Source organism: Streptomyces sp. NPDC003032, from assembly GCF_053591415.1.
This window is the reverse complement of the sequence record NZ_JBSFTT010000037.1, coordinates 1-57671: the sequence shown is the minus strand read 5'-3', so window position 1 is coordinate 57671 and position 57671 is coordinate 1. Positions and strand designations below refer to the sequence as shown.

Below are 57671 nucleotides of genomic sequence, written 5' to 3'. Positions count from 1 at the left end.
GCGCCATCGCGCGGACCCGGTGGCCGGAGGCGACCAGGGCCTCGGTGAGGTGCGAGCCGATGAAGCCCTCGGCTCCGGTGACGGCGACGAGCGGTGCGGATGTCATGGGTGCTCCTGGGGATGGGCGATCGGGGATGGGCGGATGGGTGATGAGTGAGGGGGACGGTGCGCGGCGGTGCCGGTGGGGGCGGCTCAGGCGTGTGCCGTCGGTTTACCCAGCTGGTGGACGGCGACGGCGAGCAGCGCGAGGGCGGCGGCCGCACAGCCGATGAGCTGTGCGGCCGGCGCGGTCAGGGTGCCGGTGAGGGGGAGCGCCGTTGCGGTGACCGCGGCGGCCAGGCAGGGTGCGGCGGACGGCCAAGCCGTGCCGAACGCCTGGAGGAGCAGGGCGAGCCAGAGCACGGCGCCCAGGAGCAGGAGCGGGGCGAGGCGCGCGCCGACCAGGACGGCGCCCAGGGCGAGCGGGGCGAGATAGGCCGCGCCGCACACGGCCAGCGCGCGGGCGGCACGGAGCCGGAAGCCCCGGGACGTGGCCGACGCGTGCAGAGCCGCCACGGCGAGCCCGCGGTAGCGGTGCAGCAGCCACTCCGCGGGGCCCATGCTCAGTGTCAACACAATGACGGCGTACGGCTCCTGGTGTCCCGCCACCGCGGTGAGCACGCCCGCCGCCAGGCCGAACAAGCCGTACGGGACCGAATGCGCGAGGCGTGGCGCGGGCGCCGGCGCCGGAGCGGCCCGCAGCGCCGAGCGCAGCGCGTACCCGGCGGCCGCCGACGCCAACACCACGGTCAGCAGCGGCAGTCCTGTCCGCAGCGGTTCCGGCGGCTGCCACCACGGCAGCGCGGCGGCACCCGCGGCGACCGGGAGCAGCGCGGCGGCGAGGAGCTTCTCGCGGCCGAGGACCAGCAGCACTCCGGCCGCCGCCAGATAGCAGGACTGCCCCGCGGCGAACAGCGCGGCGGCCCCGGGCCCCGCGACCAGCAGCCCCGTGCCGGATGCGGCCGCGATGCCGAGCGGGGCGCCCGCCAGCAGCGTGCGCCCGGCCTCGTGCCGCCCGGCGGCGAGCCGTACGTACGCCCGGTGGCTCAGCGCCTGCGACCAGGCCCAGGACACCAGGGCCGCGGCGATCAGGCCGTGCAGCCCCGCCGTCGCCGACCAGACGCCCTCCGTCAGCAGATACGCCGTGCCGGGAAGCGCGAAGAGCAGGCCGCGCAGGGCGCAGCGCAGATGGTCGGGCCGCCAGGGGTCGGGCGGCGCGGGCGGCCTCGGGTGGCTGCGAGGCACCCGCCGGAAGACGGCTTCGGCGAGCGAGAACAGATCGGGGTGCCCGTACGTCTCCTGGATCCGGTCGCCCGTCAGACCCTGCGACTCCAGGAGCGCGGCGACCTCGTAGGGGTGCACGGCCGCCCCGGCCTCCTCGGCGAGCTGGGCCGCGAGGAGGTCCACGGGGTCGTCGGCCCGGGCCGGCCGCAGCGCGCCCCGGGTACGCGGTCTGGCGGGGCCGCCGTCCGTGCTGGTGCGGGGCGGGCGGGCCAGGCGCAGGGTGAGGGTGTCGTCCGTGTGGTGGTCCTGGCGGGTGCGGGGGCGCAGGGGGAGGGGGCCGCTCATCCCGCTACCTCGGTGGGGGGCTCGTGGTGGGGCAACCCGGCGCGGGACCAGGTGCCTTGATGGGCGGAAAGCTCTCCGTATATCGCACGGAAGGCGTCCACCGTCTGGCGGAGCGTGAACTGTTCGATCACCCGCAGGCGGGCCGCCTCGCCCATCGCCGCCCGGCGCGGCGGGTCACGGAGCAGTTCGAGCGCGGCCCGCGCCATGGCGTCCGGCGCGCGCGGCGGCACCACGAGGCCGGTGGGGCCCACGGCCTCCCGCACCCCGCCGACGTCCGTGGACACCGTGGCCCGGCCGCACGACATCGCCTCGATCAGCGTGAACGGGAAGCCCTCGCTGATGCTGGAGAGCATGACGACGCTGCCCGCAGCGTAGGCGTCCTTGATGTGTTCGACGCGGCCCTCGAAGACCACCGCGTCGCCGTGTCCCAGCTCGGCGGCCAGCGCCTCGCACCGCTCGCGGTAGGCCTCGCCGCCGCGCGGTGTACCGCCGAACAGGCGCAGCCGCGCCTCCGGGATCTCCCGCCTGACCTGCGCGAAGGCGCGGATCAGCGTCTCCAGGTCCTTGATCGGGTCGACGCGGCCCGCCCAGCTCAGGGTGGGGTTCCGCGGCTCGGGCCCGGCGGGCGGGAACGCCTCGGGGTCCACGCCGTTGTAGACGGTGCGGATGAGGGCCGGGTCGGCGCCGCCGCGCTCCTCCCAGAGGCGGTTGTAGCGGTTGCCCGGGGTGACCAGGGCGGCCCTGCGGTACGTCTCCTCGGCGAGCAGCCGGAAGAAGCCGAGCAGCAGGGCCTTCACCGGCCAGCTGTACGGTCCTGTGCGGTAGCCGAGGTAGCGCTCGCGCAGATATACGCCGTGCTCGGTCAGGAGGAGGGGCACGCCGTGTAGTCGGTGGGCTATCAGGCCCGGCATCGCCGCGATGCCGCCGCTCACCGCGTGCGCCACGCCGTGCTCGGGAGGGCGGGCCGCGAGCGGGCGCAGCGCGTGTTCGAGCAGGCCGGTGGCGGTGACGGCGTCGTGCAGCGTCGGCCTCGCCTCGGCTGCCGCGAGCCCCGGGGTGTTCCACACGGAGGCCAGGACCCGCACCGCTCGGTCGGCGCGCAGGGCCGGGGTGAGCGCGCCGTCGCGGGCGTGCCGGGCCAGGTCGTGCAGGGCGGGCGCGAAGCCGTCCTCGGCGGTCGGGTCGAGCAGGGCGGTGAGGAACTGCTCGTAGGAGGCGTGCAGTTGGCGCGCTCTGCGGCCTCGCGGGGCGTGGCCGGGCGGGGTCGGGCCCCACATCGGCAGACAGACGGGCTCGTCGACGTGTGCCGGGAGGTCCCAGGCGAGGGGTTCGCGGCCGGTGCCGGTGACGGCCAGGACGCCGAAGTCGATGTCGGGCATGCCGCGGACGAGCTGGTCGCACCAGACGCTGACGCCGCCGTGGCTGTGCGGGTAGGTGCCTTCGGTCAGGAGGGTGACGCGGGTTCGCGCCGCGGGTGTGGGGAAGGGTGGGGTCAGGGGTGCCGGTATCGGTACCGGTGAGGGCGAGTCGGGCATAGTGGGGCTCCGCGGGTGTGGATGCGAGCGTGAGGGGGCGGCCGGTCCGGTGGCGGTGGCAGTGGGGGCTGCGGGCCGCCGGCCGGCGGGGGCGCCTCGTGCGTCGTGGGGCGGGGCCCCGGCGGTATGTCCGTCCTCGCCATCTCGGCGCGGGCGCCCGTTGCTTCGGTGCCCGGCGCCGCACCACTGTGCTCCGGGCGGACATACCGCCGTGTCCCCTCGGGTGCCATCGCGGCTTTCCCTCGGCGGGTGGTCTCCGTCTCGGGAGACGCCGGGGGTCAGCCGTCCGTCGGCAGGTGGCGTGGTGGTTCGCCGGATGTGCCCGGCCTCACGTATTGCGTCACGCCTGAGGGGAGCGGGAGCTTCTTGGTGGCCTTCTGGCGCTCGGCTCGGATGGGGGACGTTGTGGCGGGCGGTGGTGCCGTGGGCAGGGTCAGTGTGATGCGGTCCTGCAGGAGCGATGGGGAGGCACTGCCTGAGGTTCTGCCCGCGTATGCCGTGCCGAACGGGGTCGTGCCGAGCAGCTGTTGCTGCACCGTGCCGGTCGGCATCGTGGCTCGGGTGGTGACGCCTGAGGGGGTCTGGACCGTGACGGTGCCGCCGACTCGGTAGGCGGTGACGCGGCCCGCCTTGACGGCCGTGTCCCAGGCCGCGCGGGAGCGCAGCTCGCCGCCGATGTCGGACATCCGCAGGTTGACGACCGGTGTGGACTCCGCGAACAGCGCGTCGTACGAGTCGAGTACGCGGTTCAGGACGGGGTACGCGATGCGGTCCTCGGCGAGGTTCGACTGGTGGATGAAGTGCGGTCGCGGGTCGTTCGCCAGGACGTGTCCGAGGGCGATCGTCGACTCTACGGGCACGATGTGGTCCTGGTAGCCGGTCGTGAGGTCGAGGGGCTGCTCCAGGCAGGTGGCGACCGGGGAGTTCTCGCAGACGCCGCTGCCGCCGTCGGCCTCGCGGGTGTAGATCCAGTTGTACTCGTCGACCTGCTCGTCGGCGCGGCCCGCGTTGTAGAAGACGTTCATCGGGAAGCGCGGCACGGTCAGCGCGGGGCCCACCTGGCGCTGGGCCCTGTCCCGGGAGTTGTCCGAGCCCAGCCAGGTCACGCCGTTGTCCCGCAGGGCGCCGCTCAAGTTGGGGTTGTCGTCCGGCTGCTGGGGCAGCACCTTCAGGCCCGAGTGTTCGCCCGTCACCAACTCGCCGTTGCTGAGCGGGAGTCCCGCCCGTTGTCCCCAGGCGCGGTTGCCGGAGATCTGCTGGGAGATGTCGGCCCGTGAGACGTAGCGCGTGCTGCCGTCCGCGTTCCGCGCGCACTTCCACGGCACGGCGCTGACGTCCTGGACGCAGCCGAGGAAGGGGTGGTTGTAGGTGTGGTTGATCCAGCGGTGGTCGGCGCGATCGGCGATGAGTTGGTCGGCGAGGGGGTCCGCGCCGCCGTTCTCCTCGCGGTGGAGTTCGCTGCCGCCGCCGTTGAAGGCCATGTCGAGCGGGAACTCACGGCCCCTGGACCACTCGGCGGCGTACGCCGCGTCGTCCGGCGTCATCCGGATCGGGTCGGGCGTGCCCTGGCCCGGCGGGCAGTCCACGTCGCCCGGCGTGCAGTTGAGCTCGGTGTCCCAGCGGTCGTCGGCGCCGAACACGTCGTCGACGTGCACGCCGAAGTAGTTGCGGGACGAGCCCAGGTGGACGCCCTGCGTCAGCCAGTCCACGATGCCCCGGGCCAGGAGGCGGAACTGCCGCTGGTGCTCGTTGTAGACGAACGTCACGACCAGCTCGCGCCGCCCGTCGTGCCGGTACTCGCCCACGAGCGAGCCCCGGCCAGAACCGCCTGGGATCGGCGCGTCCACGTAGCTGGTGAAGTCCGCGCCCGGCGCCGGTTCGGCCAGGAAGCCGTAACTCTCGCCGATTGTCGACGAGTTGTCCTCGAAGGGCACCTGGCCTGTCAGGTAGCCGAACGGGCCGCCCTTGCCCGCCGGTGTCACCTGGGCCCGCACGCCGTCGAGTGAGCCGCTGAACTCCGGTGTTTTCAGTCCCGCTTCGGGGCGGGCGTAGGTGTACGCGTCCACCTGTGGGATCGCGTACGTCTGCTCGTACGAGGCCAGGGCGGCCAGCTCCGCCGAACCGGCCCCGAACGGGTTGTCGTTCGGCAGGACGACCGCCTGGAACCTGGCCCGCGCCCTGCCGTTCACAGTGTCCGCGAGGAACGCCTTGTCGATGACGGGGCGCCCGCTCCGGCGCAGGTCGACGGTGGTGTACGGCGTGCCCTGGCCGTCCAGTTCGGCGGTGATCGCGGCGGTGGCGGGGCCTCCGTCGGTCACCACCAGGACGCGCAGATCGATGCGGGGCGGCTCGGCGGCCGAGGCCGGAGCGCCGGGCAGCGAGAGCGCGAGAAGCAGAGCGCCGGCGCCGAGAGCCGACGCTCGCGCGGTGTGATTCATGCGGTGTGTGGTCCCCTCCACGGTCGGGCCGCGGGGGTGTCTCCACCCCACGGCCCGCCCCCCAAACGGCGCGGTCACCTGTCGCAGTGTGTGTCCGTGCCGCTCTGACGCGTCACATAGTGCGGCCCACCTGCGGGATCTGTGCCGATCCTGTGAAACCTTGGCGGAAAAGAGATGGCGGACCCCCAGGGGTGCGCGATGGCGGCCGAGGGAAGCGTGAGGCTCCCCGGAAGTGAAGCTTCCGGGGAGGCCGTGGCCGCTCAGAGGGGTCGCCGGTTCCCGTGCTGCCGATGGGTGGCTGCTACACGCGCCGATCGTGGGCGGGCTCCCACGGCGTGCGAAACAAGTGCGCCCCGAACCGCCCGGAATCAGCCAACGAGGGGAGAGTGCCGGGCGGTCGCTTCTCCGCAGCAAGCGCGTGCTGACCTGCGCGGTAAGCGCGTTCTGCGTCGGCGGAGGGGGCGCAGAACCGGGCGTGTTCGGGGGCGCGGGAGGGGCGCGCTCTTGCTTGTTCTCCCGTTTCAGTACTTGCGCATCATGAGCAGTTGCCTCGGTCGGCGCCGCTTCAACTGGGCGCCGTGTCCGCCCGTACCGCCGCCACCGCCTTGCGCGCCGCCACCAGAACCGGGTCCCACACCGGCGAGAACGGCGGCGCGTACCCGAGGTCGAGCGCCGTCATCTGTTCCACCGTCATCCCCGCCGTCAGCGCGACCGCCGCCACGTCGACCCGCTTGCCCGCGCCCTCGCGCCCGACGATCTGCACGCCGAGCAGCCTGCCCGTGCGCCGCTCGGCCAGCATCTTCACCGTCATCAGGGCCGCGCCCGGGTAGTAACCGGCCCGGCTCGTCGACTCGATGGTCACCGCCACGTACCGCAGCCCGGCCGCCCGCGCGTCCTTCTCGCGCAGGCCCGTACGGGCGATCTCCAGGTGGCACACCTTGCTGACCGCCGTGCCGACCACGCCGGGGAACGTCGCGTAACCCCCACCCACGTTCGCGCCGATGACCTGCCCGTGCTTGTTCGCGTGCGTGCCCAGCGCGATGTGCCGCTCGCGTCCCGACATCAGGTCGAGGACCTCCACGCAGTCCCCGCCCGCCCAGATGTCCTCGTGCCCGCGCACCCGCATCGCGAGGTCGGTCAGCAGGCCGCCGTGCTCGCCCAGCGGCAGCCCCGCCTCGCGGGCGAGCCCGGTCTCGGGGCGTACGCCGAGGCCGAGGATCACCACGTCCGCCGGGTACTCGGCGTCCTCCGTGGCCACCGCCCGGACCCGACCGCCGTCGCCCGTGAGGATCTTGGTGACCTCGGCGTCGTTGACCATCTCGATGCCGAGGCCGGTCATCGCCTCGTGCACGAGGCGGCCCATGTCCGGGTCGAGCGTCGACATCGGCTCCTTGCCGCGGTTGACGACCGTCACGTCATAGCCGCGCTTGATCAGTGCCTCCGCCATCTCGACGCCGATGTAACCGGCGCCGATGACCACGGCGCGGCGGCCCTCGGTGCGGGTCAGGGTGTCGATCAGGGCCTGGCCGTCGCCGAGGGTCTGCACGCCGTGCACGCCGGGGGCGTCGATGCCGGGCAGCGGCGGGCGCAGGGGCCGGGCGCCGGTGGCGATGACGAGCTTGTCGTACGCCGTCCAGTACTCCTCGTCCGTTTCGAGGTCGCGGGCGAGCACACGCCGGCCCGCCACGTCGATCCGGCGCGCCTCGGTGCGCGTCCGCAGGTCGATCGCGCGCTCCCGGTGCTTCTCGGGCGTACGCGCGATCAGATCGTCCCGCTCGTCGACGTCGCCGCCCACCCAGTAGGGGATGCCGCACGCCGAGTACGAGCTGAAGCGGCCGCGCTCGAACGCGACGATCTCCAGCTCGTCCGGGCCCTTGAGCCTGCGTGCCTGCGACGCCGCCGACATGCCTGCCGCGTCGCCTCCGATGACCACCAGTCGCTCTCGTGTGCTGCTCATACGGACACGCTACGGCGCGTCAGTCCCGCGTCGGCGGAGCGGGGGACGCACCCGCGGATTCGTTGTCGCCGGGCGCGCCGCTCCCTACAGCCCGCCCACCGCGCGGCCTCAGGCGGGGGCGCGGAGTCCGCAGCCACAGCAGGAGCAGCAGCGCGGCCACCGCCGCGAACGGCAGGACCGCCGCCAGCGCGATCCCGATCCAGCGCAGCACCGTGACGAACGCGTCCCAGCCGCCCGTGAGCGCGTCCCCGAGCGTCGGGTCGTCGTCCTCGGCGGCCGCCTTCTCCGGGCGCCGCTCGGTGAGCGACAGCGTGATCGTCGCCATGGCCGTACGGTCCTTCAGCGAGGCCCGCTGCGCGAGCAGCGACTCCAGATCGGCCTGACGGGTGCTCAACTCCCCTTCCAGGGCGACCACGTCGCTCAGCTTCGTGGCCTCGTCCATCAGCTCCCGCACGCGCGCCACACTCGCCCGCTGGGACTTGACGCGGCTCTCGACGTCCACGACCTCGTCGGTGACGTCCCGCGCCTTGGCGTCGCGGTCGACCAGCCTGCCGGTCCCTTCGAGGGCGGTGAGGACATCCTCGTACGCGGCCTGCGGGACGCGCAGCACGACGCGGGAGCGCTCACGGCCCTCGCCGTCGCGCGAGGTGCTCTCGTTCCCCACGATGCCGCCCGCGTCCTCGGCCGCCGCGCGGGCCTCCTCCAGCGCCTTGGGGACGTCCTTGACCCGGACGGTGAGCGTCGCGGTGCGGATGATGTGGGTGTCGGTCGGCTTCGGGGGCTTGCGCGCGCCGGACTTGCCGGACTGTGCGCCGGCGGCGTCCTTGGCTCCCTCCGGGGCGGCGGGGCGGTCGGCCGCGCTCACCCCCTTGCCGTCCCCGCCGCTGCTGTCGGTGTCGCTGCCCGCGCTGCACCCGGTGAGCGTGAGCGCCACCGCCAGGAGCAGCCCCGAGAGGGCGTGGGCCGTGCGGTGCCGGAACCTGCGGTGGTCGGGCCTGCTGGACTTGTGCATCGACGTACCCCCGAGGGACGTGGCCAGTGATGCTCCTACGACGCCGGGGCGGGGCACGACGGTGGTTGCCGACCGGTCCCGATGCGGTCACGGTCGGGACTCGGCGGTCTGAGAGAGTGGAGGCATGCGCGAAACGGACACACGTACGGGTAGCGGCCACGCCGTCGTCATCGGAGGCGGGATCGCCGGCCTTGCCGCCGCGCACCGGCTGCTCACCACCGGTCCGACGACCCGCGTCACCGTCCTGGAGGCCTCCGGCCGGCTCGGCGGCAAGCTGCTCGCCGACGAGATCGCCGGGGTCCGCGTCGACCTCGGCGCCGAGTCGATGCTCGCCCGCCGCCCCGAGGCCGTCGCCCTCGCCCGCGAGGTGGGCCTCGCCGACCGGCTCCAGCCGCCCGCCACCGCGACCGCCGCGATCTGGACCCGGGGCGCCCTGCGCCCGATGCCCAAGGGCCACGTCATGGGCGTGCCCGGCGACGCCTCCGCCCTCTCCGGGGTCCTCTCCGACGAGGGCCTGCGCCGCATCGGGCGGGACCGCGAGCTGCCGCCCACCGAGATCGGCGACGACGTCGCGGTCGGCGAGTACGTCGCCGCGCGTCTGGGCCGCGAGGTCGTCGACCGCCTCGTGGAGCCGCTGCTCGGCGGGGTGTACGCCGGGGACGCGTACCGCATCTCGATGCGCTCGGCCGTCCCGCAGCTCTTCGAGGCCGCCCGCACGCACGCCTCGCTCACGGACGGCGTCCGCGACATCCAGGCGCGCGCCGCGAGGAATCAGCAGACCGGGCCCGTCTTCATGGGCATCGACGGCGGCATCGGCCAACTGCCGCTCGCCGTCGCCGAGTCGCTACGCGCGCGTGGCGCCCGGATTCTCACCGACACGCCGGTCACCGAGCTGCGCCGCACCGGCGACGGCTGGCGCGTGGTCACCGGAAGCGGTGTCCACGAAGCCGACGCCGTCGTCCTCGCCCTGCCCGCGCCCGCCGCCGCGAAGCTCCTGGACGCCGAGTCGCCCGCGGCCGCCGCCGAGCTGCGCACCGTCGAGTACGCCTCCATGGCGCTGATCACCCTCGCCTACAAGCGCGCCGATACCGACCTGCCCGAAGGCAGCGGTTTCCTCGTCCCGCCCGTCGACGGGCACACCATCAAGGCGTCCACCTTCGCGAGCCGCAAGTGGGGCTGGATCGACCGCCAGGACCCGGAGCTGCTGGTCCTGCGCACCTCCGTCGGGCGGTACGGCGACGTGGCGGACCTCGGCCGCGACGACGCCGACCTGGTCGCCGTCTCCCGGCACGACCTGCGCGAGGCCACCGGCCTTGCCGCCACCCCCGTCGCCTCCCGCGTCACCCGCTGGAACGACGGCCTCCCGCAGTACCCCGTCGGCCACCACGCGCGCGTGGCCCGCGTCCGCGCGCACGTCGCCGCCCTGCCGGGCCTCGCGGTCTGCGGCGCGGCGTACGACGGCGTGGGCATCCCCGCGTGCGTGGCGAGCGCCAACGCGGCCGTCGACCAGCTGGCCGGGGATCTCGCCGGTGTGGAGCAGCTCACCCGCCACCCGGTGCAGAGTCTGCACGGCGGCGGAGGAGAATAGCCGCATGAGTGACGACGCCCCCGCCAAGACCCCCAACGCCGGCAAGAAGGCCAAGGACCTCAACGAGGTCATCCGCTACACGCTGTGGTCCGTCTTCAAGCTGCGTGACGTGCTCCCCGAGAACCGCGCCGGCTACGCCGACGAGGTCCAGGAGCTGTTCGACCAGCTCAACGCCAAGGACATCACGGTCCGCGGCACCTACGACGTCTCCGGCCTGCGCGCCGACGCCGACGTCATGATCTGGTGGCACGCCGAGACCGCCGACGAGCTGCAGGAGGCCTACAACCTCTTCCGCCGCACCAAGCTGGGCCGCGCCCTGGAGCCGGTCTGGTCGAACATGGCGCTGCACCGCCCCGCCGAGTTCAACAAGTCGCACATCCCGGCCTTCCTGGCCGACGAGACGCCCCGCGACTACATCAGCGTCTACCCCTTCGTGCGGTCCTACGACTGGTACCTCCTGCCCGACGAGGACCGCCGCCGCATGCTCAAGGACCACGGCATGATGGCCCGCGGCTACCCCGACGTGCGCGCCAACACCGTCGCCTCGTTCTCCCTCGGTGACTACGAGTGGCTGCTCGCCTTCGAGGCCGACGAGCTGTACCGCATCGTCGACCTGATGCGTCACCTGCGCGCCTCCGAGGCCCGGATGCACGTACGCGAAGAGGTGCCGTTCTACACCGGCCGCCGCAAGTCCGTGGCGGAGCTGGTGGCGGGCCTGGCGTAGTCCCCCTGGCCCCCTCCGGGGCTCCGGGACTCAGAGCGCCCTGGGACGTGCCGCCGCCCGCTCGCCGGACTGCGGCCGCGGCTCCTGGCGCGGCGCGCACGCCGCGTGCCGCACCGGGAGCCGGCCCTCCAAGAGGTACGCCTCCAGGTGACCGTTGATACACCGGTTCGGGCCGCCGCCGACGCCGTGCGTGCCCGCGCCCCGCTCGGTGACCAGGACCGAACCCTCCAGCCTGCGGTGCAGCTCCAGCGCCCCCTCGTACGGGGTCGCCGCGTCGCGCTCGGCGGCCAGGATCAGCGTCGGGGCCAGCCCACCCCCGGCCGCGCGCACGTCTACCGGCCGCTGCCGGGGCGCGGGCCAGTAGGCGCACGGCAGGTTCATCCAGGCGTTGTCCCACGTCTCGAAGGGCGCCACGCGCGCGAGCCGTGAGTTGTCGCGGTCCCAGATGGCGAAGTCCGTCGGCCAGGAGGCGTCGTTGCACTCGACGGCCGTGTAGACGGCGTTGCCGTTCTCCTCCTCGGCCGCCGCGCGCGGCTCGGGCGCGGCCTGCTCGATCAGCGGCTTCGGGTCGCCCTTCACATACGCGGAGAGCGCCTTGGCGCGCCTCGGCCAGAAGTCGTCGTAGTACCCGGTCTTGAGGTACGCGGCCTGGAGCTGGCCCGGGCCGACCTTGCCGCCCGCGGGCTTGCGGGCCAGCTCGGCGCGGACCTTCTCGTAGTTCTCCAGGACCTTCTCGGGCGTCGCGCCCAGGCCGTACGTCCTGTCGTGCTTGGCCACCCAGGCGCGGAAGTCCGCCCAGCGCCGTTCGAAGGCCAGCGACTGGTCGAGGTTGTTGCGGTACCAGATCTGCGCCGGGTCCGGGTTGACCGCCGAGTCGAAGACCATGCGGCGCACGTGCGTCGGGAAGAGCGTCGCGTACACGGCCCCGAAGTAGGTGCCGTACGAGGCGCCCAGGAACGTCAGCTTCCGCTCGCCGAGCGCGGCCCGCAGCACGTCCAGGTCGCGGGCGTTGTTCAGCGTCGTGTAGTGCCGCAGGCCGGGGTTGCGGGCGGCGCACCCGTGCGCGTACGCCTTCGCCTGCTCGACGCGCTCCCGCTTGTACGCCTCGTCGGGGTGGGTCGGCGCCTGCGTGGGCGCCTTGCCGAACTTCTTCGGGTCCTCGCAGGACAGCGGCGCGGAGCGGCCGACACCGCGCGGGGCGTAGCCGACGAAGTCGTACGCGGCGGCCAGGTGCTTCCATCTCGGCATGACGCCCGCCAGCGGGAAGTACATCCCGGAGGCGCCGGGCCCGCCGGGGTTGAAGACGAGCGCTCCCTGCCGCGCGACGGCCCTGCCCGCGAACTTCCGCTTGGCCTTGGCGCGGCTGACGGTCAGTCTGATCTGCTTCCCGTCGGGACGGGCGTAGTCCAGGGGCACGGAGACCGTGCCGCATCGGACGGAAGGGGGCAGGCTCTCGGCCTTGGCGCAGGTGCCCCAGCGGATCCCGGCGGCCTCGGCGCGCTGCGCGGCGACGGCGGTGCCGTGCGTCTCGGGGGAGGGCGGGGCGGCGCCCGCGCTTCCCGCGGGGGCGGCGACGAGGGCGGTCAGGACCAGGGATCCGGCGGTTCCATAGCGGGCGGCTGCTGCTCTCATCGCGCTTCTCCACCTCTTTTGTCCGGACATACGTTCCAGGCGATCTTTGAACAAAAGGGATGATTCGTGTGATATTCGGCGAAGTAAAGCACCGACCGCCGGTGTCGGCTCAATGCCCCCCTTGCGCGGCCTCCCGCCGTCCGCCCCGGTGGGAGAAGGCCTCCCGCAGACCCGGGTCGGCGACCGCGCGGACCCCGCGCACGGCCACGGCGGTGAGGTGGTCGCCGCGCGCGGACAGCCCGCCCAGAAGCCGCTGACCGGCGGGGGACGCCCACCGCGTGTACGGATGGACCTCGACGCGGGCGATCACCAGACAGCCCACGCACATGAGCAGCGGCAGCCCGAACCAGACCGCCACCGGCACCTGCCCCGCCGTCCCGCCCTCCTGCCCCGGCATCAGGACCGCCGCGGCGCCGAGCGCGAGCACCACCACCGTCGCGGCCCGCACCTGCCGCACGGCGGCCGCGACGCCCGAACCGACGCCCTCCGGGACGGCGAGGCCCGCGGCGGTGAGCCGGTCCGCGAGCGCCCGCACGGCGTCGGCGGTGGCCGCGCCCCGGCGTATCGGGGCTATCCGCGACTGGCCCGCCGGGCCGATCGCGCCGAGCACCGAACGCTCCATCTCGTCGCGGCCCACCGGGTCGACCACGGTCGCCCAGCCGGTGTGCGCGATCAGCAGCCGCCGCGCCCGCGCCATCGCCACGAGCGTCACGTCGGCGACGCGGTCGGGGCCGCCGGAGAGGAACGCGGCCTCGTAGAGGGTGAGCTCGTGCCCGCGCGGCGCGGCCGTCTCCTGGACGGCGGCGCGGCTCGCGGCCAGGCAGAGCCGCCCGCAGGCGAGGCCGGTCACGGCCCAGGCGAGGAGGAACAGAGGGACCCAGAGCATGGCGGTGTTCTATGCGAACGCGCTGCCGCGCGCCACGGCTTATTCACTATGCGGACGGCTATGGCTATGGCTGCGGCTTCGGGCGGGACGCGGCGGGCGGCAGCGAGAACGTCGGTGACGGGGTGACCGGTGCGGCCGGGTCCGGTGACGCGGCCGGGCCCGGCGGCGCGGGGGAGCGGGTGAGGGGCGGCGGGCCCGCGGTCGCCGCGTCCCGGGCGATGCCGTCGAAGTCGACGAGGCCCGTCTCCTCCAGGACCGTGATGTGGTCCAGGACGGTCGTGTTCGCGTCGTCGGCCAGCGCCCGCACCAGCGAGTTGCGGGTGTTCGCGCGGACCTCCGCCACCACGGAGAAGACCTTGCCGTGCGCGAGGCGCAGGATGTTCGCGAACTTCTGGTTGTACGTCTCACCGCGCGAGCCGCTCAACTCGGCGAGCCACTTCCGCTGTTGCTCGCTCGGCTGGCTGGGCAGTTCGAGGCTCAGCCGGGTCGCGACCTCACGTACGCGCGCGTCCAGGAACGTATGGCCCTCCACGAGGTGCTCGCCCGCGGTCCGCACCGCCTTCGTGGTCCCGCGCTCCTCGGCCTGCTGCCCGGCGGGCAGCTCCCACAGGCCCGCCAGGCGGACCTTGGCGATGAAGTCCCGGTCCAGGGCGGACAGCGGCCCGAAGTCGGTCGACACCGTCTCCGCGTCGAGTCTGTCGAGGCCGGTCCCTGAGCGGTCCTCGTAGGACCAGAGGGGGAAGAGCAGCGCGGCCAGGGTCGCGACGAGGCCCGCGACGACGAGGCCGGTTCCGTTGACGGTCGGGAATCGCATGGTGCCTCCTGTTGCGGCACCGCACGTTAGTGCGCCCCGGGTGGGGAGTGGTGCGTTACGGCGGGGTGTACGTCAGTCGCCGTACGTCCGCGCCGAGTCGCCGACCGTGTCGGGCACCCTCAGGATGAGGACAACGAGCTGCTGCAACTCGACCCGCCGCCTCCGCTGCTTGAGCAGGAGGAGCCTCCTCCGCTGGAGCAGGCCGAGCCGCCTCCGCCGCTCGAACACGCCGAGCCGCCTCCGGCGCTCGCCGCGCACCAGACCGCGGCTCCGGAGCCCGCGTTCGGCAGGATCGGGTACTGGTACTGGTACGGAGCCGGGTAGGGGTCCCTGGAAGCCACCGGCCGGACCGATCGGATCCGGGCGGCGGCGACCAGCTGGGCGCGCAGGTCGGGGTGGGCCGCCGCGAGGCCGCGGGTCGCCACCAGGTGGGCGGCGCCCGTGAGGTGACGTGCCGAGGCGGCGTACTCGCGCAGGGCGTACCGCCCGGCGACGGTGAGCTGTTTCGAGGTGACGGAGAGGCAGATGACGCTGCTCACCATGCCGAAGGCGGCGGCGGGCAGCAGTTGAAGGATGCCGTCCGTGACCCGGTCGAGTTCCCCCGGATCCACCGGGTTCGCGTACTGGGCGATCGTCAGCATGGAGGCCGCCGGGAACCCGACGAAGGCCGCAAAGAGCTGCACCGCCGCCCAGCGCCGCCACTTCCGCTGCCTTCCGGGCCGCACCAGGAGACCGCGGCCGGCGAGCGCCTCGCCCGTCTCCTGCACCGGCCCGCTGCGCATCACGGCCATCCGCAGCCAGTGCAGCGCGCCGCTGGGCGCGGCGGTGTGGGCATCGATGACCGCCTGCTCCGCGGCGTTCCTGGCCGTCGGCCGTGTGATGCCGACGACGCCGGGCCCGGCGACGACCAGGCGGCCGTCCTCGTGCAGCCCCGCGATCAGCGAGTCGGCGGCGCGGGCGGGGCCGCCGGAGAGGAACGCGGCCTCCAGTGTGCCCCGCACGAACACGCCGTGCTCGGCGTCCAGCGGGGGCCTGGTCCGGTACGGGGACCCGGTGCGGCGGGCCGCCGCCACGCCCCGGATCAGCTCCACGGCGGCGAGCGAGACGAGGACCGTGTAGATCATGCCGGCGATGCTCATGGCGTCACCGCCTCAGCAGGACGCGGCGGGTGGCGTGCAGCAGCCTGGCGGCGGACCGCCGGGAGCGCGGCGCGGGCCCCGAACGCTCCAGCCACCAGTCGCTCAACCGCCGCCGCGCCTCGGCGTCCTCAGGCTGCCCGGCGAGCAGCAGATGCTCGGCGAAGCCCAGCGCGTCGTGACGGTAGCCGCCCGTCATGGGCCGGGACCGCGCGTAGGCGAGGAAGGCGCCGCGGTACGCCGCACCGAGGATGCCCGGCAACTCGGGCGCCACCTTCGCGACGACATCGGCCCGCTTGGCGGCCAGCGCGTGCCCCTGCACCTTCAACCGCGCGTGGTCGAACCCTTCCGGCACCGGAGTCCCCGCGACCAGCGCGGACAGCAGGGCCGCCTGCGCGAGCGCGGTGCGCTGCCGGGCGGCGTCGGAGGCGGGCGGGGCGTCGACCGGCCCGGCGGGGAGGCCGATCGGCGCGCTTGTACCGGGCGGGGCGGGGAGGGCGCCCGAGGAGTCCACCGTGGCCCGTATCGCGTTCAGTTCGCGCTCCAGCTCGGCCGGTTCGGGGAAGTTCTCGTCCCGTTCCAGGAGGACGCCCGGTGGGGTCACCCGGGAGGCGAGGTCGGACAGGATCGCGAGGACCGGGGCCGGCACCGGGTGCGCGTGGCTGTCGTGCCAGACGCCGTCCCGCTCGAAGCCGCCCGCGACATGGACGTACGCGATGGCCTCGACCGGCAGTTCGTCCAGGGCCTTCGCCGGGTCCTCGCCGCGGTTCACGTGGTTCGTGTGGAGGTTGGCGACGTCGATGAGCAGCCGTACGCCCGTCCGCTCGACCAGCTCGTACAGGAACTGCCCCTCCGTCATCTCCTCGCCCGGCCAGGAGATCAGCGCCGCGATGTTCTCCACGGCGAGCGGAACGGGCAGCGCGTCCTGCGCGATACGGACGTTCTCGCAGAGCACGGCGAGCGCGTCCCGAGTGCGCGGCACCGGCAGCAGGTGCCCCGCTTCGAGGGGCCGCGTGGCGGTGAGGTCGCCGCCGGCCCGCACGAACGCGATGTGCTCGGTGACCAGCGGCGAGCCCAGCGCCCGCGCCCGCTCGGCGAGCGCGGTAAGACGCCCCTCGTCGGGACGGTCCGCGCCGCCGAGTCCCAGGGAGACCCCGTGCGGCACGACGGTCACGCCGCGCTCGCGCAGCCGCAGCAGGGAGTCGGGCAGATGCCCCGGACAGACGTTCTCCGCGACGGCCTCGACCCAGTCGATGCCGGGCATCGCCTCCACGGCGTCCGCGATCTCCGGCCGCCAGCCGATACCGGTCCCCAGACGCTGCATATCGCTCGCTCCCCCTCTCGTCCGCCGGTCTCCCGGTCCCCCGACCGGTCCCCCCGATCCCCGCCCCCAGGTCTTTCACCCGGGCGGGTCCGACGAACCCCGAGGGTGAGACGTTCAGAGCTACATTTGAGGTTCCGGCCGCCCGGTGTTGATCCGGCCGGGCGGTGGCGGCGAGGGGCGGGACGTGGTGGACACCTCGCCGCTCGGCCCGGCGGGCACGGGCTCGGCGGGCGTGGCGCCGGACGGCGGCGGAGGCCCGGCGGGGCTCGCGGTCGCGGTCGACGCGGCGCCGTTGGCGATGCCGTCGAAGTCGACGAGCCCGGTGGCCTCCAGCATCGTGATGTGGTCGAGGACGGTCTGGTTGGAGTCCGTGGCCAACTGCCGGATCAGGGAGTTGCGCGTGGTGTCGCGCACCTGGGCGATCACGCTGAAGACCTTGCCGTGCGAGACGCGCAGCAGATTCGCGAACTTCCGCTGGTACGTCTCGCCGCTCGCCTCCGTCAGCTCCCTGAGCCAGCCCTGCTGCTGCTCGTTCGGCTGATTGGGCAGCTCCACGCCGAGCCGCCCGGCGGCGATACGGACCCGCTGGTCGAGATCGGTGTGGCCGACGATGAGGTGGTCGCCCGCCTCCTTGATGGCCTCGGTCGGCGCGCGCTCGACGGCCTGCTGCCCGGCGGGTATCTCCCAGAGCCCGGCGAGCCGCACCTTGACCAGCAGATCCCGGTCGGCCGCCGAGAGCGGCCCCCACTGCGTGGCCACGGACCCGGCGGCGAGATTGGCGGGCCCGGTGCCGGAGCGGTCGGCGTACGACCACACGGGGAACGCGATCGCCCCCAGCGTGGCGACGAGTGCCGCGATGATCAGAGCCGTGCCGTTGACGCGCCGCAAGGTGCCTCCCGTGGTGCTCCGGTGCCGCCGGTGATGCCGGGAAGTACGGAAGATACGGGCGGGGCGTTCAACTGCGCGAGATGTCGTACGCGTTGCTGTACGCGTTGTCGTATGTGTTGCCGTATGCGTCTTTGGTGGGTACGCGGCCCAGGAGGGCCAGCGTCTCGTCCATGCGCGAGGCGCCCGGCGGTACCGGAACGGGCGGCGCGAACGCCGCGCCGGGGCAGCGCCGCCCGGTATCCGCCGGCACGCGGCGCGCGACGGCGAGCGCGGCGTCGACGACATCGCCGGGCAGCGCGACGGTGACGCCGAGCGCGCTCGCGACGTCCCACGCGTGCACCGCGTAGTCGAGGAGGTGGAAGCCGACCGCGACGCGCCCGGGGAAACGACGGTCCAGCTCGGGGAGCACGAACTCCCGTTCCAGCGCGCGCCCTTCGTCCTCGGCGAAGGCGGCGAGGACATGCCGTACCGACTCCTCGTAACGCGTCAACGGATCGCTGCCGAGGTCGTGCTCGATCCAGTACGTCCGGTCGTCCCCCGCACCGCGCGCCGCCGCCGCGAAGCCGTGGTGCTGGGCGGTCATGTGCGTCACGAGGCGGCGCAGCGTCCAGCCCTCGCACGGGGTGGGCCGCTCCCAGTCGTCCACGGCCCGGGCGGCGGCCAGGACGCGGAGCGATTCCTGTACGGCGATGCGGTCGAGGGCGACGAGGTCGCGGACGGCGGCGTCGGCGAGGTCGGTCATGACGCGCCCGCTTCCTCGAAAGGGGCCGGGTCCGCGAGCAGGGCGAGGGCGGACGCCCAAGCGCTGTCCGTGTCGAACCGGTCGGCCTGCCAGGAGGTGGCGCGCATGGAGCCGCGCCCCTGGTGGGCGCGCACGACGCGCAGATGGTCGGGGCGCCCGACGAACGCCCGCAGCGCGGCTTCGTCCTCCCAGAAGGAGACGGACCCCGAACGTTTGCGCACCGGATCGGCCCACAGCCACATGCCGACGGCCCCGGGCGTGCGCGGCCAGCCGCGGCGCAGGCGCAGGCCCGCCAGGGCGATGGGGCCTGCCTGGCTGTGGCGGAGTGCGGTGAACTCGGTGAGGCTGACCAGGACGGGGCCCGTGGGGCGCGGAGCGGGCGGGCCGTTCTTCCATCTCGTACGCAGGATCGGTGAAGGCATGGGGCGAGCCTAAAACTAAACGAACGGTCGTGCTGTCAATTCTCCCCATCGAACCCCAACTTCCGAGCGGGCGACAAAGGCGCTCGGGATCAGCGCAGTTGAGAAACCAACGTCGGATCCGTCGCCGCGGCGCGCAGCCGGTCCGTGATGGCGACACCCGCCCTGCGGTACGCGTCCGGCTCGCCGTGCAGGACCGCGTGGGCGTTGGCCGTCTCCATGACGGAGATGAACTCGAAGGCGAGCTGACGGACGTCCGTGCCCGGTCGCAGCCCGCCGCCGTCGACGGCCTCGGCGAGGCAGCCCTCCACCTGCGCGGTCCAGTCACGGTTCGCGCGCACCAGCGCGTCGTGCACGGCGCCCTCGCGGGCGTCGAACTCGGCGATCGCCCCGTAGAAGAAGCAGCCACCGGGAAAGACCCGGCGCTCCGAGTACTCCAGCCAGCCCGCGCAGAGCCGCTCCACGCGCGCGATGCCGGGCGGGACCTGCCGGGCCGGCTCCACCACCGCGTCGAGGAAGATGCGCCCCGCGGCCCTGACGGTCGCCAGCTGGAGCTCTTCCTTGGACCCGAAGAGCGCGAAGACCCCGCTCTTGCTCAGCTTCAGCTCGGTGGCGATACGGCCCAGGGAGAGCGCCTCCAACCCTTCGACGGAGGCGATGTCGACGGTGCGGCGCAGTACGAGGCGCCGGGTCTGGTTCCCCCGCTCGACCCGCCCGTCGAGCCGCGAGCCGCCGCCGGTCACAACCGGGCCTGCGCGCTCGTGCGCCTCTGCGGGACCATGCGGGAGACCTCCACTCGACTTCACCACGGATCGTTTCCGTCGCCAACTGAACAGCGGATGACGCCAGTCCTGGCGATGCTGCCACATCCGCTGCGCCGGGATGTCGAATCTCTCTCCGCGAGGTCCGGAACGTGCGGCAGTCCGTCATGAACCGGGGACTTGACACCTCCGGCCAGCTGTTTTCACGGCGACCAATACGGCGATCCGTCGAAATGGACCCGCCGGAAGCCGACAGCGCATATGCGCAGCCGACGGGCAATGTCGGCCGGGAGAGTCACGCCCCTTGTGCCGCTTCGGGCTCTCCCCGCCTCGGGACACCCGCGTCGAACGCCTCGGAGAGGCTGCCGACCACGGGGCGTCCCGTCGCCCGTAGCTCGTCGGGCGAGGTCATGCCGGTGGTGACGAGCACGCAGCCCGTCCCCACCTGGTCCGCCGCGGCCGCGTCGTCGTCGACGTCGCCGACGAGCAGACACTCGTACGGCTTCAGCCCCAACCGGCCGATGTGCGCGGCGAGATGACCGGCCTTGTTGCCACCGGCCGCCTCCGGAAGCACGCCGTCGATCCGGTCCGCGTAGCGGTGCACGCCGAACCGCCGTGCCTGCGCGGTGACGTCTTCGTGCAGCGACATCGAGAGGACCGACTGGGTCAGCCCCGCGTCCCGGACCCGGGCGAGGGTCTTCTCGGTGTCGGCGGCGAGGCGGCAGTCGTCCACGCGGCGGTGGTAGGCCGCACGGTAGAGGCGTACCACCTCCGCCCACTCCTCGGCTCCGCTCACGTCCCGGCCGAGGATCGTGCCGTAGCAGAGCCACAGGGGCCTGCGGAGGGCCGCCCGCCACGCCCGCATGTCGACGGGGGGTCTGCCGAAGTGGGCGCAGACGTCGTTGACGGAGGCGAGCATGACGTGGTTGTCGTCCAGGAGCGTGCCGTTCCAGTCCCAGACGACGTGCCGGATCCGGCGTTCCCGCGGAGTCCTGGGGGCGGTGAGCACCGGGGTGTCCCTCCTCTGCTGTCGTAAGGCTGTCGTAAGGCGAATCGGGGTGAGCGCGGACGTCGGCGGGCGGCCGTCACCGGCCGTGCAGGGCCGGGTGGTCGGCGACGACCGTGGCCGTGCCCGGCCGGATCTCGGTGAAGCCCGCGTCGCGGACCACCGGGAGGCCCTTTGCGGTGAGCGCGCGCCAGGCGGCGGCGTCCGGGGTGCGGACGGAGAGCGGGAAACCGGCGTCGCGCCAGGCCGCGCGGTCCTCGTCCCCCAGCTCCCGCCAGGCGAGTTGGGCACCGTGGCCCGCCTGGGCCATCGCCTTGCCCGCCGACATGTCGACGTCGGGGTTCATCCACAGGACGGGGTGCGTCCGGTCGGCGTCGGCCGGGGGCTCGGGGTCGTCCAGGTCGGTGCCCGAGACCTGGAGCCGTGCCAGGTCCTTGGGCCAGCCGTCCAGCGGAACGGGCGGGAAGACGCGGACCTCCGCCGACTTGCCGGTGACCGTGATGCCGGGCAGCGCCTCGGCCCTGCGCCACTCGGCGCCGCGCGCCCGGCGGACCACCTTGCGGATGCGGGCGTCCTGCCAGTCCCGCATGGCCCGCGCCCACTCTCCGTCGCCGAGGGAACGCTCGTCGCTCAGCATCACGAGGACGGCGCGGGCCGCGGTCTCCAGGGCATCCGTGCGGGCCGGGGGAGCGGCGCGTTCTATACGGGCGACGAGGGGCAGTACGAACTGCGGGGCCTCGTCGCGCGAGGTGCTCGCGCCGTTCTGCGGGTCGGGGTCGGGGTCGGGGTCGGGCTCGGTCGTCTCGTCGCTGCTCACGGGATCAGTCTGCCAGGTGAGGATCGTGCGCGGCCGTGCGCGCTCCCGCGCTCCCGCGCTGCCGTGCGCTGCCGTGCGCGAGGATGGCCCGCATGGAACGTGATCTCGTGGTGAGGCTGGGCGGGGTGGGCCGACGGTACGGCGTCCGCGGCCCCTGGGTGCTGCGCGGCGTGGACATCGGCATGAGAGCGGGCGCACTGATACGACTGGAGGGCGCCAACGGCAGCGGCAAGTCGACCCTGTTGAGGCTGCTCGCCGGTATCGACGTGCCCTCCGAGGGGCGGGTGACTGGACGCCCGCGCACGGCGTTCGTCCCTGAACGCTTCCCCGCGGCCATGCCGTTCACGGCGATCGGCTATCTCACGCACATGGCCCGCGTCCACGGCCTCGCGCGGGGCGCGGCGGGGCGGAGCGCCGAGCGGTGGCTGGAGCGCTTCGGCGCCGGCGGGTACGCGCGCACGCCCCTCTCGGAGCTGTCCAAGGGCAGCAGCCAGAAGGTCGCCGTCGCACAGGCGTTGCTGGCCGCACCCGACCTGCTCGTCCTCGACGAGGCGTGGACCGGCCTGGACGCCGCCGCCCGCACCGAACTCGACCACGCGGTCGCCGAGCGCACGGCGGCGGGCGGCGCGGTCGTCTTTGTGGACCACGACCCGCGCCGCTTGGCGGGGGCGGTGGACGAGACGTACGAGGTGATCGATACGGAAGTCAAACGGCGTACGGTTGGCGGGCCTTCGGAGGCTGAGGGCGAGTCGATGGTCGTCATCGTGACGCGGGGTCCGGGGGGTCCGGGGGGTCCGCGGGGTGTGGAGCTTCCGGGCGCGGTCGCCGCGGTGGTAGTCGCGACCGACGCCGCGGCCGACGCCGCGACCGCCGAGGGGACCGCCGAGCGGGCCATGCGGCTAACGGTCCCCGAAAGGCACTCGGACTTCATCCTCCGGGAACTGCTGACGGCGCGGCCACCCTGGCATGTGGTGACGGTGGAGCGCGGCGTCCAGACGAGACCGGAAGCGGCCGCGACGTCTGAAGACGACGGGCAGGCGGCCGGACGATGAGCGCGTTGCTCCACTACCACGTCGCCCTGTTGGCGCGCTCGCAGCGGTGGCTCGCTCCGGTGATCCTGTACGCCGTTTTCCTCGCCGTCGGCGTACAGAGCGGGCAGCCCATCCTGGACTCGCTCGCCTACGCGGCCGCCGCGCTGTTGCCCGTTGCTGCCTGGCTGGTGCGTATATGCACGAACAACGAGCCGCCCGCGGCGCGCAGTTGCTCCGCCGCGGCGGCCGGGCCGGGGCGGGCGCATCTCGCGGCGCTGCTGGCCGCGTTCCTCGCCGCGTCCGCGCTCGGTGCGCTGGCCGTGCTCGTCATCACGGTCATCAGCGAGGGCGAGAGCACGAACGGACGACTACCCGTGCCCCGCGTCCCCGCGGGCGCCGCCGGACTGATCGCGATGCTGGTCAGCGCGTTGCTCGGCACGGCGGTCGGCGCACTCACCAACTGGCCGCTGCTGCGCTCCGCGGGAAGGGCGGTACCCACGATGCTGCTCGCCGCCCTGCTCCTCCTGGTCACCACGGGCTCCCCAGCCCAGTCGGCCCTGACGGCGCTGACCACGGGTTCGCGGGAGGGAGTCGTACCGTACCCACTCGGGTCCCTGGCGGTGGCGCTGGCGGCAGCGACGACGGCAACCTGGACGGCGTGCGCACTCAGCGCACGACGAGACTGACGCGACGCCTCATCCGTACCGACCTGCCGCCCACCGTCCACACCGGGCCACCCGTCCGTTTGCCCGGCGCAGATCCGGACGCGGGCCGGCAGACAGAGCCGTACTCTCAGCCCCCGCACATCCCCCGCTGAGCCTCCTGCCACTCACAGACCGGGCAGAGCGTGGCGCCCCTGTGGGACTCCGCGTACTCGGTGGGTGCCTGGCACAGCACACACTCCGCGAAGGGGCCCTCCGCCGGGCCGGCTTCACCGGGGGCCGGCGCTGAGGCGGCCCCCGGCCCCGCCCCCGTACCCGTAACCCCGCAGTAGTCGCCGTCGTCCGCCATACCGCCCAGCCTAGCCCCGCGCCGCCGCCCGCACGGAGCCGATCTGCTCCGACACCCGCACGAACCGGAAGCCCCGCTCCCGCAGCTTCGGCACGATCGTCCGAAGAGCGCGCTCCGTCGTCGGGGCGGCGCTGCGCGTGCAGTGCATGACGACGACCGACCCCGGCCGCACCCCGTCGAGAACCTGCCGGGCCACCGCCTCGGCGTCCGTGGCGAAGGCGTCGCCGCTGACCACGTCCCACTGCACGGCGGTGACGCCGCCGGGCGCGAGCGCGCGCAGGGCCTGCTGGTCGTAACAGCCTCCGGGGAAGCGGAAGTACGGCGCGGGTCGCTCGACACCCGCCTTGCGGAAGGCGTCGAAGGCGCGCTCCATGTCCGCCCGCATCCGCTCCTGGGGGATGGTCGGCAGGCCGTAACAGCCAGGGGCGAACGCGTGGTGGCTGTACGAGTGGTTGGCGACCTCGAAGAGAGGGTTCCCGCCGATGGCCCTGGCCTGGTCCGGATACTCCTCCGCCCAGCGCCCCGTCATGAAGAAGGTCGCGGGCACCTTCAGCCGGCGCAACGTCGCGACCAGCGCGGGATGGTCGAACCGCTCACCGGCCGCCGCGCGCGCCCCCTGATTTGCGGTCATGTCCGCGTCAAAGGTGAGCGCGACGGTACGGCCGTCCGTACGGGACCCGTTGGTGAACACGGGGGTCAGGCCGGAGGGGCCGGGCGCGAGCGTGGGCGGGGCGGACGCCGAGGCGGAGGCGTTCGCCGCCGCCTGGGCGGGGCGCCCCGGGTGGCCCGGGGGCGCCGTGGTGTCACCGGACGAGCAGCCGGCGAGGACGGTGGTCAGAGCGCCCAGAGCGCAGAGCGCGGCGCGTCTCCGTACGAAAGTGATCACACGGTGACGATATGTGTGCGAATGCGATAAATAGGCTATCGGCTCGCACGGCCGCCCCGCAGCCACCCATCTGGGCCGGAGCCATCCCGCCGCTCCCCGTCTACGCGGGGGCCGTCCTGCCGCTTCCCGTCTGCGCCGAGGCTGACTCGCCGCTTCCCGTCTGTGCGGGGCCGTCCCGTCGCTGCCCGTCTGTGCTGAGGCTGACTCGCCGCTGCCCGTCTGGGCCGAGGCTGACCTGTCGCTTCCCGTCTGTGCGGGGCCGTCCTGCCGCTTCTCGTCTGCGCCGGGGCTGACTCGCCGCTGCCCGTCTGGGCCGGGGCGGCTGTGTCGCTGGCCGTCTGGGCTGGGGCGGCTGTGTCGCTGGCCGTTTACACCGGGGCCGTCCCGCCGCTATCCGTTTGGGCCGGGCCTGCCTGCTGCTGCCTGTCTGCGCTGGGACGCCCCCATCGTTCCCTGGCTGTGCCGGGGTTAGCACCGGGTCGTGGAGGAGGGCACCCACGACGAGCTACTACGCCGTGGCGGCCGCTACGCCGCTTTTCCCGCGGAGCCTGCCGCCGATGTCCGCCGGCGACAGCAGCGGATCCGCGCAGCGGGCGGCCGGCACCAGGAGCGTCAGGGTTTCCGCCACACCGGCAACGTCCCCGTCGAGCGCGAGTTGGGCACCGAGGACCAGCAGCACGGTGAACATCGTCTGTACCGCGAGGGTCAGCCCGCCCCACCGCGCCGGGCAGCGCGGACAGCGTGGACCGGCGGGAGGCACGCTCCACGTCCCGCAGCGCGTCGCCGAGCAGCCGGAAACGCTCGGCCGTCCGGCCCCCGGCCCGCAGCACCGGCTGGACTGGAGATACTCGATGACTCCGCCCGCTGCCGGGCCGACGACGTGCCCCCTCGCCTCCCGTGACGCCTTCGACGCCTCCCGGACCGGCCAGCCACCGTCCGGCGTCCGCCCCGGGCCGAGGAACGCCGCGTGCGAGGTGCCGGCCGCAGCAGCGACCGCACGCCGGTCCGCGTCCGTCGCCGCCGGGTCGTCATCGGTGACGGCCGCGGGGCTGCCGCCCCGGCCGTCGCGCCGCACGCACGCATCAACCACCGTGACATCCGGCCAGGACATGGGCCCCCCTTTGACGCTCAACGGACCGGCAGCCGCGAACGGCGTTCCGCCGATAGCCGGACCTGGCCGCAACGGCCGACCGAACGCGTCCCGGAGCGTCCCGGCCTACCCTCAGCCGGTGCCGACCTGCACCGGATAGTGGATGATGACCGCACCGCCCGTGGCGTAGTTGGCGACATCGGCGGCCAGCCGCTCGCCGTGCGGCGACGTCCGCGCCGCGTCCATGGCGGCGGCGTCAGCGAAGTCGGCTTCGAAGCCCGCGAAATACGGCGCTTCTCCTCGGTCGCCGCCCCTCCTTGCGCCCCTTGTTGAGCGAAGCGGTCTTCGCCACCCAGCACGGCGGCTGGCGCGACGACTACCGCAAGCAGGTCGCCGAGCTTCACGCACCCGAACGTCCCGCAGGAAGGGCAGCGTCACGATCCTCGCTGTCTCGGCCGAGCACCGCCGCCGCCACGTGGGCACCACGCTGTGCGAGCACGTTTTCGCACAGGGCCCGGATTCACACCACTGCCGGTCGCGGTCTACTCCCGGCTGCTCTGAGTCCCTCGGGGCGGGCGCCCTCGCGCACCCGCCCCGGCCCGGTGACCGCACATCAGCTCCGAGCGGCTCTGCTCACACCCACCCTTCCAACGAAGCCATGAACGCCTCGAAATCGTCACGATGAATGGTGTGCCCCGCACCCTTGACCGTACGTACCTCGAAGCCGCGCCGCGTCAGCTCGGCCTTCAGTGGCTCGTCGACGAGGGGGCTGGGGTCCGCGACCTGTACGAGCGAGGGCACGACGGGCCCGGCCGGGATGCGGTCGACGGCGTACGGGCCGGAGAGGGAGAGCGCGGTGTCCGGGTCCCAGGCGGCCAGCGTGGCGAGTTCGATGTCGACGTCGACCTCCTCCCAGCGCGGGTTGAAGTTCGCGATCGCCGCGCGCGTGGCCCCCTGGAACTCGACGAACACCGCGGGGTCCACCGCCTCGCCCCCACCGAGCGCCCACGCCGGATCGGAGAAGACCGCCCGCGCGGGCGCGAGGCGTTCGGCGGCGAGGGCCAGCGCCATTCCGCCGAGCGAGTGCCCTATCGCCAGCTCCGCGCCCGTCGGCAGCGTCTCGACGAGGTCGTCCGCGAAGACCTCCGCGCCGTACGCGCCGCGCCCGCTCGCCCCGTGCCCGCGCAGGTCCACGCCGATCACGCGGTAGCCCTTGTCGGCCAGCGCGGGCCCCACGCGCCGCCAGGTGCGGTGGTCCGACATGATGCCGTGGATCAGGAGGGCGACGCGGTCGCCGGTTCCCCATTCGTGGGTGTGCAGCTTCATGGTGGTGCCTTTCTCTCGCGTGAGCCGGTCGGCACACATCGATCGATCTTGGACGATCCGGTACGGGGCTCTGTCAGCGCACCCCTCGGATCGGCCGCACGGCGAGCGCCCCCAGCAGGGAGAGCGCGGCCCCGGCGATGAACAGCGCGGTGTAGCCGCCGCCTTGACCGCCGCCGCAGAGCGAGACGATCACGGACGCGGCGAACGGCGCCAGGATCTGCGGGCCCGCCTGCGCCATGTTGAGGACGCCCAGATCGCGCGCCGCGTCCTCGGCGCTCGGCAGGATCATCGAGACGAGCGCGTTGTCGACCGCCATGAAGCAGCCGAAGCCGAGGCCGTTGAGCGCGGCGAAGACGATCATCGCGGTCCAGGTCGGCGAGACGGCCGGGATGAGCAGCGCGACCGCGGAGATCACCGCGGAGAGCGCGACGAACGCCTTGCGGCGGTCGAGGCGGTCGGAGAGTACGCCGCCGACGACCGTGGAGAGGGCCATGGCGAGCGCGTTGACGGGCGTGAGGATCGCGACGGCGCCCTCGGGCTCGATGCCGGCCGGCAGGTCGATGTGGTCCTGGAGGATGTACAGCTGGTAGCCGAAGACGCAGAAGTAGCCGAGCACGAGCAGCGCCCGCCCGATGAAGGCCCAGCGGAAGTCGTGATGGCGCAGGGCGCCGAGGAACGCGGCGAACTGGCCTTTGAGCGGGACCCGTTCGGTCGCGGCCCCAGCCGAACGGGCCCCGGGCAGCGGCTTCTCCCGGGCCAACGAAGTGAAGAGTACGGCCGAGAGCGCCACGAAGGCGCCGAGCACCAGATAGCCGGTGCCGACGCGGTCGGCGAAGGCCGAACCGAGCAGCGCGCCGATCGTCGCGCCGATCGGCATGCCGAGGCCGACGGCCGCCGACGCCCTGCCGCGCGCGGAGAGCGGCACCCGGTCCGGGACGACCGAGGTGAGCGCGGCCTGGAATACGTTCATGACGGCCTGGCCGACGCACCACGCGATGGTCACCAGCAGCACCGTGTCGACCGCGCCGAGCAGCGCCATCGCGCCGACCGCGGCGAGGCCGCCGCCGAGTATCCACGGGTTGCGGCGCCCCGAGCGGTCCGAGAGGGCACCGGCGACCGGGTTGAAGAGAGTGGCGAAGACCGCGCTGACGCCGCTGACCAGGCCGAGCAGCGCGACCTTGTGGGCCTCGTCGATCTGCTCGATCTGCAGGGGGAGCAGGACGCCGCCGACGCCGATGTAGAGCGTGTACATCGCGGTGTTGCCGAGCATGAGGAGCGGCATCAGGCCACGGGGCGCGCGGCGGTCGGGTTGGTCGGGCTGACCCTGCGGGGGAATCTGGTCCTGACGAGCGGAAAGGACCACGGTGCCCTCCTCCTCCTCGGACGGTCGGTCTCGGTGACCGAAAATGAGTCATGACACGTGTAACCTGACACGTGTAACGAATGTTTAGCAGTGGACGAACCGATACCGCCAGACCCTCGACCGAGAAAGCCGCTGTGAAAGGGTGAAAGGGTGAAAGGGTGAAAGGATGCGGGGCAGCATGAACGGCAGCTCACGCGCTGGGCGCGACGCGTCCGTCACGCCCCCGCCCACCAGCGCGTCCGTCGCCCGGCACGCCGGTGTTTCGCGTGCCACCGTCAGCTACGTGCTCAACGGCCTGGCGGCGGGCCGTGTCAGCGAGGCCACGCAGAGAAGGGTCCGCGAGGCCGCTGAGGAGCTCGGCTACGTCCCGCATGCGGCGGCCCGCTCTCTGCGTTCCGGTTCCAGCGGGCTCGTCCTGATCGCCGTGCCCGCCGACACCGTGCCCGCGTTCGGCCCGCTCTTCGCGGGCTTCGTCGCGGGCTTCCAGTCGGCGCTCCAGGAGTACGGGTACACCGGCGTGCTGCACGGCGCGAGCGCGGGCCGGGACCCCTTGGAGGCGGCCCGCGCCTGGGCCGAGCTGCGGCCCGCCGCGGTCCTTGCCACCCAGGGCAGCCCCCTCAATGCCGCTTCGGTCGAGATCCTGAAGCGGTCCGGCACCTCGGTCGTCGTCTCGTACGGCCCGCCGCCCGCGCCCGGCGCCCACGGCATCGCCATGGACGAGCGGGAGGTCGGCGCCGTGGCCACCACGCATCTGCTGGCGGGCGGGCGGCGCAGGGTCGGTGTCGTCGTCCCCGCCGAACGCGGCCTGGAGATGTTCGCCGCGCCCCGCCTGGAGGGCGCGCGGGCCGCTGCCGCCGCTTTCCCGGGGGCGCGGATCGAGACCCTGCCGCTCGCGTACACCGAGGAGTCGGCGGCCGAACTGGCCGCGAGATGGCATGCGTTGAGTCTCGACGGGGTGTTCGCCTACAACGACGAGTACGCCATGCTGCTGATGCGCGCGCTGCAGGACGCCGGTGTCGACGTACCCCGAGAGACCGCCGTGGTCGGCGCCGACAATCTCCTCATCGGCAAGCTGCTGCGGCCGCGTCTGACGAGCGTACGTATCGAACTCCCCGCGCCCGGCGAAGTGGCCGCCCTCGTGGACCGCCTCATCCGCGAGCCGCAGACGCCGCCCGCCGTGCACGGGCGGTCGTCGGCGCGTATCGAGGCGAGGGAGTCCAGCGGCAGCCGCCCGTAAAAGCGCTGGGCCGGGACGAGGGGGCGAGGGTGATCCCGGTGGTCTGTCAGTGCACCGCCGACGCACCGCCGACTGCCGTGGACCAAAGGCCCCGACCATGTGCTCGGTCCTCCCCAACACCGCCGTCGACTGCTCGATCGCGTACGAACTCGCCCGGCTTCGCAGCAACGTCGTCGGCCACCCGCTGAACGATGACGACTTCCCAGACGAGTCCACCGCTGTGGTCAGGTTCCCGGCGGAGCCTCGGCTGGGGGGGCGGGGTCTGCGGGGCAGGGGGCGCGTCCTGGGTATCTGCGTGGTGATCCACCCGCGGCTATTCGCCGGCCATGTATATCTACGTCCCCCTGACGCCTGGGCGCAGCGGCGTCGACGTGACCAGCGCGATACCAGCCGCACACCGCCCCCACGTACCGCGTCGACTCTCCTTCTCCAGCGGCGTCACGCAACGGCGCGCGACAGGAGTCAGAGGTCATGGAGGCCCAAGCCGAGCAGAGCCCGACGTGAGGACACCGACATGAGCCGTAGAGCGGACACCACGCCACCGCCGGTCTTGGAACTGCGGTGCGGAGGGCGCACTTGACCCTTCAGCGCGTGCCTGTGTGGCTGGTCTCGCTGATCACTACAGCGGGCGGAGTCGGGGTGGCATGGTGGGCGCAGCAGTGAATTCGTGGCATCGACTTGTCCAGAGTGTCAAATTGACAGAATTCGTTTTGTACACAAGCGGCTCGTGACGCACCCCCCGGTGGGAGTGCTTCACTTGGGGCATGACCCCAGAGACCGCGAGTCGTCCCGCGTTCGAACTGCGCTGCGGCGGACTGCACTTGATCATTCAGCGCGTGCCTGGATGGCTTGTGGCAGCCCTCGCCACGGCGACTGGAAGCGGGCTCGCAGCGTGGCTTACGTCCCGCTGATGGTTCTCGCGGAACTGGTCCAGCGGGCGGGTGTGGCGTGCCGGACTTCCGCCGCCCCTTCTGTTCCTGGTGCTCGTTGAACTCGGCGAGGGCGAGCCCAGGGTGCGAAGGGGCCCCGGCCCAGTCGTGGGCCGGGGCCCCTTCGGTCGGGCGTCAGGTGGCGGCCGCAGCCGGCTCTCTCGCCGCGAGCGACGTCCCGTAGCGGCGCAGCAGCAGGACCGCTGTCGTGGCGAGGCCGGTGAGGAGGCCCAGCCAGATGCCGACCGTCTCCAGGCCCAGGGGGTGGGAGAGGAGCCAGGCCGCGGGCAGGCCGACGGCCCAGTAGCCGATGACCGTGATGCGGAAGCCGCTCTTGGTGTCGTCGAGGCCGCGCAGCAGGCCGACGCCGATGTTCTGCGCGCAGTCGAAGAACTGGAGGAACGCGGTGACGATCAGAAGGTGCGTGGCGATCGTCAGGGCGCGGTCCGAGCCGGAGTCCATGAACGGGGCGAGGACCAGGCGGGGCACGGTCAGGTAGGCGACGCCCACTACCGCCATGACGGCGGCGGCGCATGCCAGCGCGGTGTTCTTGATGCGCCGCGCGTCGTCGATGCGGCCGAGCGCCAGCTCCCTGCTGACGTTGATGGAAGCGGCGTGCGAGAGGCCGACGGCGACCTGGAAGACGATGTAGACGAGCTGGTTGACGGCCGTGTGCGCGGCGAGCGCCGCGGGCCCGAACGCCCCGGCCATCAGCGCGGTCACGGAGAAGAAGCCCGCCTCCGAGCCGTACGTCGCCGCGATCGGCACTCCGAGCCCGATGAGCCGCCTCACCGCGGCGGGATCGGCCTTGGTGACGTTCAGCGTGAGCAGCGGGGCGAGGGTGGCGTCCCGCTTCGCGGCGGCGTACAGGGCGAGGAAGGAGAGCAGGTAGACCGTGGACGTGGCCACGCCGATGCCGGTCAGGCCGAGCTTCGGGAGGCCCCAGGTGCCGTGGATGAGCGCCCAGTTCAGGGCGGCGTTGACGGCGATCGAGGCGATCGTGATGCGGAGCAGGGCCTGGGGGCGGCGCATGCCGACGGTGAACTGGCGGATCGCCTGGAACCACAGGCACGGCAGCAGTCCGGGCGCCAGCGCGAGCAGCATCGTCTGCGTGCGGTCGACGACGGCGGCGTCCTGGCCGAGCCAGATCAGGCACTGGCCGATGAGGATCATGAGGACGGCGCCGGCGATTCCGGCGAGCGTGGCGACGGCCATGCTCGCGCGGACGATGCCGCGCACCTCGTCGCGGTCTTCTCCCTCCCCGCCCCCCGCCCCGGCTTTTTCGGCGCGGGCCGCCGCCGCGGCGATCTGGTTGCCGACCGAGGTGACCAGGCCGACGCCCATCGTGCGGAGCTGGTTGAAGATGACGATGGCGAGACCGCCCGCGGCCAGCTCCTGGGTGCCGAGCAGGCCCATCATCACCGTGTCGGTGGTCGTCAGCGCGACCTGCGCGAGCTGGGTGAGGATGAGCGGAACGGCGAGCGTGGCCAGCGCGCGGCTGTCGCCGAGGAGCGTGGCGAGCGCGGAGGGCGGCGCGTCCGGTTGCGAGGCGCCGGGAGGGCCGGGGGTGCCGGGAGGGCCGGGCGTGGTGGGGGAGTCGGGCTTCGGAGGCATCGAGGTCATCAGTTCCTGCGGAGCTTGGTGAGGAGCTCGTCGATCTCGCGTTCCGCGTCGGGATCGAGGAGGTTGCGGGCGTGCATCCAGGCGTCGTCGAAGACGGTGTCCAGGTACTTCTCGCCGCCGTCGTTGACGAGGGCGACCATAGTGCTGCCCGGGGGGAGCGCGGCCAGGCGGGTGAGCGCCTCGTACACCACACCGCCCGCCGAGCCACCGATGAGCAGCCCCGTGCGGGCCACGGCGCGGCACGTCGCGAACGCCTCGATGTCCCCGACCTTGACGCCCTCGTCGATCAGGTCGAAGTCGACGAGCGCCCCGATCTCGGCGCCCTCGGGGGTGCCCGTACCCGACTGGTAGTAGTCGTGGGCCGGCCCACCGAACGCGATCGACCCCTTGGGCTCGACCCCGACGGTCGCGAACTCCGGTATGAGCTTACGAAGTTCACGCGTCGTGCCGCACAGGGCGCCGCCCGTGCCGACCGCGCCGATGAGCACGTCGAGGTGTCCGTCCAGGGCTTCGTGGAGTTCGTGGGCGACGGGGAAGTAGCCGACGCCGTTGCTCGGGTTGTTGTGCTGCTCGGTGAAGATCGTGTTGTCCTTGCCGCGCGCCATCTCCTCGGCCAGCTCCTCGCGGGCGGCGGTGGCCAGCTCCTCGCTGCCGTCGTTGCCTTCGTCGACGTACACGAGTTCCGTACCGAGGGCCTTCATCGCGCGCAGTTTGTCCGCGCAGGCGTGGTGGTCCACGACGGCGGTGAAGGTGTAGCCGCGCTCGGCGGCCACGACGGCGAGGCCGAGGCCGGTGTTGCCGGACGTGGACTCGATGATCCGCCCGCCCGGGCGCAGCTCGCCGCGCTCCTCGGCGTCGGTGACCATCTGCCGGGCCATGCGGATCTTCGCGGTGCCGGTGGGGTTGAACATCTCCAGCTTCAGCAGCAGCCTGCTGCCGGTCTCGGTGGTGGCGAGCTGCAGAAGAGGGGTGCGGCCGATGAGGTCGGACACGTGGGAGACCACGGCGGGGCGCTGCAGGGCTCCGGGCATCGATGTGCTCCTGTACGGGGTGGGGAGGGGCGTCAGGTGAAGTGGCGGTCCAACCGCCAGCGCGGGCGCGGCAGTTCCGTGCGGTCGACGACGACCTTGGGAGGCAGCGGCAGGTCGTGGAAGGGGGATTCGTTGGAGTCCATCTGGTAGCCGGCCGTGTTGGGGTAGACCAATAGGTCACCGACGCGCGGCCGCCGCTGGAAGGGGATCTTCCGCCAGGTGAGCATGTCCGACTCCAGGCAGGTCGCGGCGCCGACGCTGGAGGGGTACGTCTCTTGGGCGGCGCCCGGTGCTTCTTCGGCGGCGTCCGGCGGTTCTTGGGCGGCGGTACTCGGTGCTTCTTGGGCGGTGCCCGGCTTCTCGGCTCCGCCGTCCCCGCCCGGCACCAGTACCGGATCGGGCAGATACTCGCTGGCGAACCACTGCTCGGACAGGCTCAGGCTGCTCCCGTCCACGGTCAGCAGCCGATAGCCCGCGCGCTCCTTGACGCCCTGCACGCGGAACACGGTCGCGCCGGCGCGGTCGAGCAGTGCCCGCCCGGGTTCGAGCAGCAGCCGGACGCCCAAGTCCCTCAGTACGTCGGCCAGAGCGCGCCCATCAGTCCGGTGGGCCAGAAGGGCGCGCAGCGCGTCCGCGCCGGCGACCGGCGAGTGGTACGGGTAGAAGTCGCCGTCCTTGAAGGACTTGCGCGCATGGAAGTGCCCGTCGTGCCGCGCGGCGAGGAAGGACTGCCAGTGGTCGGCGCCGACGTAACTGATCGGCAGTCCGCCGCCCACGCTGACGCGGTCGGCCCGCAGCCCCAGGGCGCGTGCCTTCGGGCACAGTTCGGCGAGCGATGCGGCCAGCTCCGCGCGCGCCCCGATGTCGTATCCGGAGAGATGGAAGCTGAACCCCTCCATGCGCAGGACGGCCTCGCCCGCCCGCGCGCAGCGGTCCATGGCGGTCGCCAGCTCCGCCTCGGTCAGGCCGAAGCGGCTGTGCGGCTGGCCCGGGGGCAGGCGGCGCAGCAGCACCCGTGCGGGACGCGTCACACCGTGGGCGCCGTCGCCGCCCACGAGGGAGAGGAGCGCGTCGAGTTCGTCCAGCGCGTCCACGGCGATCAGCGCGCCCTGACGCACCGCGAGCCTCAGCAGGTCGGGTCCCTTGGCGGGACCGGTGACCATCAGGTGCTCGCCGGGCACGCCATGGCCGAGCGCCTCGCGCAGCTCACCGAGGGAGGCGACGTCGACGCCCGCGCCCTGTGCCGCGCACCGCTCGACCCATACGGCGGCCTTGTTGGCCTTCTTCGCGTAGTAGACGAACCCGTCCACATCTGCGTCCTCCAACGCCCCCCGCATCGCCCGCAGGTTGGCATCAAAGGCGTCCGGCAACAGGAAGTGAAAGGGACCACCGAAGGCGTAGGAAAGCTCCTCGACGAGCCCGCAGCCGAGCACCGCGTCGGTCGCGGGGTCCGGCAGCGCGGGAAGCCGGGGCGAGAAGACCTCCTCGCTCACCCCCCTCAACGCCACAACGCCACCTCGACCCCCAGCCCCTGCTCCAGCGCGAGCTGGGCGAAGCGGTGGCCGAGGGCTATGTCGGTGACGACAAGGCCGCTGTTGTACGCGAAGATCCGTTCCTCCGCGCCGGTGCGTCCGGGGGTCGCGCCCGCGAGTACCGGGGGGAACTCCGCGTTCACCGCGGGCAGCTTGCCCTCGGCGTCCGCCATGTCCGTGCCGGTGACGTTCATTTGTGCCTCGCTGGTGGCGATGACGCGGTCCGCCCGGTGCAGAGTGGAGGGCGCGAGGCCGTGGCCGACCAGGATCGACAGGGCACCCGGCTTCAGCCAGGCGGCCTCGATCGCCGCGGGGGTGTGCCCGCCCGCGGTGGCGATGATGACGTCGGACTGCTCGGCGGCGGCCCGCAGGTCCTCGGCCAGTTCCACCTCGCGGCCGGGGAAGTGCCGGCGCAGTTCGTCGCGTACCGCCTGGATGCCGTCGGGGTGCGTGCCGGAGAGCAGCAGCCGTTCCAGGCCGGGCAGCGCGGTCAGCAGGAACGGCAGGGCCAGACGTCCCTGCGTGCCGGTCCCTATGACCAGGGCGGTGCGGGCGCCGGGCGCGGCCAGTTCGCGGGCGAGCAGCGCGGAGACCGCCGGGGTGCGCAGCGAGCCGATGCGGGAGCAGTCCATCATCGCGACCGGCAGCCCGGTCACGTCGTCGTAGAGCGTGAGCGAGGTGTAGTAGTGCTGCTCCTCGCGCCCCTTGTCCAGGCCGTGCTTGTACGAGGTCTTGATGGCGACGACGTCGCGGGAGCCGTCACGGCCGAGCATCGCGTACGAGACGGAGTGTCCGTCCTTGGGCTTGACGGTCAGCTTGCGGGGGTTGTCCGACTCGCCGGCGTGCAGCGTGCGGTAGGCGCCCTCGACGGTGGAGACCACGTCGGAGAGGGAGATGTCGATGCCGGCGAGGTCGCTGGTCGACAGGACTCGCAGATGCTGGTCGTCGCCGGGTATTCGGCCCTCGGCGGGGTTGGGCGGGGTACCGGGGGAGGTGCTGGGTGAGGTACTGGGGGAGGTGTTGCCGGTCATGGTGTCCGTTCCTTCCGGTCCGTGCGGCGCGGGCGAGGGGCGTTCAGCCGGCGGGCGCGTGCGCGTGCGCTTCGAGCGCCGCCTGACCGTAACCGTGCTCGTCGGCCTCGGCCAAGGGGCGTCCGCGCCGCCCGGGCACCCGCACGGAGGCCCGCTTGAGCCAGCGGTCGGTCCCGTCGTAGCGGGCCTGGAAGGGCACCCGGCCGTGTACGACCAGGTCGTTGTCGACGACGAGCACCTCGCCGGGGTCCAGGCTCACCGCGACGGAGACCCGGGCGAGTTCGTCCTCCAGGCGCCGGTACGCGGCCCGGTACGCCTCGTCCGCCCGCTCCACGGGCGTGTACGCCGGGTCGAAGCGCAGCGTCAGCCCGTCCTCGGCCGCGAAGAGCGTGGGGACCGGCGGGGGAGCGGCGTCCGCGTAGCCCTGGGCCTCGGCGTAGGCGTCGTCGGGCAGGATCGGCAGGGCGGGACGGGAGAGCAACTCCACGTCCTCGGCGGCGAGTCGCACCTTGCGGACGCTGGCCGCGGTGGTCGCGACGCGGTCGTGGTTGCGTATGCAGCCCAGCATCAGCAGATGCGCGCGGCCGGGGTGGAAGGCGTCCTCGGTGTGCGGGCTGAGCAGGACGTCGCTGCTGGCGCCGGTCTGTTCGGACTCGTGGCCCGGTGAGGGCACGATGTTGTGCACGAACCTGCCGTCCTGCTGGCCCTGCCAGGCGATGGGGTTGCCCATCACGCTCGCGAGCAGCAGCAGCGCGATGTCGTGGACGGCCCCGCTGTCTCCGGCGTGGGCCCAGCCCGGCGGGGTCGGGCCGACGCCCGCGTCGTCGACGTCCAGGCCGCGCAGGACGAAGAGGCCGTCGTCGGTGTCGACGGGGCGGCAGTGGTGGCGCAGGGTGTCGCCGAACCGTGCCGCCGACTGCTCGACCCGCGCGAGCAGTTGGGGAGATGTCGCGGATGTTTCGAATTCGTCGAGAATCTTCTCAGCTGCGGTGCGGAGCTCGCCCACGGAGTGGGGGTCGAGCTGGCGGACAGGTGCGGCTGCTGCCGTGCTCATCGCGAGATTGGTCCGTTTCCGTCGAGTTGGTGGAGGAATCGGTCGTGCGATCACCGGGTGACGAGTCGAACGCTAGCAGTAAAGTAAGGTAAGGCAAACCTTAGTTATTTCATAGTTGAACCAACACCTGCCGGACGGCAAGTGTGCGCGGGGGGCGCGCACTTGCCGCCCGCGCGCGGGGTTGCGCAAACGGGGACCATTAGGATAGGCAACCCTAAGATTTTCCGATCGTGTTTCTGCTCGGCCGCGGCTTCGGTCACTGCTCGACCACCGCTTCGGCCACCGCTTCGACATGCCGCTCCGAACTGGAACGAGGACGTACGTGGACATCACCAGGCGCCAAGTGCTGTGGACGGCCGGGGCATTGGGCACGGCGACGCTGCTCACCGCGTGCTCCGGGGACGGTGACACCTCGTCCTCGTCCGAGGCGGGGAGCGGTGGCAAGCCCCGCAAGGGCGGCACCCTGCGCGTCGGCGCCCTCGGCCGGGCCTCGGCCATCACCCGGGACCCGCACGGTACCCAGGCCAACGAGAGCGACTACCTCGTCATCGCCCTCGTGTACGACACACTCACCGCGCCCGGCGCCAAGGACAACACCGCCCCGCGGCTCGCGGCCAGTTGGAAGTCCTCCGCCGACCTGAAGACCTGGCGCTTCAAGATCGCCGAGGGCGCGAAGTTCCACGACGGCACCCCTGTCACCGCCGACGACATCGTCTGGTCCCTCAAGCGTCTGCGCGCCACCCCCTCCGGCGCCTCCCGGCTGCCCGGCATCAAGGCCGCGAACATCAAGGCCGAGGGCGAGGACACCGTCGTCCTCGTCTCCGACTACGCCAACGCCGAACTGCCCCTGCTCACCCGCCTGTCGACCTTCGTACTGAAGAAGGGCACCAAGGACAAGGACCTCGGCAAGGCGCCGGGCACCGGCCCCTTCAAGCTCGACTGGTTCCGCTCCGGCAACGCGCGCCTCGTACGCAACGAGCACTGGCACGGCGGCGAGGTGCTGCTCGACGCCATCGAGGTCAAGATCTTCGAGTCCCCGCAGGCCATGTCGAACGCACTGCTCGCCGGGCAGATCGACCTCGCGTCCAACGTCGGCGCGGTCGCCGCCCGCACCGCCGAGAAGCGGCAGGACATCCAGGTCGTGCGCCGCCCCGACGACATGGCGATGCCGATCGTCATGCGCGCCGGCGACGGCCCGTTCGCCGACCCGAAGGTCCGCGAGGCGCTGCGCCTCGCCGTCGACCGCAAGGCCATGGTCAAGCAGGTCCTGTCCGGCTACGGCAGCGTCGGCAACGACATCATGGGCACCGGCGACCCCGCGTACGAATCGGGCATCCCGCAGCGCGAGCGCGACCTCGCCAAGGCCAAGTCCCTCCTGAAGGAAGCGGACTTCGACACCTCCAAGACGTACAAGCTGCTGACCACCGAGGACATCTCGGGCCTCGCCGAGTCCGCGACGCTCTTCGCGAGCCAGGTGCGCGAGGTGGGCGTCAAGGTCCAGGTCGTCAAGCAGGAGTCCGCCACCTTCTACGACAAGACGTGGCTCAAGGCCGACCTCTACACCACCTACTGGGGCACCAACGACTCGGTGATCTTCTTCGCCAGCAAGACCATGGCGTCCGAGTCCGGCCAGAACGAGGCGGCCTGGAAGAACGAGAAGTTCGACGCCGCCTACCGCGAGGCCATCGGCGCCAAGGACGCGGCGACGCGCGCCAAGGCCCTCAAGAGGCTCCAGCAGATCGAACACGACGACTCCGGCTACCTCCTGTGGGGTGTCGCCGAGGGCATCGACCTCGCCGCCGCTCCCGTGCACGGCCTGCCCAAGCTGCCCGGCTACGGACGTGTCCAGCTCGAGCGGGCATGGCTGGCCCGCTGAGCGGCACGGTGAGCGAGCGGGTCGCGGGCCTTTCGCCGCGGCCCGCCGGGCCCCTCCTCTCCGGGGCCCTGCGCCTGACCGGGCTGCTCGCCCGCCGCGCGCTGCTGCTCGCCGTCCTGCTCGTCACCGTCTTCGTCGCCGTCGAAGTCCTGCCCGGCGACGCCGCCAACGCCACGTCCGAGCGGGGCGAGAGCGCCGCCGACCTGGCGCGCCGCCGCGAACTCCTCGGCCTCGACCGGCCCGTCCTCGCCCGCTTCTGGGAGTGGATGACCGGTCTGCCCACCGGCGACTTCGGCACGTCCGCGCGCGGCGAGCCCATCGCCGACATCCTCTCCAAGCCGCTGCCCAACACCCTGCTCCTGGGCGGTCTCGCGCTCCTGGTGACCCTCGCGGTCTCGCTCGCCCTCGGGTGCTGGGCCGCGCTGAAGCCGGGCGGCGCCACGGACCGGGCCGTCTCCGCGACCGCCACCGGGATCCTCGCGCTGCCGGAGTTCGTCGTCGCCGTCGCGCTCGTCCTCGTCTTCGCGCTCTGGACCGATCTGCTGCCCGCCGTCACCCTCACCGACGCCGACGGGACGCCCGCCTCCTGGCGGATGCTGATCCTGCCCGTCCTCGCGCTCGCGATCCCGCAGATCGGCTGGAACGTCCGCATCGTGCGTGCCGCGCTCGCCGACGAGGCCAAGGCGCCGCATGTGGAGAGCGCCGTCATCGACGGCCTGCCGCGCCACCGCGTCTTCAGCCACCACCTGCTGCCGGGCGCGCTGCCCACCATCGCGGCGGGCATCGCCACCTCCACCGGCATGCTGCTCGGCGGCGCCGTCGTGGTGGAGACCATCTTCAACTACCCGGGAATCGGCTCGGTCCTCGCCGGCGCGGTCACCGACCGGGACGGCCCACTCGTAGCCGGAGTCGTCGCCGTGACCGGCGCCGTCATCACCGGCGTGCTGCTCCTCGCGGACCTCGTACGTTCGTGGGCTTCCGGAGGTCGCATATGACCGCGTCCGTCACCTTGGCGAAGAGGGTCGTACGGCGTATGCCGCGGCGTGGTGTCGTTCTGCGTGTTCTGCCCGCCCTGTTGCTCGTCGCGCTCGCCTTTGTCGGGCCCTGGATCGCGCCGTACGCCATCGACGCGCCCGTCACCGCCCCTTACGCCGAACCCGGCGGCAAGGCGCCGCTCGGGGGTGATCAGCTCGGTCGGGACGTGCTGAGCCGGCTGCTCGCCGGGGGGCGTGAGCTTATTGCCACTTCCTTGCTGGTGGCCGCGCTGGTGACCGGTGCCGCCGCGCTGCTCGGCGCCGTCGGTGCGCTGCGGCCCACCGTCGGGCGGATCGTCGAGCGCTGCGCCGACGTGCTCATGCTGCTGCCCGCCGTCCTCGGCATCCTGCTCATCGCGCTGTCCTGGCCGGGCGGCGGACGGTTCGCCGTCATCGCGGCCGCCGTGGTGATGGGCGTGCCCTATGCCGTACGTCTTGTCGCGGGCGCCGCCGCGCCCGTCGCCGCCTCCGGGTACATCGAGGCCGCCGCGGTCGGCGGCGAACGCCTGTGGCACCTCGTCGTCCGCGAGGTCCTGCCCAATCTGCGGGCCACGCTGCTCGCCCTGTTCGGACTGCGCTTCGTCGCCGCCGTCTACATCGTGGCGACCGCCGGTTTCCTCCAGGTGGGCCCGCAGCCGCCCGCCGCGGACTGGGCGCTGATGATCCGCGAGAACTCCGGCGGCGTCGTCCTCAACCCCTGGGCGGTGCTCGCGCCCTCCCTGGCCATCGGCCTCCTCGCCATGAGCGTCAACCTCGCGGCGTCGGCGCTGGTGCCGCGCGCCGGTCGGGCAGGGGTGAGCGCGCTGTGACAGCGAGAGGCCGCGCCGTGAAGCAAGAGACCGCTATGACCCAGGGGGTCGCCCCGTGAACCACATGCCCGACTGGTACCCCGAGGGGCAGGTCCCCGCATCCGGCGTGGCGGTGCGCGTCCAAGGGCTGACCGTCGCCGCCACCGACGGCCGGCTCCTGCTGGAGGGCGGCGGCATGGAGGTGCGGCCCGGCCGCGTCACCGCGCTCGTCGGCCCCTCCGGATCCGGCAAGACCACGCTCCTGCGCGCCGTCGCCGGCGTCCTGCCGCCCGGCGCCCGGCGCACCGCCGGCGCCGTCGAGGTCCTCGGCCAGGACCCCCTGGCACTCGGCGCGGCCGACCTGCGCGCCCTGCGCCGCCACCGCATCGCCTACCTCGGCCAGGACCCCGGCTCCGGACTCAACCCCCGCATGAAGGTGTGCCGCCTCATCGCCGAGGTCGCCGTCGACCGAGGCCCCGAGGCGCTCCGCGCCCAGCTGGAGGAGGTCCGCCTCCCCGTCAACCAGGGCCTGGAGAACCGCCGCACGGGCGAGCTCTCCGGCGGCCAGCAGCGCCGCGTGGCCCTCGCCAGGGCGCTGGCCCGGCGGCCCGCCGTCCTCCTCCTCGACGAGCCCACCGCGGGCCTCGACCCGGAGGTGCGGGACGAGATCGCCGAGCTGCTGCGGCACTTGGCGGCCCACCACCGCCTCGCGGTCGCCCTGTCCTGCCACGACACGGACCTCGTCGCACGCCTGGCGGACGACGTCGTCGACCTGTCCGGGTCCGGTGAAGGGACGCCGTCTGTACCTCTGTCGGCGCCCCGTCCTCGTACGGCCGACGCCCACGTCACAGCCGGCAGTACCCCCAAGCTCGCCGTCGCCGGACTGTCCGCGGCCTTCACCCACCGCGGCCGCGGCGTCCCCGTCCTGCACGGCGTCGGCCTCACCGTCACCGCCGGATCCAGCACCGGCATCGTCGGCGCCTCCGGGTCCGGCAAGACCACGCTGGTACGCGCCGTCGTCGGGCTGCACCGGCCCGCCGAGGGCACGGTCACGCTCGACGGTGTACGCCTCCACCCCGCCGCCCACGGCCGCACCCGCGACCAGCGCCGCGCGCTCCAGCTCGTGCCGCAGGACCCGCTCGGCACCCTCAACCCGAGCCGCACGGTGGGCGACACCCTCGGCCGTCCGCTGCGGCTGCACGGCCGGGCCACGCGCGCCGAGGTTCCCGCACGCGTCCTGGAACTCCTGGAGAGCGTCGGCCTGCCCGCGAACTTCGCCGACCGCTACCCTCACGAACTCTCCGGCGGCCAGCGCCAACGCGCCTCCATAGCGAGGGCGTTGGCGGCCGACCCCGACGTCCTGGTCTGCGACGAGGTCACCTCGGCTCTGGACGACAGGACCGCCGGAGCGGTCATGGACCTCCTCGAAGAACTCAGGGAGAGCCGGGCCCTGGCCCTCGTCCTCATCAGCCACGACCTGCGTCTCGTGGCGAACCGCACGGACGCGCTGCTCGTCCTCGCGGCGGGCCGCGCCGTGGAGTCCGGCCCCACGGAGCGGATCCTCGCCCGGTTCTGAAGCGTCCGATCCAGAATGTGTTAGCGTCCTCACTCGTCAGTTCTGAAGCGAACGCTCCAAAAGCGACCGTCTCAGTACGTCTGAGCACGTCTTGTCACGTCTGATCGGGAGGACCGATTCCATGCCACTCGCGGTGTACATAGTGGGGCTCGGCATCTTCACCCAAGGGACATCGGAGTTCATGCTGTCCGGTCTGCTGCCGGGCATGGCGGAAGACTTGGGGGTGTCGATCCCGGACGCCGGGCTGCTCATCTCGGCCTTCGCCATCGGCATGGTCGTCGGCGCGCCGCTGCTCGCCATCGCCACGCTCCGCTGGCCGCGCCGCACAGCGCTCGTGTCCCTGCAGGCCGCCTTCGTCGCGGCCCATGTGGTGGGCGCCCTCGCGCCCGGCTACGCCGTCCTGTTCGTCTCACGCGTCGTCAGCGCCCTCGCGTACGCCGGTTATTGGGGCGTCGCCGTGGCCACCGCGGTGGCGCTCGTCCCGGCGGCGGCCAAGGCGCGGGCGGTGGCCGTGGTGGCGGGCGGGCTGACGCTCGCCACCATCGTCGGCGTCCCCGCGGGCACCGTGCTGAGCCAGTACTCCAGCTGGCGCGCCGCGTTCTGGGCGGTGGCCGCGGCCACCGTGGTCAGCCTGGTCTGCACCCTGCTGCTGGTCCCCGGTGGCCGCGGCGAGGGCGAGCGGCCCTCGGTCAGGGCCGAACTGCGGGGCATGGCACGGCCGCGGCTGTGGCTCTCGTACGCCATCACGGCCTTCGCCTTCGGGGCGGTCATCGTCACCTTCAGCTATCTGGCGGCGCTCCTGACCGAGGTCAGCGGCGTCTCCGAGGGGTGGGTGCCGGTGATCCTCGCCCTGTTCGGCGTCGGCGGCATGGTGGGCATCGTGATCGGCGGACGCACGGGCGAGGCGCGGCCCCTCGCCACGCTGGGCATCGGGCTCGGCGCCCTCGCCCTGTTCTCCGCGCTGCTCGCCCTGACGGCGCACGTGACGGCCGTGGTGGTCGCCCTGGTCTTCCTGCTCGGCCTCGCCGGCTACGTCACCAACCCGGCCCTCCAGTCCAGGGTGTTCACCCTCGCGCCGGACGCCCCGACGCTCGTCGGCGCCACGAACACGGCCGCGTTCAACGTCGGCAACACCGTGGCCCCGCTGCTCGGCGGCCTGACCATCGACGCCGGGTACGGCTACCCCTCGGTGGCCTGGGTCGGCGCCGCGCTGGCCACCGCGGGGGCGGCCGGGGTGCTGTGGGCGGCGCGTCTCCAGCGTTCGGGGCCGAAACGCGTGACGGTGCCGGGCCCGCGTACGACCGTGGCCGCCCACGAGACCGCCAAGGCGGAGGCGTGAGCGGCGACGCGCGGCGATCCCGCGCCACCCGCTTCCGCGTCACCGCCGAGCCCGACTGGTACGAGTCGGCGGGCATCTCCCTCGGCATCCGCGTCGGCGACCTCGTCTTCACCTCGGGACAGGCCCCGATCGACGAGCACGGTGCCACGGTCGGCGCCGGGGACTTCGAGGCCCAGGCGCGGCGGGCGCTCGCCAACCTCTCCACGGTCCTCACCAACGCGGGCTCGGGCCTGGACCGCCTCGTCAAGCTCACGGTCTTCGTCACCGACATGGCCCACCAGGACACCTTCGCCCGGCTCCGCGCGGAGCACTACGTCGCGCCGTTCCCGGCGGAGTCCTTCGTCCAGGTCGCCGGGCTCGCCGATCCCGCGTGGCTGATCGAGATCGAGGCGGTCGGGGAGGTGGGGGAGGCGCGGGAGACGGGGGTTTTGTGAGTGCGTTCCAAAACGTTTACTGTGGGGTCATGGCCAGGCCACGAGAGTTCAACGAGGACCGCGTCGTCACCGCGGCCATGGAGACGTTCTGGCGCCACGGGTACGAGGGCACCTCGACGCGCGACCTGTGCGACAGCACCGGCCTCGGCCCGTCGAGCCTCTACAACACCTTCGGCGGCAAGCGGCAGCTCTACCTCCGCGCCCTTGAGCGCTACCACGACACCGCCACCGCCGAACAGGTCGGGATCCTGCGCGGCCCCGGCCCGGCCAAGGAGCGGCTGCGCGCCATGATGCTCCACGCCGTCGACGCCGACCTCGACGCGTCGGACGCGCGCGGCTGCTTCGCGATCAATGCCGCCGTCGAGGCCGCCGGGCTCGACCCGCGGGTCAAGGACGCGGTGCGGCGCAGCTTCGACCGGGTCGAGGACGAGCTGTGCGCGGTGGTGGAGGAGGGGCGCCGCGCGGGCGAGATCCGCTCCACCGGCGACGCGAGGACCGTGGCCCGCCGGGTGCAGAGCACGTACTACGGGCTGCGCGTCCTCAGTCGCGTACACGACGAGAGGGAGATCCTGCTCGCCACGGTGGACGGAGCGCTCGCCGACCTGTGAGGTACGCCGCGCTCACGCGTCGCTCACGTGGTCTTTCCCTGTTTATTGGTTGTTGATCGGTTCCTTGCACGCTCCGTTCGTCCGAGTCCGTCAGACCCAACGGAATTGACCGGAGGTATGTGCATGAAGATGGTCCGCACGCTCAAGAAGAGGATCACCGGAGAGAAGAGCCTGAAGGCGTACGCCTGGTACCACTGGTACTGAACCGGCGAATCGCTCATCCGCCGAGGCCCGTGTCCGGTGTGCCCGAGCGGCCGCCGGACGCGGGCCTCCCGCTTTTGGAGGCCACCGATGCCCCTCTCCGGTACCGACCGGTCCACCCGGACCACCGTCTTCACGCCGCGGCTCCACGCCCTGCTGCGCGATCACCGCGGCGAGGACGTGTTCCGCCTGGACGCCGACACCGTGGGTGTCGCCGGACCCGAGCTGACCGACCGCATCCTCGCCGAGCGGCCGGCCACCGAACACGAACGCCCGACGTTCAAGCCCCTGCACGGACGCTCCATCCACCGCACCGAGGCGTCGAACGTCATGCGGGCGATAGGCCGCGACGTACGCGCGGCGCTGCGCGCTCCCGTGCCGGGGGACGTCGACCTCACCGGTGAGTGGCCACACGTCGGCCACGTCCACCTGCGCGACCTGATCCTCGGCGCCGACCCCTACCGGCTGCGCATCCTCATGGACCGCACCCTGGAGCTGACGCCCAAGCTGACCTGGACGGTCATCGCCGTCGGCGCCGCGCTGCCCGGCAGGCTCCGCCCGGGAGCGCCCGTGACCGAGATCGCGGGCCTGACCGCCGACGCAGCGAACTACAGCGACCGGCGGTACGCGATGGGCCTGTACCGGCGGGCGGCGGCGCCCGTCTGCTTCACCGTCTCCACGCTCGTCGCGAGCGCGTACTGGCTCGGGGCGCCCTTCGACGACGACGAGCCGAACGAGCACATCCTGTACGAGGCGATGCGCCTGCTGCCCCCTTCCTGGAACATCCTGCGCGACGCGTCCCCCGAGTACCCCGCCCTCGACGCCCGCATCGGCGCGGGCGACGACGTCCTGCTGCTGCCGCTGCTCAGCCACCGCGACCCGGCGCTCTGGGACGACCCCGACGTGTTCCGTCCCGGGCGCTGGGCCACCCTCGACCCCGACGACCACCCCGGCTACCTCCCCTTCGGCCACGCCTCCGAACGCTGCTGGGGGCGGCACATGGTGATGCCGCTGGCCGGGATGCTGCTCGACATGCTGCGCGCCGAAGGACTGACGGTCGACCCACGCCAGACCACCGCCAAGGTGCCGCTCGCGGGGCTGCTCGGCGTCGACAAGGTGCGGCTCGTGCGGCGGGGCTAGGCCGTGTGCGACCTAGCGGGCCCCGGCGGTCGGCGTGCTCACGGGATCGCGGCGGAAGAGGCCCGTCCAGAGGAAGGGCTCGCCGAAGTGCGCGGAGTCGGCGGGCTCGTCGCGCATGCGGCGCAGTTCGACCTCCGTCAGATCGCCGAAGATCCGCCGCAGCGACCCGTCCTCGTACGCGATGCCGCCGTGCAGCGCGGACTGCCGGTAGAAGTCCGCGTCGGGCAGCTCGGAGCCCATGCCCGCCGTGCCGGCCGCGAAGCACGTGAGGGCGTAGTGGCCGCCGGGGGCCAGGACGCGGTCCAAGAGGGCGAGGTAGCTGACGCGGCGGTGCGGCGGCAGGTGGTGGAAGCACCCCGAGTCGTAGACCAGGTCGTACGGTCCGGCCAACTCGCCCTGGGTCAGGGCGAAGGCGTCGCCCTGGTGGAACCGTACGTCGGCCCCCGCCTCGCGGGCGCGGTCGGCGGCCCAGGCGAGGGCGGCCGGTGACAGGTCGACGGCGTCGACCTCGAAGCCCAGGGCGGCGAGGTGGAGGGCGTTGCGGCCGGGGCCGCAGCCCAGGTCGAGCGCGCGGCCCGGCGTGACGAGGCCCCGCTCCACGTACGAGACGAGGTTTTCGTCCGGCTTCGCCACGAAGAACGGCACGGGCTTGGTGCGGTCCGCGTAGAAGTCGTCCCACCAGGCGGCGCCGCCGGTCGTCCAGCGGTCGGCCTCCGGTGCGAACAGGCCGTCCAGGAGGTTCATCACGTCGTCGATCGTGCGGATGTCGCGGTCCACCAAGTCCCCTTTCACGGTGAGGCGATTGTAGGTCGCGGGTCGGGCAGGGAATCGAACGGCGTGTTCACGTGAAGTATCCCCAGAAGTAATCACAGCTGGTTGGATGTGCGGGCGCCGTGTCCACGGCCGCTTCCGGCGCGGCCGGAACAGCAGCAACAGCCCCCACCCTCAGGAGTTTCAGTGCCGCACTCAGCGCCGCGCAGGTCCCACGCGGTGGCGATCACCACCGTCCTCGCCGCCGCCACGCTCGCCGGCGTCGCCCCGTCCGCGACCGCCGCCGACAGGTCCGCCGCCGAGGCGTCCGCCGCGACGCCCTCGCTCAAGGTACTCACGTACAACACGTTCCTGTTCAGCAAGACGCTCTACCCGAACTGGGGCCAGGACCACCGCGCCAAGGCCATACCGGCGGCGGACTTCTTCCAGGGGCAGGACGTCGTCGTCCTCCAGGAGGCGTTCGACAACTCCTCGTCGGACGCGCTGAAGGCCGACGCCAAGGACCGCTACCCGCACCAGACCCCGGTGATGGGCCGCGGCAAGACCGGCTGGGACGCCACCGGCGGCGCGTACTCCTCGGTGACGCCGGAGGACGGCGGCGTGACGGTCCTGAGCAAGTGGCCGATCCAGCGCAAGGAGCAGTACGTCTACAAGGACGCGTGCGGCTCCGACTCGTACTCCAACAAGGGCTTCGTCTACGCCGTGCTGGACGTGAACGGCACCAAGGCGCACGTCGTGGGCACGCACGCCCAGTCCACCGACCCGGGCTGCGGCAGCGGCGAGGCGGCCTCGACGCGCGCGAAGCAGTTCAAGGAGATGGACGCCTTCCTGGACGCCAAGAACATCCCGGCCGGCGAACAGGTGATCGTGGCGGGCGACTTCAACGTCGACTCGCACAGCTCCGAGTACGCCTCGATGCTCGCGGACGGCGGCTTCGCGCCCGCCGACGCCCGCACCGGTCACCCGTACTCCTTCGACACCCGGGACAACTCCATCGCCGCCGAGCGCTACCCGGACGACCCCCGCGAGGACCTCGACTTCGTCCTGCACCGCAAGGGCCACGCCCGCCCCGCCACCTGGCACAACAACGTGATCAAGGAGCAGAGCGCCCCCTGGACGGTCTCCAGCTGGGGCAAGAAGTACACGTACACGAACCTGTCGGACCACTACCCCGTGACGGCGTACTAGTCCGTCGCGTCGGAGCCGTCCCCCGCGGGCTCGTCGGCCCGCGGCGGACGGCCGGGGAAGCGCTACTTGTGCCAGGGGCCCGTCACCGCGAACGTCGTGCCGGGCGTATAGCAGTTGACGTACATCGTGTCGTGGTCCGGCGAGAACGAGACGCCCGCGAACTCGCCCCACTCGGGCTTGTCGGGGGTGCCTGTGTTCTGGCGGTTGCGGGCCATCTCGTAGAGCTCTCCGCGCCGGGTGAGGCCGTAGACGTGCTGGGCGCCGTCGCCGTCCTCGCACACCATCAGGCCGCCGGTGGGCGCGAGGCAGATGTTGTCGGGGGACTCGCCGGGCAGCTGGATGTCGGTGCTCGGCCCGAACACGATGACGAGAGTGAGGCGGCGCCCTGACGGGTCGTACCGCCAGATCTGGCCGAAGTGGTCACCCGCCGAGCCCGCCGCCCTGTGCGCGAAGGACGAGACGAAGTAGACGGACGAGCCGCCCCAGTAGCAGCCCTCCAGCTTCTGCGCGTGCGTGATGCCCTTGGGGCCGAAGTCCTGGTGGCGTATGGGTGTCTGAGCGGCGAGCGGATCGGGGACGTCGACCCACTCGACGCCGTCGAAGCTCGCGCCTGTCTCCTGGATCGAGGACAGGTCCGGTACGCCCGGCACGCGCATCGCCTGCAGCTTGCCGCCCGCGCGCAGCGAACCGCGGCCGCCGTGGGGCTTGTTGGGCAGGAAGCGGTAGAAGAGGCCGAAGGGCTTGAGGAAGGCGTCCTCGGTCTCGTAGACGACGCCCCGCTTCGGGTCGACGGCGATCGCCTCGTGCTGGAAGCGGCCCATCGCGGTGAGCGGCACGGCGCCGGTGCGGCGCGGGTCCACCGGGTCGACCTCGAAGATGAAGCCGTGGTCCTTGGTGTAGCCGTTCGTGCCGGCCTTGTCCTCGGTCTCCTCGCAGGTGAGCCAGGTGCCCCAGGGGGTCGGTCCGCCCGCGCAGTTCACAGCGGTCCCGGCTATCGCCACGCGCTCGCCCAGGACGTTGTTTCTCCGGTCGAGCGACAGCGCCGTACAGCCGCCCTTGGCCGCCGGGTCGTACGTGAGTCCCTCGACCGTCGGCACGCCTATCCTGCCGGTGACGCGGTTCTCGTGGTTGCGCACGAGGTGGACGCCGCCGTTCCTGCCGCGGAAGGCGTCCATGCCGTCGTGGTTGCTCGGCACCTTGCCCTCACCCGACCGGAGGTCGTCGCCCTCGCGTGAGAGAACCTGGTAGCGGAAACCTTTCGGCAGATCGAGCAGGCCCTTCGGGTCGGGGACCAGGGGGCCGTAACCGGCCTTCCCGTGCGCGGCGGCGGTGCCCGCGAAGAGTTCTGACAGAGCGCCGGTGAAGGCGATTCCCGCACCCACGGCACCGGTACGGGCGAGAACCTGACGTCGAGTGGCAGACATGACGGGCAACCTCCTGCTGGCGGACAGGAATATGACCGGATGTGTGTACCACGCGCCCTGGTGCTCGGGAACCACGCGCGTAGCCATCACTTCGACGGGATGCCCCGCTCGGTCTACTGGCTTACGAGCCCCTTCGCGTCGCGGGCGAGCGCCGTGAGCCGGGATATGGCCCGGAAGTACTTCTTCCGGTACCCGCCGTTCAGCATCTCCTCGCTGAACAGCCGGTCGAAGGGCACACCGGAGGCGAGCACCGGTACCTCTCGGTCGTACAGCCGGTCGGCGAGCACCACGAGCCGGAGCGCGGTCGACTGGTCGGGCACCGGCGTCACCTCCGTGAGGCAGACGGCCGTGAGCTGGTCGGTCAGCGCGCCGTACCGGCTGGGGTGGACCTTGGCCAGATGGGCGAGCAGATGCGGGAAGTCGTCGAGCGAGGCGCCCTCGGTCGCGTACGCCGCCTTGGTGACCTGCTGCTCCGAGTACGGAGCGGGGGCCTCCGGCAGACCCCGGTGGCGGAAGTCCTCGCCGTCGATGCGCAACGCCTTGAACTGCGCGGACAGACCCTGGATCTCCCGCATGAAGTCGGTGGCGGCGAACCGGCCCTCGCCGAGCTTGCCCGGCAGCGTGTTCGAGGTCGCGGCCAGCGCCACGCCCTGCTCGACGAGCTTGGCGAGCAGCGAGGAGACGAGCACCGTGTCGCCCGGGTCGTCGAGCTCGAACTCGTCGATGCAGAGCAGCCGGTGACCGCTGAGCGTACGGACCGTCTGCTGGAAGCCGAGCGCGCCGACCAGGTTGGTCAGCTCGACGAAGGTGCCGAATGCTTTCTGCTCGGGCGCCGCGGGGGTCGCGTGCCAGAGGGAGGCGAGGAGGTGCGTCTTGCCGACGCCGTAACCACCGTCGAGATAGACGCCGCGGGGGCCCGCGGCGGCCGGCGCCTTCTTCTGGAACCAGTGCCCGCCCGTCTCCCACCACCGCCCTTCCAAGGAAGCGCTGCGCGCCTTTCTGTTTTTCCGCGCCCCGGAGGCATGCGCCCCGCCGAGCCCCGCCGCGAAGCCGCTCAGGACACGGACCGCCTCGCTCTGGCTGGGCTGGTTCGGGTCCGGGATGTACGTGTCGAAGCGGACCGAGTCGAAGCGCGGCGGCGGCACCATCTCGGCGACCAGTCGGTCGGCGGGAACGTGGGGCTCGCGGGCGCACAGGGACAGCGGAGCCACTTCGGGAAGGGCGCCATGAGCGTGGGCGGCGGTGGAGGACGACACGGTTCCCCAGCTTAAGGGGCGTGCGAGACTGCGGATATGCGACGCCTGTTCCCTGTGACCGACCAGACAGCAGACTCGAACGCGCGGGAGTGGGGGCTCGGCGAACTGGCCGAGGCCTACGCCTACCCCGCCGGGGTACCGTCCGGGCCCGTGACCTGGCTGCGCGCGAACATGGTCTCCACGCTCGACGGCGCCGCCCAGCACGACGGCCGCTCCCAGCCGATCTCCAACGACACCGACATGCGGATCTTCGGCACCCTGCGGGGCCTCGCCGACGCCGTCATCGTGGGGGCCGAGACAGTACGCCTGGAGGGTTACCGCCCGGCACGCGCGCGTGAGGCCTTCGCGCAGCGCAGGGCCGCGGCCGGTCAGACCCCGGCGCCCGCCATCGCGATCGTCAGCGCGAGCCTGGAGCTGGACTTCTCCCTTCCGCTCTTCACCGAGCCCCTGACGCCCACGCTCGTGGTGACCGGGGCCGCCGCGCCCGCCGACAGGATCGCCGCCGCCGAGCAGTCGGGCGCCGTCGTGCTGATCGCCGGCGAGGGCGCGACCGTGGACCCGGGGCGCGTGGCACCCGTCCTGGCCGAGCGGGGGCTCACCCGGCTGCTCACCGAGGGCGGGCCGCGTCTGCTCGGGCAGTTCGTGGCCGCCAAGGCACTGGACGAGCTGTGCCTCACCGTCTCGCCGATGCTCACCGCGGGGGACGCGCAGCGGATCGCCGGCGGGCACGCGCTGGCGACGCCCGATCAATTCGCACTTACGTCCGTACTGGAGGAGGACGGGTTCCTCTTCACCCGATACCGTCATATCTGATAATCAACGGAACCAGCCGTTCCGTATTGCTTCGGCTGGGCACACTAGATGTCGCAGACCCCGTGCCGCCACGGGGCAGGATGGTTTCCGCAAGGGCCTCAGGACGGCCCACGGATGAGAAGGGCGCCTGTCGTGTTCACAAGCGTATTGATGATCGAGAAGGCCCTGACCTCCGCCGACGTGGAGTTCGTCACCACCTTGCACGGGGACGAGCCGGTCACCTTCCACGTGCTGCTCCAGCCCCGGGGCGACCAGGCGGACCGTCTGCTGCGGGCCATCGACGACGTGGCCCTGGGCGAGCTCGACGAGGCGGCGCGCGAAGGGCAGACGCCCGAGGGGGCGGCGGCGACGGGACCCGGCGAGCAGGCGCTGCGGGTCTCGCTGACGGCGCTGCGGGCGGCGGGCTGCGAGGCGCGGGGGCAGCTCATCGAGGACCACCCGCTGGATGCCCTGAAGACCCTGGTGGCCGAGGCGGACGCGGACGAGGTCATCGTGCTGACGGACCCCCACTACGTGGAGGAGTTCTTCCACCGGGACTGGGCGTCGCGGGCGCGGCACAAGGTGGGAGTGCCAGTGCTGAAGCTGTTCTCGCACAGCGAGGCGTAGGCGCTCCCGCTGTGGGTGGGCGGTTCCTTCTCTGCGGGCTCGCTGTGGCTGGGCGCGCAGTTCCTGCGCCTCTGCCGGGGACGTGCACGCGGCGGAGCCGCTCTGACGCGGGGCGTGCTCCCTTGCGTGTCTGATCTGCGGGTCGTGGGGGCTGGGCGCGCAGTTCCCCGCGCCCCTATGGGGCGCCTCACCTCGAGCCCCTACGGGGACGCCATACGCCCCTGGCAGAGGCAATAGGCTGGGGGCGTTCACACGTCACGTCGTACGGACGCGGCATTCGTCGCAGCACCAGGGGAGACACACGCATGGCATCCGGCCTGCCTCAGTCCATGGCCGACATGGACCGACCGCACTTCATCGGCATCGGCGGCGCCGGAATGTCGGGCATCGCCAAGATCCTGGCCCAGCGCGGCGCCAAGGTGGCGGGGAGCGACGCCCGGGAGTCCGCCACGGCGCAGGCGCTGCGCTCGCTCGGCGCCACGGTGCACATCGGGCACGACGCCGCGCACCTCGCCTCCGACGCGACCTGCGTCGTCGTCTCCTCCGCGATCCGCGCCGACAACCCCGAGCTGGCCCGCGCCGCCGAGCTGGACATCCCGGTCGTGCACCGCTCGGACGCCCTGGCCTCCCTGATGGACGGCCTGCGTCCGATCGCGGTGGCGGGCACGCACGGCAAGACGACCACGACGTCGATGCTGGCCGTCACCCTCGCGACCCTCGGCCTGGACCCGTCGTACGCGATCGGCGGCGACCTGGACGTGCCGGGCTCGAACGCGCTGCACGGCGAGGGCGACATCTTCGTCGCCGAGGCCGACGAGAGCGACCGCAGCTTCCACAAGTACGCGCCCGAGGTCGCCATCGTCCTCAACGTGGAGCTCGACCACCACGCCAACTACGCGTCGATGGACGAGATCTACGAGTCCTTCGAGATCTTCGCGGGCAAGGTCGTCCCCGGCGGCACGCTGGTCATCTCGGCGGACCAGCAGGGCGCCGTCGAGCTGACCGAGCGCGTGCGGCACCTCGGGCAGCTGAAGGTCGTCACCTATGGCGAGTCCGCCGGCGCCGATCTGCGCATCCACAAGATCACCGCGCGCGGCCTGACCAGCGAGGTCACGGTCGTCCTGAACGGCAAGTTCCTGACCTTCCAGGTGTCGGTGCCCGGCCGCCACTACGCGAACAACGCGGTCGCCGCCCTGGCCGCGGGCATCGCCCTCGGCATCCCGGCGCACAACCTCGCCTCCGCGCTCGGCTCCTACACGGGCGTCAAGCGCCGCCTCCAGCTCAAGGGCGAGGCCGCGGGCGTCCAGGTCATCGACTCCTACGCGCACCATCCGACCGAGATGACGGCCGACCTGGAGGCGATGCGCTCCGCCGCGGGCGACTCCCGCATCCTGGTCCTCTTCCAGCCGCACCTCTTCTCGCGCACCCAGGAACTGGGCACCGAGATGGGCCAGGCGCTCGCCCTCGCCGACTCCTCCGTGGTCCTGGACATCTACCCGGCCCGCGAGGACCCGATCCCCGGCATCACCAGCGCCCTGATCATCGACGCGGCCCGCGAGGCGGGCGCCGAGGTGGCGGCCGCGTCCGACAAGGCGGCGGCGGTCGCGGCGGTCGCGGGAATGGCGAAGCCCGGCGATCTCGTTCTCACCATGGGAGCGGGCGACGTCACGGACCTCGGCCCGCAGATCCTGGCCCAGCTGTCCAAGTAAGTCGGAGTAAGGGGATGTCATCCATGTCGTACGACGTCGAGAAGCCGGACGAGCAGTGGCGCGCGGAGCTGACCCCCTCCGAGTACGCGGTGCTGCGCCAGGCCGGCACGGAACCGGCCTTCGTGGGCGAGTACACGGACACCAAGACGAAGGGCGTCTACTCCTGCCGGGCGTGTGGCGCGGAGCTGTTCACCTCGGCGGAGAAGTTCGAGTCGCACTGCGGCTGGCCGAGCTTCTTCGACCCGAAGGACACGGACGCGGTCGAACTCGTCCAGGACACCTCGCACGGCATGGTGCGCACCGAGGTGCGATGCGCGCGCTGCGGATCACACCTCGGACACGTATTCGAGGGCGAGGGCTATTCCACGCCGACGGATCAGCGGTACTGCATCAACAGCATCTCGCTGCGGCTGGCGGCCGACGAGGGCTGAGGGGTTCTTCTTGAGCACGGCGGCGGGGTCTCCGACGCCGTGCCGGGGCGCCGTCAGGCGCGGGGCCCTCCCGGATGGGGAGCGGCGGCGTGAGCGTGGCCCTGCGGTGTCACCATCTCTGTGAAGAAGTTGACTAGAGAGGGCATACAGATAAGTACGCCCACGGCAGCGGCCGTGCCCGTGGCTTTGGAGAATGACGGGACGTTCTTCCCGGGCCCCGGGACTTTCTTTCTTACCATTACTCGGTGTCTCCAGAAGTGCAAGAAACGTTCGGGCGGAGAGAGTCTCTGCGCCCCGCCGGGATCTTCGCGCAGGGCCATTAGGCGGCGCAAGGTCACACCGGGAACTTCTTGATTTTCCCGCTCGGGCAGCGCTCACTCTGATAAAGCGAGAGGGCCCTACACCGGCTGTTCCGGTTTCCGGGCCGGAATGATGGGTTCCGCCTCGATGTCCGCCAGTGTGGCCCTCGCTCGGGCCGCCTCGTCCGCCGCCCCCGTGCGGTCCGCGGTCGCCACGGCCGCGGCGAGGTGACCGGCCGCCGACGCCGGGTCGCCCAGGCGGTGCTCGGCCGCCCCAAGGCCGTGCAGCGCCTGCACCTCCTCGTGCGCCGCCCCGATGCTCCTGGCCAGCTCCAGTGCCTGCCTGTGGTGCTCGGCCGCCTCCTGGAACCGGGCGGCCGCGTGGAGGGCGAGCCCCATTCCGTTCAGGGTTATCGACGCGTTGCGCCGGTCGCCGAGGCGGCGGAAAGCGCTGAGTGAATCCCGGTACATGTCGAGCATGGAATGTAATTCCCGCGGGGAATCCATGGTGTTGGCGAGATTGACCTGCGCCATGGCGTGTTCTGCGGTGGTGCCCGAAGTCGCGAGTATCTCGCGGGCCTCCTGGAGGAAATTCCGCGCCGATTCCCTTTCTCCGATGCGCAGCTGGAGATCCGAGAAATTATTGAGGACATGCGCCTCTTCGTGCGTGTCACCGGCCGAGCGGAATCTGTCGAGCGCGGAGGAGAAGTGCTCGTGAGCGGCCGCGAAATCGCCCAGATAGAGGTGGGTGATGCCGAGGTTGTTCTGCGAGCGGGCGATCTGCCACGGATCGCCCGAACGCCTGCGCAGTTCCAGGGTCTCCTCCTGGTCGGCGAGCGCCTCCGGCAGCCGGCCCAGGTTCCAGCGCAGCACGCCCCTCGCGTGCAGCACCTCGGCCACCGTGGTGTCGTCGATGCCCCGGGCCGTCCGCAGCGCTCGTCCGAGTACGTCGAGAGCCTGGTCGTAGTGGCCGCTCCGCGACAGCGCGGTGCCCTGGTCGACCAGCGCGTACACCTCCGCCTCCGGCTCGGCCCGGGTCCGCCAGTGCTCCGCGGCCGCCCGGTGCATCCCCTGCGCGTCGCCCGCGTACTTCTCCTCGAGGAGGAAGCCCGCCAGTGATCCGGCGAGCAGCGCCGCCTCGTGCGGACGGCCGTGGACCCGGCAGTGGCGCTCCGCCGCGATGAGCCCGGAGCACTCCGCGGACAGCCAGCGCCTCGCGTCGGCGGCGCCGTCCCATACGGGCATCCGATAGGCACGAAGGCGGCGGGGAAGGTTCGGGCGCGGGCGGCGCGGAGCGATCAGTCTGTCCGCCGCGTCGGATGCCTGGACATAGAAATTGATCAGTCGGGACAGGGCGCTTTCCCGTTCGGCGGCTTCCAGTTCGGCTGCCGCGAGCATGCGCGAGTATTCGCCGAGGAGATCATGAGTCGTATACCGCTCGGGCGCCGGTTCCTGAATGAGATGGGCGTCCAGGAGATCTTCGAGGGCGTGCTCGGCGCGGTCGAGCGGGAGGTCCGTGAGTGCGGCCGTCGTAAACGCGTCGTAATCCGGGCCGAGTTGGAGACCGAGAAGACGGAAAACGGATCTCTCCTCGGCGCCGAGTGTCGAGTACGAGACTTCGAAAGCGCGGGCCATCTCGTGATTGCCGTCCCGGATCTCCCGCAGTCGGCCGTGCCCGTGGGTGAGCCGGTGCAGCAGGTGACCGGTGGTCCAGGAGGGGCGGGAGGCCAGGCGTCTGGCGGCGATCTCGATGGCCAGGGGGAGGCGCCCGCAGAGCTGGACGATGGCCGTGACCTCGCGGACGCGCGAGGTGCGCGGCTCACCGGCCAGGTCGCGGAACAGGGCGACGGCGTCTTCCTCGGGGAGCACGTCGAGGAGGACCGGCCGGACTCCGGGCAGTCCGGAAAGCCCCCGGCGGCTGGTGACGATCATCAGTGAGGGAGAGGGCCCGGGCAGCAGCGGGAGCACGTGCTCGGGGTCGGCCGCGTCGTCCAGGACGATGACGGCGCGGCGGCGGCTGAGCAGCGTACGCCACAGGCTCACGAGTTCGTCGAGCTGGTCCGGCAGATCTGCCGCCGGGACGCCGAGCATGCGCAGCAGCGCTCCGAGGGCGGACGTGGCGGACAGGGGTGCCTGGCCGGGGGAGTGGGCACGCAGATCGAGGTGGAGCTGGCCGTCGGGGAACAGCGCCTCCATGCGCCGGGCCGCGTGCAGGGCGAGCAGGGTCTTGCCCACCCCGGCCATCCCCGAGATGGCCTGCAACGCGATCACCGTGCCGGACCCCCGCCCCGCCGCGCGGACGATGGAGGCCAATTCCGTTTCACGGCCTATGAGTTCGGCGTGGCGCGGCAAGGTGTGCGGAGTGGCGGCGGGGAGCGTCCTGTGGGGGAGCAGTTCGTGCGGCGCGGCGCCGTTCAGGACCAGGCGGTGCAGCCGTGCCAGGGCCTCGCCGGGGTCCGTGCCGAGGTGCTCGCTCAGATGGCGGCGGACCGTGTCGTACACGCGCAGGGCGTCGGCCTGTCTGCCGCAGCCGTACGTCGCCGTCATGAGCTGGGCGGCCAGCGTCTCGTCGCCGGGGTGCTGTTCGAGGAGTGCTGCGATGTCGGGTACCAGCTCGGCGAAATGGCCTCTGCGCAGCTCCGCCCCGATCCGGACCAGGTGGGCGGCGAGCCGCTTCTGCGACAGGCTCGCGCGGACGTTCTCCGCCCACAGCCCGCCCAGTCCGGCGAGCGGCTCGCCGTGCCACAGGCCCGCCGCCTCCCGCAGGAGTTCGAGGGCAGCGGTGTCGTCGGCGCCGTCGGCCAGGGAGCGGGCCCGGGCGGCGATCTGCTCGAACCGGTGGCAGTCGACCTGGTCGGGGCGGACGTCGAGCAGATAGGTGTGGGCCCGCTGGACGAGCAGTTCGTCGCCGCAGCTCTCCCGGAGGCGCCGGCGGAGCCGGGCGGCGTAGGTGTGCAGGCCCGCGCGCGGCTTGGCGGGCGGGGAGTCGTCCCACAGGCGGTGGATCAGGGTGTCCAAGGAGACCGGGCGGCCCGCGTCGAGTGCCAGCGCCGCCAGCACCAGGCGCTCTTTCGCGGAGCCGAGGAGATCGAATCGCCCGTCGCATTCCAGTGCGACGGTTCCCAGGATGCGAATGCCGATCTCCACGAGCGCCCCCGTCCGCCGGTCGGCTTGTGCTCTGAATAGGCGTCAAAGAATCGCATGAGGTCAATACCGTTCAAATAGTGACGGTCGTTGAATCACTTCATTGGCTTGTTTTGGCGTAATCGCTCTTCTGAGGTGAGTGTCCGGTCTGACGTGAGCGTCGGAAGGGTAGGACGCAGAAGCGCGGCCTGAGCCGCGGATGTCGAGAGAGGGCGGCGCGATGGACCAGGTGACGGCCCTGGAATTGACGGCCGCCCTGACACTGGCGGCCGCCCGGCCGGGGGCGGGACGCGCGCTGCTCGACAGGGTGTGCGGATCGGCGGACCCCGCGACGGTCGGTCTGGTCCGTGCGTGGGCGTCGGCGGAACCGGGCAGCGACGAAGACATCGACGCCGACATCGACTTCGACACCGACGCGTTCATCGGGCGACTGGCCGCCTCCCTCGCGGAACAGGCGGCGGAGCGGCCCGCACTGGCGCGGGAGTTACGGGCCTGGCTCGCCGCGACGCCCGACCCCGCCCCCGACCCCGCCCCCGACCCCGCCCCCGCCCCCGACCCCGCCCCCGACCCCGCCCCCGACCCCGCCCCCCGGCCTCCGCCGAC

The 57671-nt window shown here is 72.5% G+C and carries 51 protein-coding genes (1 of these 51 running past the window's edge); 20 read left to right on the top strand and 31 right to left on the bottom strand.

Annotation, left to right across the window (positions count from 1 at the left end):
* The 6 genes from ACWDZ7_RS35170 to ACWDZ7_RS35145 form a co-directional block, all read right to left on the bottom strand.
* Positions 1–106 carry the start of a GDP-mannose 4,6-dehydratase gene (locus ACWDZ7_RS35170; RefSeq protein WP_451802732.1) on the bottom strand. The gene continues 896 nt to the left of window position 1, outside the view, so the window shows 106 of its 1002 coding nt (coding positions 1–106); its start codon is at positions 104–106; its stop codon lies beyond the left edge, outside the window.
* A gap of 86 nt (positions 107–192) precedes the next feature.
* Positions 193–1608 carry a hypothetical protein gene (locus ACWDZ7_RS35165; RefSeq protein WP_451802730.1) on the bottom strand — a complete coding sequence of 472 codons (1416 nt, stop codon included), beginning with the start codon at positions 1606–1608 and terminating at the stop codon, positions 193–195.
* Positions 1605–3143 carry a GT4 family glycosyltransferase PelF gene (pelF, locus tag ACWDZ7_RS35160; protein WP_451802728.1) on the bottom strand — a complete coding sequence of 513 codons (1539 nt, stop codon included), beginning with the start codon at positions 3141–3143 and terminating at the stop codon, positions 1605–1607. Before pelF ends, ACWDZ7_RS35165 begins: the two co-directional genes overlap by 4 nt.
* Before the next feature lie 278 nt (positions 3144–3421).
* Positions 3422–5581 carry a hypothetical protein gene (locus ACWDZ7_RS35155; protein WP_451802726.1) on the bottom strand — a complete coding sequence of 720 codons (2160 nt, stop codon included), beginning with the start codon at positions 5579–5581 and terminating at the stop codon, positions 3422–3424.
* Between the two features lie 565 nt (positions 5582–6146).
* Positions 6147–7538, bottom strand: coding sequence for an FAD-dependent oxidoreductase (locus ACWDZ7_RS35150; RefSeq protein ID WP_451802724.1), 1392 nt, complete (start codon positions 7536–7538; stop codon positions 6147–6149).
* A gap of 19 nt (positions 7539–7557) precedes the next feature.
* Positions 7558–8550, bottom strand: coding sequence for a DUF4349 domain-containing protein (locus ACWDZ7_RS35145; RefSeq protein ID WP_451802722.1), 993 nt, complete (start codon positions 8548–8550; stop codon positions 7558–7560).
* A 124-nt stretch (positions 8551–8674) separates the two neighbouring features.
* On the opposite strand from ACWDZ7_RS35145, the gene hemG reads away from it, so the two are divergent.
* Together hemG and hemQ are read left to right on the top strand one after the other, a co-directional pair.
* Positions 8675–10138 carry a protoporphyrinogen oxidase gene (gene hemG / locus ACWDZ7_RS35140; protein ID WP_451802720.1) on the top strand — a complete coding sequence of 488 codons (1464 nt, stop codon included), beginning with the start codon at positions 8675–8677 and terminating at the stop codon, positions 10136–10138.
* A gap of 4 nt (positions 10139–10142) precedes the next feature.
* On the top strand, positions 10143–10862 hold the full coding sequence (gene hemQ / locus ACWDZ7_RS35135) for a hydrogen peroxide-dependent heme synthase (protein WP_451802719.1): 720 nt from the start codon (positions 10143–10145) through the stop codon (positions 10860–10862).
* Positions 10863–10892: 30 nt separating this feature from the next.
* Here the strand turns inward: hemQ and ACWDZ7_RS35130 are convergent, their stop codons facing one another.
* From ACWDZ7_RS35130 to ACWDZ7_RS35080, 11 genes are all read right to left on the bottom strand, one after another.
* Complete coding sequence (locus ACWDZ7_RS35130) at positions 10893–12494, bottom strand: alpha/beta hydrolase (RefSeq protein WP_451802717.1); 1602 nt, start codon at positions 12492–12494, stop codon at positions 10893–10895.
* A 109-nt stretch (positions 12495–12603) separates the two neighbouring features.
* A complete protein-coding gene (locus ACWDZ7_RS35125) occupies positions 12604–13380 on the bottom strand; it encodes a TIGR04222 domain-containing membrane protein (protein ID WP_451802715.1) in 777 nt (258 codons plus the stop codon).
* A 64-nt stretch (positions 13381–13444) separates the two neighbouring features.
* Positions 13445–14194, bottom strand: coding sequence for a DUF4142 domain-containing protein (locus tag ACWDZ7_RS35120; protein ID WP_451802713.1), 750 nt, complete (start codon positions 14192–14194; stop codon positions 13445–13447).
* Positions 14195–14313: 119 nt separating this feature from the next.
* Entirely contained in the window at positions 14314–15333 is a 1020-nt protein-coding gene (locus ACWDZ7_RS35115) for a TIGR04222 domain-containing membrane protein (RefSeq protein WP_451802711.1), read from the bottom strand.
* 4 nt (positions 15334–15337) lie between these two features.
* A complete protein-coding gene (locus tag ACWDZ7_RS35110) occupies positions 15338–16654 on the bottom strand; it encodes a DUF692 domain-containing protein (protein ID WP_451802710.1) in 1317 nt (438 codons plus the stop codon).
* A gap of 120 nt (positions 16655–16774) precedes the next feature.
* Entirely contained in the window at positions 16775–17542 is a 768-nt protein-coding gene (locus tag ACWDZ7_RS35105; RefSeq protein WP_451802708.1) for a DUF4142 domain-containing protein, read from the bottom strand.
* 67 nt (positions 17543–17609) lie between these two features.
* The gene (locus tag ACWDZ7_RS35100; protein WP_451802707.1) at positions 17610–18284 is read right to left on the bottom strand and encodes a TIGR03086 family metal-binding protein; all 675 of its coding nucleotides are present in this window, start codon (positions 18282–18284) and stop codon (positions 17610–17612) included.
* Positions 18281–18706 (bottom strand): hypothetical protein, encoded by a 426-nt coding sequence (locus ACWDZ7_RS35095; protein ID WP_451802706.1) that lies wholly within the window; start codon positions 18704–18706, stop codon positions 18281–18283. The genes ACWDZ7_RS35100 and ACWDZ7_RS35095 overlap by 4 nt, the downstream gene beginning before the upstream one ends.
* Positions 18707–18795: 89 nt before the next feature.
* Positions 18796–19446 (bottom strand): TetR/AcrR family transcriptional regulator, encoded by a 651-nt coding sequence (locus ACWDZ7_RS35090; RefSeq protein WP_451802742.1) that lies wholly within the window; start codon positions 19444–19446, stop codon positions 18796–18798.
* Positions 19447–19759: 313 nt separating this feature from the next.
* Positions 19760–20473: an HAD family hydrolase gene (locus tag ACWDZ7_RS35085; protein ID WP_451802704.1), complete on the bottom strand. Its 714-nt coding sequence runs from the start codon at positions 20471–20473 to the stop codon at positions 19760–19762.
* 76 nt (positions 20474–20549) lie between these two features.
* The gene (locus tag ACWDZ7_RS35080) at positions 20550–21287 is read right to left on the bottom strand and encodes a peptidyl-tRNA hydrolase (protein ID WP_451802702.1); all 738 of its coding nucleotides are present in this window, start codon (positions 21285–21287) and stop codon (positions 20550–20552) included.
* A 92-nt stretch (positions 21288–21379) separates the two neighbouring features.
* Here ACWDZ7_RS35080 and ACWDZ7_RS35075 point away from each other — a divergent pair, with 92 nt between their 5' ends.
* The gene (locus ACWDZ7_RS35075) at positions 21380–22339 is read left to right on the top strand and encodes an ABC transporter ATP-binding protein (RefSeq protein ID WP_451802700.1); all 960 of its coding nucleotides are present in this window, start codon (positions 21380–21382) and stop codon (positions 22337–22339) included.
* Positions 22336–23004, top strand: a complete 669-nt coding sequence (locus ACWDZ7_RS35070; protein WP_451802698.1) for an ABC transporter — start codon at positions 22336–22338, stop codon at positions 23002–23004. Before ACWDZ7_RS35075 ends, ACWDZ7_RS35070 begins: the two co-directional genes overlap by 4 nt.
* 106 nt (positions 23005–23110) lie before the next feature.
* Here ACWDZ7_RS35070 and ACWDZ7_RS35065 read toward each other — a convergent pair whose 3' ends face one another.
* The 5 genes from ACWDZ7_RS35065 to ACWDZ7_RS35045 form a co-directional block, all read right to left on the bottom strand.
* Positions 23111–23329, bottom strand: coding sequence for a hypothetical protein (locus ACWDZ7_RS35065; RefSeq protein WP_451802697.1), 219 nt, complete (start codon positions 23327–23329; stop codon positions 23111–23113).
* A gap of 10 nt (positions 23330–23339) precedes the next feature.
* Entirely contained in the window at positions 23340–24215 is an 876-nt protein-coding gene (locus ACWDZ7_RS35060; RefSeq protein ID WP_451802696.1) for a polysaccharide deacetylase family protein, read from the bottom strand.
* A 508-nt stretch (positions 24216–24723) separates the two neighbouring features.
* Entirely contained in the window at positions 24724–25326 is a 603-nt protein-coding gene (locus tag ACWDZ7_RS35055; protein ID WP_451802694.1) for a hypothetical protein, read from the bottom strand.
* A 612-nt stretch (positions 25327–25938) separates the two neighbouring features.
* Entirely contained in the window at positions 25939–26631 is a 693-nt protein-coding gene (locus tag ACWDZ7_RS35050; protein WP_451802693.1) for an alpha/beta fold hydrolase, read from the bottom strand.
* A 73-nt stretch (positions 26632–26704) separates the two neighbouring features.
* Positions 26705–27994: an MFS transporter gene (locus ACWDZ7_RS35045; protein ID WP_451802691.1), complete on the bottom strand. Its 1290-nt coding sequence runs from the start codon at positions 27992–27994 to the stop codon at positions 26705–26707.
* A 178-nt stretch (positions 27995–28172) separates the two neighbouring features.
* Between ACWDZ7_RS35045 and ACWDZ7_RS35040 the strand changes: the two genes are divergently transcribed.
* Positions 28173–29231, top strand: coding sequence for a LacI family DNA-binding transcriptional regulator (locus ACWDZ7_RS35040; protein ID WP_451802689.1), 1059 nt, complete (start codon positions 28173–28175; stop codon positions 29229–29231).
* 1064 nt (positions 29232–30295) lie between these two features.
* Here ACWDZ7_RS35040 and ACWDZ7_RS35035 read toward each other — a convergent pair.
* The 5 genes from ACWDZ7_RS35035 to ACWDZ7_RS35015 are packed head-to-tail and all read right to left on the bottom strand — an operon-like array spanning position 30296 to position 36431.
* Entirely contained in the window at positions 30296–31783 is a 1488-nt protein-coding gene (locus tag ACWDZ7_RS35035) for an MATE family efflux transporter (RefSeq protein ID WP_451802687.1), read from the bottom strand.
* A complete protein-coding gene (locus ACWDZ7_RS35030) occupies positions 31783–32814 on the bottom strand; it encodes a cysteine synthase family protein (protein ID WP_451802686.1) in 1032 nt (343 codons plus the stop codon). Before ACWDZ7_RS35030 ends, ACWDZ7_RS35035 begins: the two co-directional genes overlap by 1 nt.
* A 32-nt stretch (positions 32815–32846) precedes the next feature.
* Positions 32847–34307: a Y4yA family PLP-dependent enzyme gene (locus tag ACWDZ7_RS35025; protein WP_451802684.1), complete on the bottom strand. Its 1461-nt coding sequence runs from the start codon at positions 34305–34307 to the stop codon at positions 32847–32849.
* Between the two features lie 5 nt (positions 34308–34312).
* Entirely contained in the window at positions 34313–35377 is a 1065-nt protein-coding gene (locus tag ACWDZ7_RS35020; protein WP_451802683.1) for an ornithine cyclodeaminase family protein, read from the bottom strand.
* 43 nt (positions 35378–35420) lie between these two features.
* Entirely contained in the window at positions 35421–36431 is a 1011-nt protein-coding gene (locus ACWDZ7_RS35015) for a TauD/TfdA family dioxygenase (protein WP_451802681.1), read from the bottom strand.
* Between the two features lie 322 nt (positions 36432–36753).
* On the opposite strand from ACWDZ7_RS35015, the gene ACWDZ7_RS35010 reads away from it, so the two are divergent.
* The 9 genes from ACWDZ7_RS35010 (at position 36754) to ACWDZ7_RS34970 (ending at position 45427) form a co-directional block, all read left to right on the top strand.
* Positions 36754–38307, top strand: coding sequence for an ABC transporter substrate-binding protein (locus tag ACWDZ7_RS35010; RefSeq protein ID WP_451802679.1), 1554 nt, complete (start codon positions 36754–36756; stop codon positions 38305–38307).
* Positions 38292–39302 (top strand): ABC transporter permease, encoded by a 1011-nt coding sequence (locus ACWDZ7_RS35005; RefSeq protein ID WP_451802678.1) that lies wholly within the window; start codon positions 38292–38294, stop codon positions 39300–39302. The genes ACWDZ7_RS35010 and ACWDZ7_RS35005 overlap by 16 nt, the downstream gene beginning before the upstream one ends.
* Entirely contained in the window at positions 39299–40150 is an 852-nt protein-coding gene (locus tag ACWDZ7_RS35000) for an ABC transporter permease (RefSeq protein ID WP_451802676.1), read from the top strand. The genes ACWDZ7_RS35005 and ACWDZ7_RS35000 overlap by 4 nt, the downstream gene beginning before the upstream one ends.
* A gap of 55 nt (positions 40151–40205) precedes the next feature.
* Positions 40206–41705 (top strand): ABC transporter ATP-binding protein, encoded by a 1500-nt coding sequence (locus ACWDZ7_RS34995; RefSeq protein ID WP_451802675.1) that lies wholly within the window; start codon positions 40206–40208, stop codon positions 41703–41705.
* Positions 41706–41826: 121 nt separating this feature from the next.
* Entirely contained in the window at positions 41827–43044 is a 1218-nt protein-coding gene (locus ACWDZ7_RS34990) for a Cmx/CmrA family chloramphenicol efflux MFS transporter (protein WP_451802674.1), read from the top strand.
* Positions 43041–43478: a RidA family protein gene (locus ACWDZ7_RS34985; protein WP_451802672.1), complete on the top strand. Its 438-nt coding sequence runs from the start codon at positions 43041–43043 to the stop codon at positions 43476–43478. The genes ACWDZ7_RS34990 and ACWDZ7_RS34985 overlap by 4 nt, the downstream gene beginning before the upstream one ends.
* 29 nt (positions 43479–43507) lie before the next feature.
* Positions 43508–44086, top strand: a complete 579-nt coding sequence (locus ACWDZ7_RS34980) for a TetR/AcrR family transcriptional regulator (protein WP_451802671.1) — start codon at positions 43508–43510, stop codon at positions 44084–44086.
* 105 nt (positions 44087–44191) lie between these two features.
* Positions 44192–44290 (top strand): tryptorubin family RiPP precursor, encoded by a 99-nt coding sequence (locus ACWDZ7_RS34975; protein WP_451802669.1) that lies wholly within the window; start codon positions 44192–44194, stop codon positions 44288–44290.
* Between the two features lie 87 nt (positions 44291–44377).
* Positions 44378–45427: a cytochrome P450 gene (locus ACWDZ7_RS34970; protein WP_451802667.1), complete on the top strand. Its 1050-nt coding sequence runs from the start codon at positions 44378–44380 to the stop codon at positions 45425–45427.
* A 12-nt stretch (positions 45428–45439) separates the two neighbouring features.
* Here the strand turns inward: ACWDZ7_RS34970 and ACWDZ7_RS34965 are convergent, their stop codons facing one another.
* A complete protein-coding gene (locus ACWDZ7_RS34965; RefSeq protein ID WP_451802665.1) occupies positions 45440–46204 on the bottom strand; it encodes a class I SAM-dependent methyltransferase in 765 nt (254 codons plus the stop codon).
* Positions 46205–46384: 180 nt separating this feature from the next.
* Here ACWDZ7_RS34965 and sph point away from each other — a divergent pair, with 180 nt between their 5' ends.
* A complete protein-coding gene (gene sph, locus ACWDZ7_RS34960; RefSeq protein WP_451802663.1) occupies positions 46385–47386 on the top strand; it encodes a sphingomyelin phosphodiesterase in 1002 nt (333 codons plus the stop codon).
* 62 nt (positions 47387–47448) lie between these two features.
* Here sph and ACWDZ7_RS34955 read toward each other — a convergent pair whose 3' ends face one another.
* Together ACWDZ7_RS34955 and zapE are read right to left on the bottom strand one after the other, a co-directional pair.
* A complete protein-coding gene (locus tag ACWDZ7_RS34955) occupies positions 47449–48810 on the bottom strand; it encodes a PhoX family protein (RefSeq protein WP_451802661.1) in 1362 nt (453 codons plus the stop codon).
* 113 nt (positions 48811–48923) lie between these two features.
* Complete coding sequence (zapE, locus tag ACWDZ7_RS34950) at positions 48924–50066, bottom strand: cell division protein ZapE (protein ID WP_451802660.1); 1143 nt, start codon at positions 50064–50066, stop codon at positions 48924–48926.
* Positions 50067–50102: 36 nt separating this feature from the next.
* Between zapE and ACWDZ7_RS34945 the strand changes: the two genes are divergently transcribed.
* The 4 genes from ACWDZ7_RS34945 to msrB all read left to right on the top strand — a co-directional run bounded on the left by ACWDZ7_RS34945 (position 50103) and on the right by msrB (position 53625).
* Entirely contained in the window at positions 50103–50879 is a 777-nt protein-coding gene (locus ACWDZ7_RS34945) for a pyrimidine reductase family protein (protein ID WP_451802659.1), read from the top strand.
* A 132-nt stretch (positions 50880–51011) separates the two neighbouring features.
* Positions 51012–51485, top strand: coding sequence for an indole-3-glycerol phosphate synthase (locus ACWDZ7_RS34940; protein ID WP_451802658.1), 474 nt, complete (start codon positions 51012–51014; stop codon positions 51483–51485).
* 305 nt (positions 51486–51790) lie between these two features.
* A complete protein-coding gene (gene murC / locus ACWDZ7_RS34935; RefSeq protein ID WP_451802656.1) occupies positions 51791–53194 on the top strand; it encodes a UDP-N-acetylmuramate--L-alanine ligase in 1404 nt (467 codons plus the stop codon).
* Between the two features lie 23 nt (positions 53195–53217).
* Entirely contained in the window at positions 53218–53625 is a 408-nt protein-coding gene (msrB, locus tag ACWDZ7_RS34930) for a peptide-methionine (R)-S-oxide reductase MsrB (protein ID WP_451802654.1), read from the top strand.
* A 398-nt stretch (positions 53626–54023) separates the two neighbouring features.
* Here the strand turns inward: msrB and ACWDZ7_RS34925 are convergent, their stop codons facing one another.
* Entirely contained in the window at positions 54024–57071 is a 3048-nt protein-coding gene (locus ACWDZ7_RS34925; RefSeq protein WP_451802653.1) for a BTAD domain-containing putative transcriptional regulator, read from the bottom strand.
* 217 nt (positions 57072–57288) lie between these two features.
* Between ACWDZ7_RS34925 and ACWDZ7_RS34920 the strand changes: the two genes are divergently transcribed.
* A partial coding sequence (locus ACWDZ7_RS34920) for a hypothetical protein (RefSeq protein WP_451802652.1) occupies positions 57289–57671 on the top strand: 383 nt, incomplete at its 3' end.

Coding starts and splice junctions, on each gene's coding strand:
- ACWDZ7_RS35150 (WP_451802724.1), bottom strand. CDS start 7,538: ATGAGCAGCACACGAGAGCGACTGGTGGTCATCGGAGGCGACGCGGCA.
- ACWDZ7_RS35050 (WP_451802693.1), bottom strand. CDS start 26,631: ATGAAGCTGCACACCCACGAATGGGGAACCGGCGACCGCGTCGCCCTC.
- ACWDZ7_RS35030 (WP_451802686.1), bottom strand. CDS start 32,814: ATGCCCGGAGCCCTGCAGCGCCCCGCCGTGGTCTCCCACGTGTCCGAC.
- ACWDZ7_RS35065 (WP_451802697.1), bottom strand. CDS start 23,329: ATGGCGGACGACGGCGACTACTGCGGGGTTACGGGTACGGGGGCGGGG.
- pelF (WP_451802728.1), bottom strand. CDS start 3,143: ATGCCCGACTCGCCCTCACCGGTACCGATACCGGCACCCCTGACCCCA.
- ACWDZ7_RS35100 (WP_451802707.1), bottom strand. CDS start 18,284: ATGACCGACCTCGCCGACGCCGCCGTCCGCGACCTCGTCGCCCTCGAC.
- ACWDZ7_RS35110 (WP_451802710.1), bottom strand. CDS start 16,654: ATGCAGCGTCTGGGGACCGGTATCGGCTGGCGGCCGGAGATCGCGGAC.
- ACWDZ7_RS35125 (WP_451802715.1), bottom strand. CDS start 13,380: ATGCTCTGGGTCCCTCTGTTCCTCCTCGCCTGGGCCGTGACCGGCCTC.
- hemG (WP_451802720.1), top strand. CDS start 8,675: ATGCGCGAAACGGACACACGTACGGGTAGCGGCCACGCCGTCGTCATC.
- ACWDZ7_RS35120 (WP_451802713.1), bottom strand. CDS start 14,194: ATGCGATTCCCGACCGTCAACGGAACCGGCCTCGTCGTCGCGGGCCTC.
- ACWDZ7_RS35035 (WP_451802687.1), bottom strand. CDS start 31,783: ATGACCTCGATGCCTCCGAAGCCCGACTCCCCCACCACGCCCGGCCCT.
- ACWDZ7_RS35075 (WP_451802700.1), top strand. CDS start 21,380: ATGGAACGTGATCTCGTGGTGAGGCTGGGCGGGGTGGGCCGACGGTAC.
- ACWDZ7_RS35000 (WP_451802676.1), top strand. CDS start 39,299: ATGACCGCGTCCGTCACCTTGGCGAAGAGGGTCGTACGGCGTATGCCG.
- ACWDZ7_RS34945 (WP_451802659.1), top strand. CDS start 50,103: ATGCGACGCCTGTTCCCTGTGACCGACCAGACAGCAGACTCGAACGCG.
- ACWDZ7_RS35020 (WP_451802683.1), bottom strand. CDS start 35,377: ATGACCGGCAACACCTCCCCCAGTACCTCACCCAGCACCTCCCCCGGT.
- ACWDZ7_RS34980 (WP_451802671.1), top strand. CDS start 43,508: ATGGCCAGGCCACGAGAGTTCAACGAGGACCGCGTCGTCACCGCGGCC.
- ACWDZ7_RS35095 (WP_451802706.1), bottom strand. CDS start 18,706: ATGCCTTCACCGATCCTGCGTACGAGATGGAAGAACGGCCCGCCCGCT.
- ACWDZ7_RS34955 (WP_451802661.1), bottom strand. CDS start 48,810: ATGTCTGCCACTCGACGTCAGGTTCTCGCCCGTACCGGTGCCGTGGGT.
- ACWDZ7_RS35130 (WP_451802717.1), bottom strand. CDS start 12,494: ATGAGAGCAGCAGCCGCCCGCTATGGAACCGCCGGATCCCTGGTCCTG.
- ACWDZ7_RS35005 (WP_451802678.1), top strand. CDS start 38,292: ATGGCTGGCCCGCTGAGCGGCACGGTGAGCGAGCGGGTCGCGGGCCTT.
- murC (WP_451802656.1), top strand. CDS start 51,791: ATGGCATCCGGCCTGCCTCAGTCCATGGCCGACATGGACCGACCGCAC.
- msrB (WP_451802654.1), top strand. CDS start 53,218: ATGTCGTACGACGTCGAGAAGCCGGACGAGCAGTGGCGCGCGGAGCTG.
- ACWDZ7_RS35145 (WP_451802722.1), bottom strand. CDS start 8,550: ATGCACAAGTCCAGCAGGCCCGACCACCGCAGGTTCCGGCACCGCACG.
- ACWDZ7_RS34970 (WP_451802667.1), top strand. CDS start 44,378: ATGCCCCTCTCCGGTACCGACCGGTCCACCCGGACCACCGTCTTCACG.
- hemQ (WP_451802719.1), top strand. CDS start 10,143: ATGAGTGACGACGCCCCCGCCAAGACCCCCAACGCCGGCAAGAAGGCC.
- ACWDZ7_RS34990 (WP_451802674.1), top strand. CDS start 41,827: ATGCCACTCGCGGTGTACATAGTGGGGCTCGGCATCTTCACCCAAGGG.
- ACWDZ7_RS35055 (WP_451802694.1), bottom strand. CDS start 25,326: ATGTCCTGGCCGGATGTCACGGTGGTTGATGCGTGCGTGCGGCGCGAC.
- ACWDZ7_RS35155 (WP_451802726.1), bottom strand. CDS start 5,581: ATGAATCACACCGCGCGAGCGTCGGCTCTCGGCGCCGGCGCTCTGCTT.
- ACWDZ7_RS35070 (WP_451802698.1), top strand. CDS start 22,336: ATGAGCGCGTTGCTCCACTACCACGTCGCCCTGTTGGCGCGCTCGCAG.
- ACWDZ7_RS35165 (WP_451802730.1), bottom strand. CDS start 1,608: ATGAGCGGCCCCCTCCCCCTGCGCCCCCGCACCCGCCAGGACCACCAC.
- ACWDZ7_RS35015 (WP_451802681.1), bottom strand. CDS start 36,431: ATGAGCACGGCAGCAGCCGCACCTGTCCGCCAGCTCGACCCCCACTCC.
- ACWDZ7_RS35040 (WP_451802689.1), top strand. CDS start 28,173: ATGAACGGCAGCTCACGCGCTGGGCGCGACGCGTCCGTCACGCCCCCG.
- ACWDZ7_RS35115 (WP_451802711.1), bottom strand. CDS start 15,333: ATGAGCATCGCCGGCATGATCTACACGGTCCTCGTCTCGCTCGCCGCC.